This window comes from Mastigocoleus testarum BC008, assembly GCF_001456025.1.
GTDB classification, from domain to species: domain Bacteria; phylum Cyanobacteriota; class Cyanobacteriia; order Cyanobacteriales; family Nostocaceae; genus Mastigocoleus; species Mastigocoleus testarum.
In genome coordinates this window covers 1-57,671 of the sequence record NZ_LMTZ01000088.1, presented here as the reverse complement: position 1 = coordinate 57,671, position 57,671 = coordinate 1, and the positions used below count along the sequence as shown (strand labels likewise).

Annotated in this window: 45 protein-coding genes, 1 other RNA gene, 1 pseudogene and 1 riboswitch (1 of these 48 running past the window's edge); of the genes and pseudogenes, 27 read left to right on the top strand and 20 right to left on the bottom strand. The window is 38.2% G+C overall.

Annotated features, from left to right (window positions below; translation table 11 throughout):
* The 5 genes from asnB to BC008_RS16280 form a co-directional block, all read right to left on the bottom strand.
* Window positions 1–1,124: the 5' portion of an asparagine synthase (glutamine-hydrolyzing) gene (gene asnB, locus BC008_RS16300; protein ID WP_161938123.1), read on the bottom strand. Its footprint begins 748 nt before the window's first position; only the first 1,124 of its 1,872 coding nucleotides appear in the window; the start codon lies at window positions 1,122–1,124; its stop codon lies beyond the left edge, outside the window.
* A gap of 49 nt (window positions 1,125–1,173) precedes the next feature.
* On the bottom strand, window positions 1,174–2,313 hold the full coding sequence (locus BC008_RS16295; protein WP_058183677.1) for a class I SAM-dependent methyltransferase: 1,140 nt from the start codon (window positions 2,311–2,313) through the stop codon (window positions 1,174–1,176).
* A 38-nt stretch (window positions 2,314–2,351) separates the two neighbouring features.
* Entirely contained in the window at window positions 2,352–6,626 is a 4,275-nt protein-coding gene (locus BC008_RS52470; RefSeq protein WP_058183676.1) for a glycosyltransferase, read from the bottom strand.
* Between the two features lie 5 nt (window positions 6,627–6,631).
* Window positions 6,632–8,014, bottom strand: coding sequence for an ABC transporter ATP-binding protein (locus tag BC008_RS16285; protein ID WP_058183675.1), 1,383 nt, complete (start codon window positions 8,012–8,014; stop codon window positions 6,632–6,634).
* Between the two features lie 180 nt (window positions 8,015–8,194).
* Window positions 8,195–9,043, bottom strand: a complete 849-nt coding sequence (locus BC008_RS16280) for an ABC transporter permease (RefSeq protein WP_027842476.1) — start codon at window positions 9,041–9,043, stop codon at window positions 8,195–8,197.
* Between the two features lie 530 nt (window positions 9,044–9,573).
* Between BC008_RS16280 and petP the strand changes: the two genes are divergently transcribed.
* The 3 genes from petP to chlG all read left to right on the top strand — a co-directional run bounded on the left by petP (window position 9,574) and on the right by chlG (window position 12,381).
* On the top strand, window positions 9,574–9,765 hold the full coding sequence (petP, locus tag BC008_RS16275) for a cytochrome b6f subunit PetP (RefSeq protein ID WP_027842477.1): 192 nt from the start codon (window positions 9,574–9,576) through the stop codon (window positions 9,763–9,765).
* Between the two features lie 405 nt (window positions 9,766–10,170).
* Complete coding sequence (locus BC008_RS16270; protein WP_027842478.1) at window positions 10,171–11,274, top strand: Get3/ArsA fold putative tail anchor-mediating ATPase NosAFP; 1,104 nt, start codon at window positions 10,171–10,173, stop codon at window positions 11,272–11,274.
* Window positions 11,275–11,337: 63 nt separating this feature from the next.
* Complete coding sequence (gene chlG / locus BC008_RS16265; protein ID WP_027842479.1) at window positions 11,338–12,381, top strand: chlorophyll synthase ChlG; 1,044 nt, start codon at window positions 11,338–11,340, stop codon at window positions 12,379–12,381.
* 149 nt (window positions 12,382–12,530) lie between these two features.
* Here chlG and BC008_RS16260 read toward each other — a convergent pair whose 3' ends face one another.
* A complete protein-coding gene (locus tag BC008_RS16260) occupies window positions 12,531–12,848 on the bottom strand; it encodes a DUF4278 domain-containing protein (RefSeq protein ID WP_027842480.1) in 318 nt (105 codons plus the stop codon).
* A gap of 36 nt (window positions 12,849–12,884) precedes the next feature.
* Window positions 12,885–12,940: riboswitch (Glutamine riboswitch) on the bottom strand.
* A 315-nt stretch (window positions 12,941–13,255) separates the two neighbouring features.
* Between BC008_RS16260 and BC008_RS16255 the strand changes: the two genes are divergently transcribed.
* On the top strand, window positions 13,256–13,546 hold the full coding sequence (locus BC008_RS16255; protein ID WP_235595880.1) for a hypothetical protein: 291 nt from the start codon (window positions 13,256–13,258) through the stop codon (window positions 13,544–13,546).
* A 405-nt stretch (window positions 13,547–13,951) separates the two neighbouring features.
* Here the strand turns inward: BC008_RS16255 and BC008_RS16250 are convergent, their stop codons facing one another.
* From BC008_RS16250 to BC008_RS16240, 3 genes are all read right to left on the bottom strand, one after another.
* Window positions 13,952–16,174, bottom strand: coding sequence for an amino acid permease (locus BC008_RS16250; RefSeq protein ID WP_027843001.1), 2,223 nt, complete (start codon window positions 16,172–16,174; stop codon window positions 13,952–13,954).
* A 478-nt stretch (window positions 16,175–16,652) separates the two neighbouring features.
* Complete coding sequence (locus tag BC008_RS16245) at window positions 16,653–18,182, bottom strand: YifB family Mg chelatase-like AAA ATPase (RefSeq protein WP_027843000.1); 1,530 nt, start codon at window positions 18,180–18,182, stop codon at window positions 16,653–16,655.
* Window positions 18,183–18,484: 302 nt separating this feature from the next.
* Window positions 18,485–19,195: a hypothetical protein gene (locus BC008_RS16240; protein WP_153009601.1), complete on the bottom strand. Its 711-nt coding sequence runs from the start codon at window positions 19,193–19,195 to the stop codon at window positions 18,485–18,487.
* A 371-nt stretch (window positions 19,196–19,566) separates the two neighbouring features.
* Between BC008_RS16240 and BC008_RS52465 the strand changes: the two are divergent.
* From BC008_RS52465 to BC008_RS16220, 5 genes and pseudogenes are all read left to right on the top strand, one after another.
* Window positions 19,567–19,611, top strand: a pseudogene (locus BC008_RS52465) (hypothetical protein); the annotation flags it as partial.
* A 15-nt stretch (window positions 19,612–19,626) separates the two neighbouring features.
* Window positions 19,627–19,833 carry a hypothetical protein gene (locus BC008_RS51360; RefSeq protein WP_235595879.1) on the top strand — a complete coding sequence of 69 codons (207 nt, stop codon included), beginning with the start codon at window positions 19,627–19,629 and terminating at the stop codon, window positions 19,831–19,833.
* Window positions 19,830–20,327 carry a GNAT family N-acetyltransferase gene (locus BC008_RS16230; protein ID WP_036265267.1) on the top strand — a complete coding sequence of 166 codons (498 nt, stop codon included), beginning with the start codon at window positions 19,830–19,832 and terminating at the stop codon, window positions 20,325–20,327. The genes BC008_RS51360 and BC008_RS16230 overlap by 4 nt, the downstream gene beginning before the upstream one ends.
* Before the next feature lie 318 nt (window positions 20,328–20,645).
* Window positions 20,646–21,329, top strand: a complete 684-nt coding sequence (locus tag BC008_RS16225; protein WP_027842996.1) for a trypsin-like serine protease — start codon at window positions 20,646–20,648, stop codon at window positions 21,327–21,329.
* Window positions 21,330–21,426: 97 nt separating this feature from the next.
* Entirely contained in the window at window positions 21,427–22,314 is an 888-nt protein-coding gene (locus BC008_RS16220) for a DMT family transporter (RefSeq protein WP_235595878.1), read from the top strand.
* Window positions 22,315–22,346: 32 nt separating this feature from the next.
* On the opposite strand, the gene BC008_RS16215 is transcribed toward BC008_RS16220, so the two are convergent.
* Together BC008_RS16215 and BC008_RS16210 are read right to left on the bottom strand one after the other, a co-directional pair.
* Complete coding sequence (locus tag BC008_RS16215; protein WP_027842994.1) at window positions 22,347–23,561, bottom strand: MFS transporter; 1,215 nt, start codon at window positions 23,559–23,561, stop codon at window positions 22,347–22,349.
* A 79-nt stretch (window positions 23,562–23,640) separates the two neighbouring features.
* Window positions 23,641–24,387, bottom strand: coding sequence for an SDR family oxidoreductase (locus BC008_RS16210; protein WP_027842993.1), 747 nt, complete (start codon window positions 24,385–24,387; stop codon window positions 23,641–23,643).
* 207 nt (window positions 24,388–24,594) lie between these two features.
* Between BC008_RS16210 and BC008_RS16205 the strand changes: the two genes are divergently transcribed.
* The 5 genes from BC008_RS16205 to BC008_RS52095 all read left to right on the top strand — a co-directional run bounded on the left by BC008_RS16205 (window position 24,595) and on the right by BC008_RS52095 (window position 27,843).
* Entirely contained in the window at window positions 24,595–25,485 is an 891-nt protein-coding gene (locus BC008_RS16205) for a helix-turn-helix domain-containing protein (protein ID WP_058183673.1), read from the top strand.
* A 24-nt stretch (window positions 25,486–25,509) separates the two neighbouring features.
* Entirely contained in the window at window positions 25,510–25,686 is a 177-nt protein-coding gene (locus tag BC008_RS49515; protein WP_161938122.1) for a hypothetical protein, read from the top strand.
* Between the two features lie 49 nt (window positions 25,687–25,735).
* Window positions 25,736–26,128, top strand: a transfer-messenger RNA (tmRNA) gene (gene ssrA, locus BC008_RS45725).
* 143 nt (window positions 26,129–26,271) lie between these two features.
* Complete coding sequence (holA, locus tag BC008_RS16200) at window positions 26,272–27,267, top strand: DNA polymerase III subunit delta (protein ID WP_027842992.1); 996 nt, start codon at window positions 26,272–26,274, stop codon at window positions 27,265–27,267.
* A gap of 102 nt (window positions 27,268–27,369) precedes the next feature.
* Window positions 27,370–27,843, top strand: coding sequence for a DUF4168 domain-containing protein (locus BC008_RS52095; RefSeq protein ID WP_027842991.1), 474 nt, complete (start codon window positions 27,370–27,372; stop codon window positions 27,841–27,843).
* Between the two features lie 950 nt (window positions 27,844–28,793).
* On the opposite strand, the gene BC008_RS16190 is transcribed toward BC008_RS52095, so the two are convergent.
* Window positions 28,794–29,480, bottom strand: coding sequence for a PHP domain-containing protein (locus BC008_RS16190; RefSeq protein ID WP_027842990.1), 687 nt, complete (start codon window positions 29,478–29,480; stop codon window positions 28,794–28,796).
* A gap of 537 nt (window positions 29,481–30,017) precedes the next feature.
* On the opposite strand from BC008_RS16190, the gene BC008_RS16185 reads away from it, so the two are divergent.
* Window positions 30,018–31,001, top strand: a complete 984-nt coding sequence (locus BC008_RS16185; RefSeq protein WP_027842989.1) for an endonuclease/exonuclease/phosphatase family protein — start codon at window positions 30,018–30,020, stop codon at window positions 30,999–31,001.
* 289 nt (window positions 31,002–31,290) lie between these two features.
* Window positions 31,291–32,340, top strand: coding sequence for a cysteine hydrolase family protein (locus tag BC008_RS16180; RefSeq protein WP_027842988.1), 1,050 nt, complete (start codon window positions 31,291–31,293; stop codon window positions 32,338–32,340).
* Window positions 32,341–32,372: 32 nt separating this feature from the next.
* Here the strand turns inward: BC008_RS16180 and BC008_RS16175 are convergent, their stop codons facing one another.
* Window positions 32,373–33,263, bottom strand: coding sequence for a peptidoglycan DD-metalloendopeptidase family protein (locus BC008_RS16175; protein ID WP_027842987.1), 891 nt, complete (start codon window positions 33,261–33,263; stop codon window positions 32,373–32,375).
* A 318-nt stretch (window positions 33,264–33,581) separates the two neighbouring features.
* Between BC008_RS16175 and BC008_RS16170 the strand changes: the two genes are divergently transcribed.
* The gene (locus tag BC008_RS16170) at window positions 33,582–34,787 is read left to right on the top strand and encodes an HhoA/HhoB/HtrA family serine endopeptidase (protein WP_027842986.1); all 1,206 of its coding nucleotides are present in this window, start codon (window positions 33,582–33,584) and stop codon (window positions 34,785–34,787) included.
* Between the two features lie 57 nt (window positions 34,788–34,844).
* Here BC008_RS16170 and BC008_RS16165 read toward each other — a convergent pair whose 3' ends face one another.
* The 3 genes from BC008_RS16165 to ispD form a co-directional block, all read right to left on the bottom strand.
* Window positions 34,845–35,192, bottom strand: coding sequence for a DUF760 domain-containing protein (locus tag BC008_RS16165; RefSeq protein ID WP_027842985.1), 348 nt, complete (start codon window positions 35,190–35,192; stop codon window positions 34,845–34,847).
* Window positions 35,193–35,273: 81 nt separating this feature from the next.
* The gene (gene scpB, locus BC008_RS16160; RefSeq protein WP_036265262.1) at window positions 35,274–35,831 is read right to left on the bottom strand and encodes an SMC-Scp complex subunit ScpB; all 558 of its coding nucleotides are present in this window, start codon (window positions 35,829–35,831) and stop codon (window positions 35,274–35,276) included.
* A 784-nt stretch (window positions 35,832–36,615) separates the two neighbouring features.
* The gene (ispD, locus tag BC008_RS16155; RefSeq protein ID WP_027842984.1) at window positions 36,616–37,293 is read right to left on the bottom strand and encodes a 2-C-methyl-D-erythritol 4-phosphate cytidylyltransferase; all 678 of its coding nucleotides are present in this window, start codon (window positions 37,291–37,293) and stop codon (window positions 36,616–36,618) included.
* A 70-nt stretch (window positions 37,294–37,363) separates the two neighbouring features.
* Between ispD and BC008_RS16150 the strand changes: the two genes are divergently transcribed.
* Entirely contained in the window at window positions 37,364–38,320 is a 957-nt protein-coding gene (locus tag BC008_RS16150; RefSeq protein ID WP_027842983.1) for a glycosyltransferase family 9 protein, read from the top strand.
* A 1,441-nt stretch (window positions 38,321–39,761) separates the two neighbouring features.
* On the top strand, window positions 39,762–40,523 hold the full coding sequence (locus BC008_RS16145; RefSeq protein WP_027842982.1) for a hypothetical protein: 762 nt from the start codon (window positions 39,762–39,764) through the stop codon (window positions 40,521–40,523).
* 76 nt (window positions 40,524–40,599) lie between these two features.
* Here the strand turns inward: BC008_RS16145 and BC008_RS16140 are convergent, their stop codons facing one another.
* Together BC008_RS16140 and BC008_RS16135 are read right to left on the bottom strand one after the other, a co-directional pair.
* Window positions 40,600–41,100: a CRR6 family NdhI maturation factor gene (locus BC008_RS16140; RefSeq protein WP_027842981.1), complete on the bottom strand. Its 501-nt coding sequence runs from the start codon at window positions 41,098–41,100 to the stop codon at window positions 40,600–40,602.
* A 233-nt stretch (window positions 41,101–41,333) separates the two neighbouring features.
* A complete protein-coding gene (locus BC008_RS16135) occupies window positions 41,334–41,750 on the bottom strand; it encodes a tellurite resistance TerB family protein (protein ID WP_027844372.1) in 417 nt (138 codons plus the stop codon).
* 1,084 nt (window positions 41,751–42,834) lie between these two features.
* Between BC008_RS16135 and BC008_RS16130 the strand changes: the two genes are divergently transcribed.
* The gene (locus tag BC008_RS16130; RefSeq protein WP_027844373.1) at window positions 42,835–44,658 is read left to right on the top strand and encodes a vanadium-dependent haloperoxidase; all 1,824 of its coding nucleotides are present in this window, start codon (window positions 42,835–42,837) and stop codon (window positions 44,656–44,658) included.
* Between the two features lie 340 nt (window positions 44,659–44,998).
* Here BC008_RS16130 and BC008_RS16125 read toward each other — a convergent pair whose 3' ends face one another.
* Complete coding sequence (locus BC008_RS16125) at window positions 44,999–47,251, bottom strand: S8 family serine peptidase (RefSeq protein WP_036266285.1); 2,253 nt, start codon at window positions 47,249–47,251, stop codon at window positions 44,999–45,001.
* A 1,062-nt stretch (window positions 47,252–48,313) separates the two neighbouring features.
* Here BC008_RS16125 and BC008_RS16120 point away from each other — a divergent pair.
* Both BC008_RS16120 and BC008_RS16115 read left to right on the top strand, forming a co-directional pair.
* Complete coding sequence (locus tag BC008_RS16120; protein ID WP_027844374.1) at window positions 48,314–48,760, top strand: Fur family transcriptional regulator; 447 nt, start codon at window positions 48,314–48,316, stop codon at window positions 48,758–48,760.
* Between the two features lie 1,592 nt (window positions 48,761–50,352).
* Window positions 50,353–52,209, top strand: a complete 1,857-nt coding sequence (locus BC008_RS16115; RefSeq protein ID WP_027844375.1) for a DUF3685 domain-containing protein — start codon at window positions 50,353–50,355, stop codon at window positions 52,207–52,209.
* 132 nt (window positions 52,210–52,341) lie between these two features.
* Here the strand turns inward: BC008_RS16115 and BC008_RS16110 are convergent, their stop codons facing one another.
* Window positions 52,342–53,832, bottom strand: coding sequence for a dihydrolipoyl dehydrogenase family protein (locus tag BC008_RS16110; RefSeq protein ID WP_027844376.1), 1,491 nt, complete (start codon window positions 53,830–53,832; stop codon window positions 52,342–52,344).
* 320 nt (window positions 53,833–54,152) lie between these two features.
* Between BC008_RS16110 and BC008_RS16105 the strand changes: the two genes are divergently transcribed.
* The 5 genes from BC008_RS16105 (at window position 54,153) to BC008_RS16090 (ending at window position 57,458) form a co-directional block, all read left to right on the top strand.
* Window positions 54,153–55,451, top strand: coding sequence for a S41 family peptidase (locus BC008_RS16105; RefSeq protein WP_153009600.1), 1,299 nt, complete (start codon window positions 54,153–54,155; stop codon window positions 55,449–55,451).
* Window positions 55,452–55,553: 102 nt separating this feature from the next.
* On the top strand, window positions 55,554–55,682 hold the full coding sequence (locus tag BC008_RS52090) for a hypothetical protein (RefSeq protein WP_268768222.1): 129 nt from the start codon (window positions 55,554–55,556) through the stop codon (window positions 55,680–55,682).
* A gap of 199 nt (window positions 55,683–55,881) precedes the next feature.
* Complete coding sequence (locus tag BC008_RS16100) at window positions 55,882–56,481, top strand: sigma-70 family RNA polymerase sigma factor (protein WP_235595877.1); 600 nt, start codon at window positions 55,882–55,884, stop codon at window positions 56,479–56,481.
* Complete coding sequence (locus BC008_RS16095) at window positions 56,478–56,843, top strand: hypothetical protein (RefSeq protein WP_027844378.1); 366 nt, start codon at window positions 56,478–56,480, stop codon at window positions 56,841–56,843. Before BC008_RS16100 ends, BC008_RS16095 begins: the two co-directional genes overlap by 4 nt.
* Before the next feature lie 123 nt (window positions 56,844–56,966).
* Window positions 56,967–57,458: a Spy/CpxP family protein refolding chaperone gene (locus tag BC008_RS16090; RefSeq protein WP_027844379.1), complete on the top strand. Its 492-nt coding sequence runs from the start codon at window positions 56,967–56,969 to the stop codon at window positions 57,456–57,458.
* Window positions 57,459–57,671: the final 213 nt, after the last annotated feature.

Below are 57,671 nucleotides of genomic sequence, written 5' to 3'. Positions count from 1 at the left end.
GCACCGTAATAACTGTATCCGGCAAAAACTTCATCAGCTCCTTCACCTGACAATACGACCTTAACATGCTGTCTTGCTTCTTTACACAACCAGTAAACCGGTAGCATAGCTTGGTCTCCGATTGGTTCATCCAAAGCAGCAGCGACTTGAGGAAGTAATTGTGCAAAGCTCTTCTCATCGAACATGAAATGATGATGTTTGCTACCGATAACTTGAGATAGTTGTTTTGCGTAAGTGCTTTCGTCATGTTGCGCGGAATGAAACCCCATAGAAAAAGTATCTATTTGGGGACTGTGTTTCGCAGCGATCGCAGCAACTGTTGAACTGTCCAGTCCTCCCGAAAGAAATACCCCCACAGGTACATCAGCGATTAACCTAGATTTGACAGCTTCTTCCAGGTGCTGAACTAACTCATCATCAGATATTCGACGTTGTTTATCAATGGAAATTTGGTAGTAGCGGTATGCTTTGGGTTGGGGGTTATCTACCGAAATGCAAAGTCTCTCACCAGGTAGAACTCGCTTAATATCTTTGAAAATCGTTCTGTCACCGGGAACGAAATGAACTGCTAAATATCTGTCTATACTCTGTGGATCGATTTCGTTATTAACCCAAGGTAATGCTGCTAAAGATAGCATGTTTGAACTATAAGCAAAATGACCCTTACGGTCACAAGAGTAAAAAAGTGGCTTTTCCCCGAAACGGTCTCTTGCTAAATGCAGTTCTCGAGTTCTGCGATCTAAAATTGCGATCGCATACATCCCGTCGATTTTTTCTAAAAGTTTTTCCATACCCCATTTAGCAAAGCCATGTGCTAAAACTTCGGTATCGCTATTAGTTTTGAAACTAAAACCATATTGTTCTAGTTCTGTTTTTAAAATTTTATAATTATAAATTTCACCATTTTGAAAAGCAACAATCTGTCTATTTAAACTTGTCAGAGGTTGCCAACCATGTTCTAAATCAATAATAGAAAGGCGACGCATTCCCATCGCCACAGAACCTTCATTGAAATTACCATCTCCATCTGGTCCGCGAGTAAGCATTACATCTTGCATTACTCGTATCAAAGAATTTGGTATTTCTTCTCGATTAGTATCAATGATTCCAACAATTCCACACATAAGTAGGTAAGCAAAATTATTTGAACTTTTTGGGGTATATTCTAAAATTCTATACAGATTTTTTCCCTTCAAAAAATACTCCAGCCGCCAATATTTCTTGACCTTTAATACCCAAATCTTTATCTAATAAATTACCTTCTTTAACAATTAATTGATGTAACTCTTCTAATCTCTCTTTCCACTTACCCGAATTAATATATGGTAAAACTGCTTGGATTTGCATCATTAAACCAAAGGATGGATACTGGTAGGGTTTAATTCCACCACGCAACTCTTCAAAATCTGACATTACCAAGCGCAGAGCGTTAAGAGTCATATTGAAATAATGACTCGGGTCGCCATGTAGAGGCTGCATAAAAGCTGTATCTATATGAACTATTCCCCCAGGTTTGAGAATGCGATAAAGTTCTTTTGCTGTAACAAAAGGGTTAGGTATATGCTCAAATACAGCTTGGCTAACAACAGCATCGAAGCAATTATCGCGAAAAGGTAATTTTAAAGTCGTACAAACTATATCTGTATGAATGTATTGCTGTACGTCCAAATAACAAACATTAGGGTGAAGATGCTCTTTAGGGGTATTACCAGCTCCAAAATCTAGGACTATTCCATTATTAACTCGCTCTAAGATATCTAATGCATCTTGTGAATATGGATGTGTAGTTTCATTTTCAGTCAGCCTTACAAAAGGTTGTTCGCCTTTTTGCAGTACATGTAGCGTCGTACCTCTAATATAAAGATCACAATCGCTCAGGTGTAATTTTTCTAATTCATTGAAGCTTAGATTTCCATTGTAATTAGGAAATGATAATAAATTCTCTAATTGAAAATCTCTTTTCCTTGGTTGTGAAGTACTTCCTAAATCGTTGACGGTAAATTTGTTTTGATAAAGAACTGTTTTATGATCATTTTCATCTATAATCTTGCAAACCAATTCTTCTCCAAGTTTGACACTATCTGGAAGGATAACATTACCAAAAAAGCCGCTATTTAGTGAACCTTCTTTTTCTGGAAAGGCAGCTGCTACATCTGGTCTATCTAAGCCATGACTTAGAGAAAAACAAGGTTGATCATTAATATAAAAATTTAACTTTGCAGTTTTTTTACTCTCAGGTATATACCAGCCCGAGAAACTAGATAATTTACTTATGCTAGTACCTGTTGGAGTATCTATATTGAACTTAAACATCAAATTTCAATAATTAAAATTTCAATTTTAGGGAACTACTATTTGCTTAAATAAGCTTCCTGAAAAATCTGACTATAACTCCTTGCCATATCCTCAAAATTATTTAAGCAGTTTAGAACATGGCGTGAGTTTTTAGCTAGTCGCTCTCGCATATCTTTATCTTTCACCAAAGATACAATTGCGTTTGCCAATTCTATGAATTGTCCTGGCTCATAAACGATAGCGTTAATTTTTGTTTGCACCTGCTCTTTGACTCCAAAAACAGGAGTTGTAATTATGGGTAAACCATAAGCCATTGCTTCTAATATGACCCGTGGGAAACTTTCGATTCGAGAAGTCAAAACAAAAATATCTGCGCAATTATAGTATGTAGCTGTGTCGGGTGTTTCTGAAATAATTGCTACTCGATTTTGTAAATTATCTGGTAAATTTGCCATAATCTCTTTTAATCGATCGCTGTAAGGACCAGGGCGATCGCCAACAATAAAGACTTTGAGTTGACAGAACAGTTCTTCAGGGATTTTTTCTAACGCAAGTACTAGATCCTGTTGTCCTTTACGTTCACAAACTGTTCCTAGTAAAAGTAATGCAATTTCCTCATCAGCTACATTTAATGATTTCCTTGCTTTCTCCCTAGTCCAATTTCGATCTGCTTTGTCTAATCTTCCTAAGTCTAATCTTTCTAAATTTAAACCATTGTGAACGACAGTAAAATTGTGGTGACTATTCAAGGGTAAGTATCTATTCCTAGTTGCATCAGCGACAAATACAATCCGGTAAGGAAACCTAAAGCATTCCAAAGCGCGCGCAGCAATCTCTCTTCCAAAACTATTAAAATAAGTTTGCCAAGGTTCGCTTTCCCTTACATTCCAAATTGAGGGTATTCCTAAACGTTCGGCTGCTGCAATAGCGTAAAAAGTTTGTAAAGTATTAGCATAGACTAATTCTATTCCTAACCCTTGGATAAATTCCCCCAATCCAAAAATTGCTTGTTGATAAAGCTCATCCGTCGTCACATGTTGGAGTGGATGACCTTTGAGGAATACAGGTATCCCTTTTTCTTCGTAATTTTTTCTTAAAGGTCCATCTTGGGGAGAATAAACAATTGGTTGAATAATACCTGTTTCCTTTAATTTAACTGTCAGTTCGTACTGACTCGAAGGTGCACCTTCCCAATTTAAATTATGGGTAAACATTAAGGCTTTAATTGGTTTAACCGACCCCATTACCACTTTCCGAGGTTGAATCGCAAACTGCTCGTTATTCAACGATAAATGAGGACTATACCAACGATCGACCTTATCAGCATATTTACGCTTAAAGGTCGCAGGTTCTTTAGGATTATCAACAAATCCCCTAGACACCCCCTCATAATGAATTAACTCTGCGGTGGGACAATAAACACAACGATATCCCTCTTCTACTAATCGATAACAATAGTCAACATCGTTATAAGCAACAGCAAACTGCTGTTCGTCAAACCCACCCAATTGCAAAAATAGTGTGCGGGGAGTAAGCAGACATGCTGCAGTTACTGCAGAGTAATTACGATTCACTTTTGCATAAGCAAGATAGCCAAAATCCCATTCTGGTGCTGTTTTAAAAGCTGGACCTGCTGAACCGTGATATAAACCATGTACTACGCCAGCATGCTGAATTTTACCATCGGGATAAAGCAACCGAGCACCTACAGCACCTACCCCTTGAAGTTGAGCAAAACCCATCATTTGACTCAACCATTGGGGAGATATAACCTCGGTGTCATTATTCAAAAATAGTACGTAATCACTATCGACTCCTTCAACCGCACGATTATTAATTGCAGCAAAGTTAAACCCAGCACCCTGATTTCCGATGTGCAAAACTTTATGGGGAATTTGCTCTAAATAAGCAAGGGTTTCGGGGTCATCACTTTCGTTATCAATTACTACAACTTGATAATTCTCATAGGTGGTTTTTTCTAGAGAATTCAAACAAGTTTGCAGCAGATTTAACTTATTTTTGGTAGGAATAACAATTGTTACAGATGATCCCGTATTTGGAAATTGATATTCAAATATTCCACACCCAGCTTTTACAGCCCATTCTGGATGATATACACTTCCAGAAATACCTCTACGCTGCAAAGTTTCTTGTAAAGCCTTTTCCCCAGCAACAAAACTTGCTGGTTTTGCAGAACCTGATGTCGCAGTAGACCCTGGAACTGCCCGCCAATGGTAAAGTACCAAAGGAAGATGTTTTACTTCACGAGCAATTTCAGTTGCTCTGAGGGCAAAATCATAATCCTGGGAACCTTCATATCCCAGCCTTAATCCTCCAACTTCTTTAAAGATACTACATCTCACAACGCATAAATGACTCATGTACATATAAGAGAGCAGTAACTCCGGCGACCAATCTGGTTTAAATTGGGGAGAAAAGCGACGACCTTGGGTATCTATTTTGTCATCATCCGAATAAAGGAAATCAGTTTCTGGATGTTCTGCTAAATATAAAGCAACTTCCCCTAAAGCATCGGGAGTTAATTCGTCATCGTGGTCTAAGAAAGCTATAAACTCCCCACTTGCAATGCTAGCAGCACTATTAGTTGCAGCACTGATATTACCATTTTCTGTTCGAAAAATGACCTTAATGCGAGAATCTTTCCCAGTCCATTTATTTAAAGTTGCACGAACTTCTGGATTGGTACTGTAATCGTCAGCGATACATAGTTCCCAATTATCATAAACTTGATTAACAACACTCTTAATCGCTGACTCTAAAAATTCAATTTGGGAATTGTAAGCAGGCATTATTACCGAAATTTTTGGTAGCTTAGTTTCCCATACTTGCAAACGATTTTTGAGATGCTTTTGCGAGCGCTCGTTCCATTGATTGACCCCCAACCAAGTATCATAAATATCTAGGGGTTGGGGAATTTCCAAGTCAGAAGGTGAATTGGATTCTAAATCTAAGTTTTTTTGTTGTTTGTGAATTTCTTGTTGTTTGTAAAGTTTAATCCCATTTTTCACTAACAAGGGTAAATCTCGCAAAGCAACCCGACGACCAAGTCTTTCTTCCCTCTCTCCTAATCGCTTGCGCACATCTTTAGCAAATCTAACTAATTTTTGCGACTTTCTGCGTGTTTTCTGCCAAAAATTACTACTTGAGTTTAATGACTTTGCATCAGACTGAGATCCTACTAAAAGCAAACTTTGATGTACAGAGGTATTATCATCTCTCAGACCAATAGTATGTCTGAATTTAAACCAAAGTTTTCGCAACAGCCAAAACTTACTAGTTTCCATTGCTGTAATAGTATTTTGCGATCCCTCTAGTTTTCCATGTGCTTGCTGTAGTTGAAGTTGCGATCGCTCTAATTTATCCTGTATTTGCTCCAGTTGACACTGTGATCGCTCCAGTTCAGTGCGTTTTTGCTCCAGTTGAGATTGTGATTGCTCTAATTGAGTCTGTGTTTGCTCCAGTTGAAATTGCGATCGCTCTAACTTATCCTGTGTCTGCTCCAGTTCTAGATTGACCGATTCCACTTGGGATAGTAATTTTTGCTCCCGCTCAATTAGTTTAGAGTGTTGCTCGCGAACGAGAGCGTATCTTTCTTCTACAGATGAAGGTACGGCTTTGATAATAAATTGCACAGTTTGAGCATTACTATCTGCTTCAATTTTTTGTACGGTCTCCAAATTAAAGTCATCCTTACTGACTTGCGGAACTAAACAATCATTTGTAAAAATTGGCAGTGTAGTTGTGTCAGTAACCTTGATTAAATATCCCGAGTTATCAAATAACTCTTCTATCGTTTTCCTAGTAAAAAACCGTAAGTGAGTATTATCTAAAATACCTAATTCCGAATATTCAAACTTTCCTTGTAATAACGCTAAACGAATTGCTCCATGGGCAATATTGGGAATAGAGGCTACCACATATCCATTAGGTTTAAGTATATTTTTAGTCTCTGCTAATAATTGCCAAGGATTGCGAAGATGTTCTAAAACATCACCAAATATTGCCACATCAAACTTTTGATTAGGTAATGCTTCCGTAATAGATATCACATCCAGGTCGGCAACAATGACTTCTTCACAGTGCTGTTCAGCAATTTTAGCTGCATCTGGATTTATCTCCACCCCTGTAACAGTGCAACCTTTCCTGTTAAGTAAATTAGCAAGATAGCCAGTTGCACAACCAAAGTCTATTATTTGCTTATTTTCTTCAACAAAATTGAGAATTTTTTTTAAACTGCTGTTGTCGTCGAGACTTTCTTCTGTAATATCTTCAAGCAATGGATAACTTTTTGCCCAATTTTTATTAATCATAGTATTTAAATCTTGGTATATTCTACACGAGGTAAAGACGCTTTCCTGGCTTTAACAACCATCGGTAAATCTACTAAAGCATGAACGCGCTTTCCTGTTTCTGGAGGTAAAACTTGAAACACCATTGCATTATCAATCCAATCAAAAGTCAAAGTTTCATAGTTTTCCGAACCAGCTACCGTCAAACTGTAAGAATTCGCTCTCAACGGCAAATTAAATGTGAATGAAACCTCTAAAGTTTCCCCTGCGTCCAAATTTTCAATCCGAACATTTTCCTCAAAGGTATTACTACCAATTACTTCATTGCCATTTTTATCACAAACATAAAAACCAAGAATGCAGCTTTGAAGCGACTCGTATGCCTTTACATTTACAACTAATGTAACTTCTTCATTGAACCCAAAAACTGGACTTACTCCTACATCTTCCCCCAAACTATTGAGCAGTTTTATTTCTTCGATCTGAGCTTTACCACTTCCTCGTCGTTTTAGTTTTGCAGAAGATTGCTTAACAGAAGATTGCTTAACAGAAGATTTACTAGCAGTCACCGATTTCGCCGCTATATCTTCTGCAACATTGTCACCAGTAGTTTGCTCTTGAACTTTTTGCTCTTCTAGTTGAGACTCTAACTCAACTTGTGATAAACCCAATTCTAAGTCTGTAACCAGCTTTAAATATCGGATAATAACATCATTAGGTAATCCCGTAGTATATATTTGCCCATCATGAATCATTACCGCTGAATTGCATAATGTCTTCACAGCCCCAGAATCATGGGAAACAAATAGGGTCGTAACTCCAGAGTCCATTAATGTACGCATTTTCCGCATACAACGATGCTGAAATACTACATCTCCAACAGCAAGCGCTTCATCAACAATCAAAATTTCTGGATCGACATTTACCGCCACAGCAAACGCCAAACGGACAAACATCCCACTAGAATAGGTTTTAACAGGTCGATCTATAAAATCTCCTATATCCGCAAAGCCTGCTATTTCATCAAACTTATTTTCAATTTCTTGTTGGCTTAATCCCAGCAAACGCCCATTAAAAAACACATTTTGTCGTCCGGTAAACTCTGGATTAAAGCCGCTACCAAGTTCCAAAAGCGCCGACACTCTACCTTTAACACTAACCTCCCCTGTAGTTGGCGTCAGAGTTCCCGCAATAATTTGCAGTAAAGTGCTCTTACCAGAACCATTACGCCCAATAATTCCTACTGTCTGTCCTTTGGAAATATCAAAATTAATGTCCCTGAGCGCCCAGAATTCTTCAGATGCTTTTTGGTCGGGTAATAAAATCTCCTTCAAGCGATCTACCGGACGGTGGTACTGCTTGTAACACTTGGAAACATTTCTCAGCGAAATTGCAATTTCCTCACCCATAATCACCATACACTTGCAATTAGTTATTAACAGAGAAGTCCGCGCTCTAAATCTAAATTTAAATCTAAAACTCTAAATCCAAAATATTTTGACTCAGAAATTATCAGCTAAATAAAATAAAATATTTTTTCAGTTTCCACAAATTTCGCACAAGTCACAAATTTTACACAAGCTTATTTTTTATAAAACATCTGCGAATGCTGGACGCAAGCGTTTATAGCACCAAAATCCGCCACAAAAGATCAAAAATGAAATTATGGATGCTATTCCCCATTCAGCCCAATGTTTTACTTCTCCCACTAAAATTAAATCGCGATAAACTTGAGCGATCGCAGCAATGGGGTTTAACCAAAACACCAAACCCCTGAATTGTTCTGGTATCACATCAGCAGGATAAACAAGCGGTGTTAAATAAAACCAAAGATTTAAAATTACTCCTAAAGTTTGGGGAATATCTCGCAAAAATACTGTTAAACCCGCAGTAAGATAACCTAAACCAGCTGTTAACAATAATTGCGGGAGCCAAACCAGGGGTAATAAAACCAAAGTTATATGGAGAGTATGAGAAAGTAAAGCCACAAAAAAAATCAACGCCATCAACCCGAAAGAACTTTCAATAAAGGTTGATAAAATTGGTACTAGCGGTAATAAAGCTAAAGGAAAAACTACCTTCTTGACCAAATTAGGCTGTCCTGTGACTGAATTGCTGGACTGAAGTAAACCGCTTGTAAAAGCAATCCAAGGAAGTAATCCTGCAAATAACCACAATCCAAAAGTTAAACTTTCATCTCCTGACAAGCCTTTGAGACTTAATCTGACCTTCAGGACAATTGAGAAAACATAAGTGTAAATTAATAATTGTGATAATTGGTTTACTAAAGGCCACAAGTTACCTATTATGGTACCCTTGTAGCGCGTGTCTAAGTCTCGACGTACTAAGGTTCTAAGTAAGTCAAACTTTGCCCAGTAAACTTCACTAATTGGCAAGTAATTTCTCAACTTCCCTGCTTTACGGACAGCAACTCGCATCGTTCGCAGCAATTTTTATGCCCTCACTCACTACTTACACACCCAAATTCCGATGCTATCGAGTTAGAGTAGTTGTCGCATCAAAAAAATGAATGTTACAACTTCATCTAATCTCCAACTTCATCTAATCTCTCAGATTTAATGATTTTACGTTTTTACAATAATTTTGAACTCAATAGAAAATGTAATAGATTATAGTTCATAATTGGGAAGAATATTAAACTCAATGGCCTCACTACAAACTTAGAGCTTCAACAATAGCTAAATTCCTTACAGAAGACTAATATTTATTGCAGTCGCACTTAATAAAGCTTTCTTAAAGTTTAGTCAAATTAACCACGATCGAAACTTATATGCTTTTCCCTGCACGGAGAAGCAGAAGGTTTTACTTAAACCCCAAGTTCGTTGAATATAATTCTCAATAGTTAGTTCCCTGAGATATTTTCCTTCGATCTTTACCCTGTAATCTGTCCCCTTATTCAGCTAAACTGAGTCTTGGTTTAATAGGTTTAGTTGAGTTAACATTTGGCATGGAAATCGGACAAAAAGTGAAAGTATGTCGTCTACGCGATCGGGTATCGAAATCTATTGCTGAGAGATTGGGGCAAATAGGCATTATCCAAAGTTATAAAATGACTGATGGCAGTGGCGTCGGTTTGGTAGTACTGTTTGATGATAATTTTGCCACCTGGTTTTTTGAAGATGAGCTAAAAATCGTCTAGTAACTTACGTCCAGTATTTAACTACGATTCTTCGGCATTACAACTCTCAAGAACGAGGAAATTGCTAAACTATCTGCCTACACATATAAACTGAACGAAAGTTACGGGAATTGTAGGGTTTGCAGAAGTTGTGAAATAATATTTATTTCTTCTGATACATAAGTTCTGAGGTTCAGTTATTTATTCTTAGGAAGAAAAACTGCAAGGATGAGATGCAATGCGTATCTTCAGGGAGGAAACATATAATTCCTCCCCAATCCGATAATTTCTTCCCTATTCTCTACTACCTATCACCTGTTACCACAAGCATATTTTGAGGTCTTGAAACCTCATCTTACCCCCACAACCGAGTAAGAGTGCTAACTTGGAATTGAAACAATCGGCGATGAATTTAGGATTCAAATAATGCCTCTGATACTGACATTTCTGGGTAGTCTCGGTACCCATCGAGCCAAAATTGCGGTCGCCGCAGCCAAGTTGATGGCGAGTCAAGGTAAGCGCGTACTACTCGCTGCACAAGCAGAACCGATTTTACCTCTACTATTGGGTTTACCTGTCGGTCCAGATCCAATTGAGATAGCGCCTAATTTACAGGTTGTACAGTTTCAAGCTTCTGTATTATTGGAACGCAGTTGGGAAGATGTAAAAAAAATTGAAGCTGAATACCTTAAGACACCCATACTTAAGGATGTCTATGGTCAAGAGTTGGCTGTTTTGCCTGGAATGGACAGCGCTCTAGCACTCAATGCACTTCGGGAATATTTTGAAAGTGGTAACTACGACGTAATTATTTATAACGGTACTGGTGATTCCTACAGCTTAAGAATGTTAGGAATGCCAGAATCTATGAGTTGGTATGTGCGACGTTTTCGCCAATTATTCGTTAATTCCGAATTGGGTAAAACGATTTCAGATTCGTCACCTTTAATTCAGCCGCTGGTTAGCACTTTATTCAACGTCAATTGGACAACAGATAATTTTGCTCAACCGACTAATAAGGTTAATAACTTCTTGGAAAAAGGTAAAGCTGCAATTGCAGATCCCAAGCAAGTCACAGCATTTTTAGTGACTACTGACGATCCTTTAGAAGTCGCTTCTAGTCGTTATCTTTGGGGAAGCGCACAACAAGTTGGTTTGACCGTTGGTGGTGCGATCGCAATATCTGGTGATGGTAATGTTAGTTTGTCTGAAGAATTTGCACCCCTAACAGTAACCGTAGTACCGGAACTTAAAGAAAGCAAATGGGAACCGGTGATGGATGCTCTACCCAATTTTGTGGAGCAAGCAAGCCTTGCACCCAAACCGATAGAAATTGATACAAGTGCTGCCAAAGTACGCTTATTTTTACCTGGATTTGACAAAAAACAGGTAAAATTGACCCAATCTGGTCCTGAGGTAACCATCGAAGCAGGAGACCAGAGACGAAATATTTTTCTCCCACCTCCTTTGAATGGTAAAGCTGTTACCGGAGCAAAATTTCAGAATAATTATTTGATAATTTCTTTTTAGAGAATTGCTAACGCCTAACAGCTAATAGTCTAGTTAGTAACGCTTAGCAACATTATATTTATTATGTCAGAATCAACCCCCATTACCCCAAACCCCGACTCATCATCTTCCTCAGCGAATCAATCTACAAATCCTGAAGAAGTGAAAACAAATGCAAATAGCGGTTCCAAAGCTAGACAGCTGCTAGGAATGAAGGGTGCTGCTGCTGGTGGAACCTCAATTTGGAAAATTCGCCTGCAATTAATGAAGCCTATTACCTGGATACCCTTAATTTGGGGTGTTGTTTGCGGTGCGGCTTCTTCTGGGAAATATACTTGGACGTTAGAAAATGTCCTAATGTCAGCTGCTTGTATGTTGCTAGCAGGTCCATTACTTGCAGGGTATACCCAAACTCTAAATGAGTATTACGATCGCGAAATTGATGCGATTAATGAGCCTTACAGACCAATTCCCTCGGGAGCAATACCTTTACCACAAGTAGTTATCCAAATTTGGGTTCTTTTGCTAGCTGGACTTGGTTTAGCATTTGGCTTGGACAAATGGGCTGGGAATGAGTTCCCCACAATTACTACTATTGCTTTCCTGGGTACATTTATTGCCTATATCTATTCTGCTCCACCACTGAAACTAAAACAAAATGGCTGGTGGGGAGGTTATGCTTTAGGAGCTAGTTATATTGCTTTTCCTTGGTGTACCGGTCACGCTTTATTTGGCGAACTTAATTGGAAGGTCGCAGTTTTCACCGTTATATATAGCTTAGCTGGTTTGGGTATTGCCATTGTTAATGACTTCAAGAGCGTTGAGGGCGATAAAAAATTTGGATTAAAGTCATTACCGGTAATGTTTGGCGTTACCACCGCAGCTTGGATTTGTGTAATTATGATTGACGTTTTCCAGGCTGCGATCGCTGGCTATCTAATATATCTGCATGAGAATTTGTATGCAGCAATTCTATTACTATTAATTATTCCGCAAATAACTTTCCAGGATATGTACTTTCTCCGTAATCCATTGAAAAATGACGTTAAATACCAAGCGAGCGCTCAGCCATTCCTGGTTATAGGAATGCTGGTAGCAGGACTAGCTATTGGTCACGCGGGAATTTAAAGTTTAGATAATTGGTAATTGGTAATTGGTAATTGGTAATTGGTAATTGGAAATGAGTAATCGGTAACAAAAAACTAATTACCCATTACCTGTTATTAACATTGTCTATGTATTGGTATTCGAAAAGTGTTACCAATTGACCAAATATCTTAAACTAAGCCAGATTCTTGAGCTAAACGGTACAACATGGAAACTGCTCGATTATCTGCTGCTTTTTCTTTATTCAACATCAATTGACGAGCTTTCTCATTAACCTTTGTTGCTGCTTCTTCTTCACTTGCTATTGGGTGGTTATTGTAAGCCACACCACGATAAGTCAAGTTAACAGAAGGTTGTAGTACCGGAGGTTTTTTTAAATTACGAAATCGCCAGTCAAGTCCGCGATATTTACCTCCAACTTCTCCTTCAGTTGTTTCAAGTGTTGCTGGGTTATATTCGTAAGTTACGCCACGATATTTAAGTTTCATAATTTTCGCCTCTAAAATAATTCATCGTCATGATGAGGCGCGTTCCTTCGGAATTTTTTCCTACTTCCGTCTCCGATATGGAGATGAACGATTTATTTTCTGTATCTATTGTTACGGTTTTTCCTAGAAAAGTCAAGAATCATACACAATAGTGTTACTTGCCTTATGGATGGTTAAGAATTCTGATAAAAAACTACTTTTACCATTAGATTTAGAACTGTCTGTACTTCTTGTCTTGGTGATTCCAGGATTTTCAATTGGAAAAATTTTTCGTAGATTTTATGCTCCGAACTATTGAACGGATATTTATTCGAGTGATATTTTCCCCATAAACCTTAAAATATTGTAATAAATTGTAATAAATAAGGTACACTTACTCGTTCATAATAAACAGCTGGGAAAATTTCTTGAAACTCGCCGTGTTACAACTAATTATTGACGTAGCTCAACCTTTATTAGTACCTGTTTGCTTCGTCAGTGCGTGGTTATTAGTACTGCTTGTAGGTTGCAATATCTGGACAGCAGCCCGTGATAGCATCAATGTCGCGAAAAAAATGCATCAAGTTCCTTGTCCGGGATGCCGTTACTTTACAGATGATTACAGACTTAAATGTACTATTCATCCTTCCATTGCTAATACAGAAGAAGCAATAGAATGCTTGGATTATCAGGCAAAAACTAATCCTATGCTGTATTAAAATAACTTTAGATTGTTACTTATTGCTGGTAGGGGAGTAGAAGTCAGGAGTCAGGAGTCAGAAGTCAGAAATCAGAAGTCATATCATGTCCGGTAAAACACTTGCGATAAGGTTCGTAGTAGCGCTTTGGCGTCATCGAAAAACATTGGCGCTAAAGCGCTACTACAAACAAACATATTTTTTCATAAGTAATTAAGCGGATATAATATCAGAAGTCAGAAGTAGAGATGTAGCATACTACGTCTAAAGGAGCCAAGAGTCATAATTTAAAAATTCAAAAATTCAAGAATTAAAAAACAAAGTTTTCAATGGAAAAATTCGCTCTGTGAGGTTCGAGCGAATTATCTTTTACTAATTTGACTTATGTCCTACGGACACGCGCTTAGACTAACGCCGACCGCTATACTACACCTCACCAAAAGCAAAATCAGGTGCAGCCATGACGTAAATAATCGTTGGCAAATCTGCTGTACGCCCATGCATTTTTTCGTAATATTCTTTAAAGTTTCCCTTACTAGGAGTTGCCATACCGAGAAAAATTACATCTGCATTTTTGGATGATTCGTGTAAAACTGTCTCAAAAGAACGATTTGCAGCAACTATTACTTCTGGTATAGCTTCTATACGTAGCCGATTGAGCATAGCATTTAAGTTTGCTGAAGCATTTTGTGCCGCACCTTCCTTGCTAACCAATAACTTGAGGCGTATTTGGGCATCTCGCCATTCACTGGTAGAGCGCAGCAAGTGACTTAATAAAAGCATTAAACTACCATTGGCATGCATTCCTCCCCACCATATATCTATACAACGATATTTCCCAAATCCTCGCTCGGGACTTTCCCGTAAAACCATCACGCTACGTTTGGCTTGATGTAGCTGCACGATTGTATTGCAGTAGCGATCGCGCCTGCTGCTATCTTCGCTATCTCCCAATAATACGGTGTTAGGTACCAGGGGACCCAAGCCGTAAATTTCCACAAGTTGTACCATTCCCTCGAATGGATCGGCTGCGGTAACTACACGGACAAGTGCTTGTACGTCCTGTTTTTTCAGGTGTTCGCGAATTGTATTTTCTAAATCTTTTTGCCGTCCAAAATCTTTTGAAGCGCTGGGTAAAACACTAGATACGGTAATAAACCCTCGTTTATGGGTAAATATATTAGCTAATTGAATCAGCGACCAACGTTTGCTAGGAGAACCGGAAAATACTAAAATATTTGGTCGCCAGTTTTTGGTGTCTTCTACGCTATCGAGTTGAAAAATCCCAGTACGTAATAGCGCCATCCAGATTCCTCGACGTACATCTCCCCAGGTTGTATTTAATTCCCTTTGCTGCAACCAAAAGTATATTGCCACCACAATAAAAGCCGCAACCATTGTGGCAATTGGGTTAATTAATAACATCACCCACAAACAACCAATTCCCCCCAATAAAGACCAAACCCAATGGACTTTAAAACTGGGTCTAAAGGAAGGACTGCGTAAAAATCCTTCAATACTGGCAGAAATGTTTAAAACTAGGTAAGTAGTGAGGAAAAACATTGTCAGTACTGGCGCGATCGCATTTAAGTCGCCAACGCAAACAGCAGCAATTGCAACGCTCAGAGTTAAACAGGTCGCCATGCGTGGTTCGTCATTTTCACCACTACCTTTACCAAAGAAAGATAGCCAACGCGGTAAAATTCTATCCCTAGCTAAGGCTTGAAGAACTCGAGGAGCCGCCAGAATACTGCCCAAAGCACTTGATAAGGTCGCCCCCCACACCCCAAATAAAATAGCCGGACTCCATAGGGATATCATTTTCATCACTAAAGGTTCATTTACCAAAGTCCCGGTATCGACACGCATCGCTAAAATTAGCGGTAGAAGCATGTAAACAATGTATCCTGTAGCTACAGCAGCTAAAGTTCCAATGGGAATAGAACGGCTGGGATTACGTAAATCCCCTGACATGCTGACCCCTGACATAATCCCAGTGACTGCGGGGAAAAATACTGCAAAAACCCTCCAGAATGATTCCCCATTAGTAGGTGTATCCCATGCTTGGGGTGTAATATCTGGTACGGTACCCCCAAAAACTAGAGAAAGTAGAGATAGAGCAATCGCTCCCATGATAATGTATTGCGCTTTAACTGCTAGGGATGCAGAAGTCAAAGCCAAAATCGCAACCAAAATTGTTATTACCAATGCAACGTAGGTTTGATTGAGATTTTTGAAGATTTCCACCACACTTTCAGCAAAACCAAGGGTATAGAGTGGAATTGAAAGCGCTTGGGCAAAATAAAGGGAAATTCCTACTGCTCCTCCTACTTCAATCCCCAAACACCTACTAATCATGTAGTAAGCACCACCCACCTTTATCACTCGATCTGTTGCGATCGCGCATACTGATAGAGAAGTCAGAAAGGTAATTAACGTAGCAAGAGTAACAATTATTAAAGAGCCCACTAATCCAACATTGCCTACGACCCAGCCAAATCGTAGGTACATAATCACACCCAAAATTGTTAACACAGAGGGCGTGTAAACTCCACCAAACGTTCCTAAACCAGAAGGTTTAGACTCATTTGATTTGGAGTCATGCAAGTTCGAATCTTGCCGTACTTTCTGTTTGAATTGAAACTTCATTGTTCCGGGGTACTCCTAGCAGAAGCACTTAATATATTCAGTTGTACAATTTTAGGCATCTGAGAAAAAAATACAACTCTAATTTAGTTATTTAGGCTGTAGCCATTGTAAATGTTTGATACATATGTAAATACAGCAAATGTCAAAAATCTTAAAGCAAGGAATAGCTAAAAGGAAGAATATGCTTTAATAAGAAAGAATTGCAGTAAAAATGCAGTAAAATAACCAAACTAAACTTTTATAATACGTAAACTCATATTTTCTTCTTGGGTATAAATTCAAAGTTTCAAACTATTGCCGCTGTGGGGAAGTAGAAAGTCAGTCTAAGGCTATCGCCTCGCTCCGCTAACGTAGCGTGTCCGTAGGAAATAAATATTATGTTATCTAGCTTCTAAACTTTTATAAATAGCTGCTTTATTTCCGCCGACCTGTACTAGATAGGAATTCAAACTAGATAGGAATTCAAACTAGATATGATTTACTGCATCCGATCTATGGTTCTATACTGAATTGCTTCGGCGACATGGTTGGGTTGCAAATTTTCATCTCCGGCTAAATCTGCAATCGTTCGCGCTACTTTTAAAATTCTATCGCTTGCTCTGGCAGATAAGCCTAATTTGCGGATTGCAGCTTCTAGTAAATTACGAGCACTGTCATCTAGTTGACACCACTTGCTCAGATGACGACTTTGCATTTGAGCATTACAACGTACGGATGTCTCATTTGTAAATCTTTGCACGGCAATTGCTCTAGCTTTTTGTACCCTTTCTCTGACGGTTTTTGAGGACTCTCCCTTAGGCTGCTGGGTAATTTCTTCTGGTTTTAGGCGGTTTACTGCTACCTGCAAATCTATTCTATCCATCAGAGGACCGGAAAGCTTTGCCCAATATTGTTCTCTTTTGTTAGGGGAGCAAGTGCATTCTTGGATGGTATCGCCATAATAACCACAAGGACAGGGGTTAGTACTAGCCACTAATGTAAACTGGGCTGGAAACATCACAGATTGGCGAGTACGGGTGATTGTTACGAAACCATCTTCTAAGGGTTGACGCAGAAACTCTAAAACATCCCGTTTAAATTCTGTTAACTCATCGAGGAAAAGTACCCCTTGATGTGCTATCGATATTTCACCCGGACGGGGATAACTACCACCACCAACTAAAGAAGGTCCAGAAGCCGAATGGTGGGGACTGCGAAAAGGGCGATCGCGCACCAACGTCCCGCGATTTTTGAGCAAACCAGCAACGGAGTGAATACGAGTAACTTCCAAGGCTTCAGAAAAATCTAAAGCTGGTAATATTCCTGGTAAGCGCCGCGCTAACATAGTTTTTCCACTCCCAGGAGGTCCTACAAATACAAGGTTATGCCCTCCAGCAGCTGCAATTTCCAATGCTCTTCGGGCGTGGCTTTGTCCTTTGACATCTTTTAAATCTATTCTGTTAAATTCCGTTCGACCTACATCTTGTTTCTCTTCCAATTCCACTGGCTGATACTTATGGGGTTGATTCAAAAAGTCAGCAACTTGAGATACATTTGCGAATCCGTGGACCTTTAAACCTTCTACAACCGCAGCTTCTTGGGCGTTATCTGTGGGAACTACCAAACCAACAATTCCCATTTCCCGAGCAGAAGCAGCGATCGGTAACACACCAGCGACGGGACGAAGACTTCCATCAAGGGAAACTTCACCTAAAAATAAATAATCTCCCAATAAGTCTGGTTTAACTTGATCTGAAGCCGCAAGAATTCCCACACTGATGGGTAAATCAAAACAAGGTCCTTCCTTACGTAAGTCAGCAGGAGTTAGATTAATGACAATCTTTCGCATCGGAAAAGCAAAACCAGCATTTTTTAGCGTTGCTTTGACTCTTTCCTTTGATTCTTGAATGGCGCTATCCGGTAAACCTAAAATGATGATTCCCGGTAAACCACCCGATACATCCACTTCTACGCCAACCTTAACGGCGTCAATACCAACAATTGATGCACTCCAGACTCTGGCAAGCATATTTTGATACCTTAAGCATAAAACATTGTTATAGCTAAAAAATATGCTGGCTGGCTTCTGGTTAATCTTGTAGAAGGTGTGAGTTTGATAGATTTTTCAATTTCCAATTAAAAATCTGGCGGAGTGCGGATAGCATTGCTTGTTATATTTTTGACTTTTTTGACCAAATCATTCTTTAACAGTCCGTATATTCCAGCCATTCTCGAGTAAATAGGTCGCAAAACAGTGACGAAAGGTATGACAACCCACCTTTTTTGAATATCAGTTTTATTAACCGCTTGTTTTAATGGTTTTGTAAGATGTTATATTTCTGGCACTTTGGTCGTGTTACCGTTCAAATCAATTGGTTGCCCCGAAAGTTTTTGCTTTTCTTCATCAGATAGCACTTCGTGGCTGCCAAGGTAGACATACTGGGAGTCTGCAATCCAAGTTGAGCCAAGCCTTCCATCTGGTGGGATGTTGTACCAATACCAAACATAAAGCCATTTAAAGTTCTCACTACACCGATATTCAAGAGGACGTGTTCTGCCATATTTTTTGGCGCGCCACTTTTCTAGCCAAGTTGGGCGAGTTTCTTGTAGAGGAAATAAGGTCATTAGTGGTCCATTGCCTAGTATTTTGATTCCTTCAGGTGGAAGCAAAAAGTCTTCATGCACAGAAAGTGTTATGCGTAGTCGTGTTCTAAAGCGCCTTTTGGGTAACAGTGCAGGTAGATCTTCAGGAATTGGGTAGCCATCATTAGCAAGCCTACAACCGAAACTTTTTACAAAGTACTTATACAAGTTACGCTGTCCAACTTCAAATTCATCGCCGTAGATTTCTTTGAAGTCTATGAATCGACGTTTTAGTACTACATCTTCGTTTTGAAGAAGATATGCAACAAAAGATTCATAAGCTTTATCAAAAGGCTGGGAAAAATTATTATTGCACTTCGCGCACAGATTCTTCTTGTATTTGACAACCTTTGAATTAGGACCTTGAATAGGAAATTCTTTCCTCTCGCGAATTAGCACAAGAGCATTTTCCCCTTTGTATGAACCAGATCCATGAAGGTTTACCAAGTCACTTTTTTTAATTCTATGTTCTGCGCTATTGGCAACTTGCTTGCAGATCCAGCAGTAAGTTTGAGCTTCCACAGAATAATCAGAATAATTTGCTATCTTTATTTATACGCTTATTCACTTAATAAATTTATATTATATACAACAACTATACTTTATGCGATCGCACTGGCATTCCTACAAGTATTGGCATTTGTTAAAATTACAGAGCAACTATTTAAGTCTTCATCATGACTATCGCAATCGTCGCCGAAGCTGCACCCTTATTAGTTGATGCTGATTGTGTAGTTCGAGTCGGTGGTACATGAGTAACTTTAGACACTATTGTTACTGTATTTAGGCAAGGTACAACAGCAGAAGAAATTGTCCATCGGTACCCATCTTTGAGGCTAGCTGATGTATATGCCACAATCACTTTCTATCTCAATCATCAGCAGGAAGTAGAAGCATATCTCAAAAACCGCCAACAGGAAGCGCAGTCAATTCGTCAGATGAACCAAACACGATTCGATCCGCAAGGTTTGCGCGATTGCATGCCCAGAGCTTGTGCTTATCGCTTGCTCGCTCGTAAAGTTGAACAACAAGCATGATAAGGCTGCTGGCCATGGAGTGCATTATTCGACCACTGGTATCAGAAGATGAAGCGTTTCTCTGGGAAATGTTATATCATGCACTTTATGTTCCTGAAGGTCAAATAGCGCTACCGCGCGAGGTGATTCACATTCCTGAAATTGCTCGCTACCTTCGGGGTTGGGGACGAGAAGGCGATTGTGGCTTTCTTGCTAGTGATGCAGAAACGAGTCAACCTGTCGGTGCAGTCTGGTTGCGCTTACTGGTGGGGAAGAATCAAGGTTATGGTTATGTGAATGATGACACACCTGAGTTGTCTATTGCTGTTTTGCCTGAATACCGTGGTCAAGGTATAGGTACACAGTTGCTCACTTACTTGCTCTCATCAGTTTATGGTCATTCATCTATTTCGTTAAGCGTCTCGGAAGACAATCCGGCGTTGCGACTTTATAAGCGTTTCGGGTTCGTAGTTGTCAGGAAAAGCGCGGGGTCCCTGACCATGAAACGGGATTAAAATCTGATACAACAACTTCAAACCTAATTTGTCAGCGATCTTAACAATAAATTGCTCACATTGACAGGTGAGTATCATTGATTCGACCATCAGAAAGTAGCTTTTGAAATCGATAATTTACCAGTTGATTAATTTGAAAGTGCGGGTAATTGTACGATAGCGTTCACGTTCGCTGCTAAGCGCGGCTCAGTGCGTCTCAGCGCTGCTGCAAGCAGATCGCGGAGTAAATATTTTTGTTCGCCCACTTAGTTGCTCAAAGCAAAGAAAGCAACCATCAATCAATTTGTCTTTGTACTCAGCTTAAGCAGCAGATAGTTCATGATTATTCGCCACGATACTGACCCAGTAAAGTACTTGGCTGAAGAGACAAGCATTCCATCACTTGGCTCATTCAAACCTTACGGCGACCACGCCATTCTGATTCATCCTTTTTGGCTCTTAACAGCAGCACATGTAGCAAATTATCTGTCCACAGATGATGTTTTCTCTTTCTTGGACGGATGTGAATTTTCTATCGATCGCATTGTTCTACATCCAGGGAACTGCGAGGAACCTGAATTTAGGGATGACCTAGCGCTTATGCGGTTGAAAAAACCACGTACCGATATCGACCCCATAGAACTTTATACCGGCGATGAAGAATTAGATCGGATTGTTACATTTTTCGGGCGCGGCGAAACAGGGGACGGTCTAACGGGTCCAAACAAAGAAGATACCAAACTGCGCCTTGCCCAAAACCGAATATGTCAGGTTGACAATCAGTGGATTGTTTTTCGTTTCGATGCGCCAGGTGAGGAAACCGTACTACCTCTCGAGGGAATTTCAGGTCCTGGTGACAGTGGTGGTCCAGCTTTACTGAAGACTGCTAACGACACATGGTTATTGGCTGGTATAAGTTCTTGGCAAGATCATCAAGGTCCACAGGGTATTTATGGTGTATATGAATACTACGCACGCGTCTCACGCTATATCAATTGGATTAATAGCATCATCAATCCTTGAAGTTTAGCGAACAATCACTTCTTTTTGATACTGTTTTTTTAGTGCAATCGTCCGTAGTCCATTTACAGGAAGGATTGAAGTTGCGATGAGATTTTTATTGGAATCAACACGTCGTGGAAGTAAATCCCTGCTAGGAATCTTTGCAATTTTGTTAGTAATGGTAATATATACAGCAAACTTTGTCGTCACACGGTATAGCATTCTCAACGGTTTAAATTCTCTCGACCTCGCCGCCCTGCGCTATTCAGTATCCGGAATAGTTATGCTACCTTACTTTTACCGTTTGGGCTGGAAAAATCTTGGTGGGCTCGGATGGTCAAAAGCCATACTCCTTACTTGTCTTGCTGGTTCTCCTTATATTCTTGTTTTCTTTTTCGGTCTTAGTTTTGCTCCAGCTTCACATGGTGCGGTTTTGAATCCTGGTATAGTCCCATCAGTAGTTTTCCTAGGTATGGTCTTTTTGGGACTGCAATCGTTTTCTCTCGCAAGAGTACTTTCATTAGTATCTATTTTTCTTGGAGTTGTACTTGTAACTGCTTCTTCATTTTCTTTGCAGGGTTCGGTGTTATTTGGAGACTTTTTATTACTTGTTACGGGTATCAGTTGGGGTCTATTCACTTTACTAGCTAAAGTATGGGAATTAAGACCTATGCAAAGCACGGCGATCGTGTCAGTTATTTCCCTGCTCTATCTCCCTCCGTATTTGTTATTTTGGTATAACGGTTTTGAGTCTGCTTCGACCGCGCACATTATTTCGCAAGCAATTTTTCAGGGCATTATTATGTCCATTGGTACAATTTACCTCGTGACCTATGCCGTTCAAAGTTTAGGTGCGCAGTTGACTTCTCTATTCAGTCCACTGGTCCCTGTGTTAACAACTTTAATCGCGATTCCTCTTCTAGGAGAAATTCCTACCTCGCTACAGTGGATTGGTATTGTATTAGTAGTGTTGGGTATGCTTCGCGCTGCGAAAATTAATTCCTAACAGAATGCTTTATGTTCTAAGTTTACAGGTAACTAACCATGATTTGCTTTTATTCTATGAGGTATTAAATATCTAAGGAAAACAAAAGTTGCGATCGCAAATATGCTACCTGCATAAAATACTCCTCTAATTTCCCATGCACTAAACGCCAACCCCCCCAATACTGGACCGAGTGCTTGACCCAAGGGTACTGCAACTGCAGTCACTGCCATAAAACCTGCCCGATTAGTGCTTGGAGCCAGTTCTGCCAATAATGCTTGTGTTGTTGGAAATACTATTCCATGTGCGATTCCAAATAGGATGCTGGGAATTAATAACATCCAGATGTGCTCAATTGCAGGTGTTATAACTAACGCCAAAGTGTAAATAAAGAAAGAAATTTTGATAAGAGTAAGTTCAGAAAACAACCGCGCAAACGATCCCAGTAGCGATGACGCGAACGCAAAAGAGACCGCCATACTTGCTAACAAGATACCAATCTCGATCTCAGAAGCGCCGAGAGACGTTGCAACTGTGGGAATATAAGTTAGGTAGGCACCAAATAAAAGGACAAACAGTGCAACTACTATAAATAGAAGCCTAATCACCTCAAAGCGACGAATATTGCTCCAAATATTTCTCAAATAAACCTTGAAATCAAAATCTGAGTAGGGCTGTTTTTCGGGTAGTTGCAGCGAACGCCACACCCAAATCCCAACTAGAATGGCAAGCAGCGGTAAAGCGAATGTGTAACGCCATCCCATTGATGCCAATCCGCTACCAACTAAGGGATACACAGCTAAACTCACCCCGATCGTGCTGGCGTTCAATCCCATAGCTGACGTCAATTGCTTCCCAGCATACAGATCGCTAATCAGCGTTAATGCTAGCGCCTCTAAACTTGCTGCTCCAACTCCTTGCAGGAAGCGCCACGCCAAGAGGGTATGAAAATTTTGAGCAAATGCACAAGCGACTCCCGCGATCGCAAACAGAAATAGTGACGGGACTAAAATAGCTTTCCGACCAAAGCGATCTGCCAGAACACTACAAATAGGAGCTCCAATCGCTATTGGGACAACGAACGCCGTAGTCACCCAACCAATTTGCTGTGGGGACAGTTGAAAGTCTTGCACAATCCCAGGTAAGACAGGATTAATGCTCATTGTCCCCATAAGTTCCATCAAGGTAATACTGATAACGATTTGAAGATTCACATCCCGATAAATAGGTGTAGCGCTTCTACTTGTGGGATTCGACTTGTTAGACATTTGTAGTTTCCTGTAATTATCGATCATGCTTTTAATGACGTTCGCGTCGGAGGGTGCGAACGCCCGAGTTGCGACTGGGCTAAACAATACCGCCGTTGACTCTCAGGGTTTGACCGTTTACCCAACTGCCTTCGGGACTCACTAAAAAAGCAACGGTGCTAGCAATATCATCGGGTTGTCCTAAGCGCTCTAGCGGTGCTTGCTTAGCAAACTTATTAATTAATTCTTCAGATTTGCCTTGATAAAACAGATCTGTTGCAGTTGGTCCCGGCGCGATCGCATTTACAGTTATGCTGCGTCCCCTTAACTCCTTCGCCATGATATTGGTAAAGACTTCAACCGCAATTTTTGACCCAGAATAAATAGCGTAACCCGGCATAGCCAGACCTATAGCACTGGTTGAGAAATTCACTATACGTCCACCCTCTCGCAAACGTCGAGCAGCTTGTCGCAAGGCGAGAAATGTCCCACGGGTATTGATATTGAATATCCTGTCATACAACTCGTCGTCTGTATCTGCAATATTGATGGGTTTTGGAGTTTGAATACCGGCATTATTAATCAAAACATCTACGCCACCGTAGGTTTTTTCAGCCTGATCGAACAGTAATTCCACATCTTGTGCATTAGAAACATCCCCTTGCACGGCAATCGCATCTCCACCTTCGGCATGAATTTCTTGTACAACTGCTTGAGCTTTCTCCTGATTCTTGGCATAGTTGACAACTACTGCAAATCCATCTAGCGAAAGACGTTTTGTGATAGCAGCTCCAATTCCTCTTGAAGCACCTGTGACAATGGCAATTTTTTGAGTAGATATATTCATTTGTAAGAACCTCCAAAACCTTCTGTAGCTGCCTGATTGATAGCTTTATTATCAAAAAAAATACAGCCAAAGTCTTTCATGTATTTGCTAAGGTTTTAGGATTTTTATCATCTTTAAAATCTATTTTGTAATTTCTGTAATTTATATTTCTGTAATTTATAATTAAGCGCAAGAGAGCAGGTTTCATAATCGAGAAATGAGGATGTTATGCTGATTGACTCGCACACAGGAAAGCCGTTAGTTCCACGCCAAGAAACAGGGGGAGTCCATTATCATCTCTTACTCGATAAAGAAACTGGGTTACACCACGCGACATTAAATCCAGACTTATTCAATACGCACGAACATCATACTCATCAGATTACGGTGTTGTTCGAGCGAGCAAAAGCAATTACATCCTGGCATTCAGCTTCAGGTAGAGATAAGCATCAAGAGGTACAAGTAGGACAGTGCTATGTGGTTCCAACCGAACAACCCCATGGTTTGACCTTAGATCGTGGTGGAGAATTAGTAAATTTTTACCTTGCGCCAGAATTTATCGCCACCACTATTCCTGAAACCACTAAGGGACGTTCTCTGGAAATCTTAGAATTTCAAATCTCAGACGATCCCCTCATTCGTCAGTTAGCAGCAACTGTCCGAACCGATCGATTATTGCATGGAGTTTCCAACAAACTATTTCTAGAATCAGTGATGAATGTCCTAGCTGTCCACTTAGTGAACAGTTACGCAGTGTCAAAAATTCAAATACCTAAAGTCGGTAAGTTACCCACACATCTCCTTGCAAAAGTGCAAGAGTATATCAAAGCAAATGATACAAGCAACATTGCGATCGCGGATTTAGCAAATCTGACGGGTTATAGCAGCGTCCACTTCACGCGCATGTTCAAGAAGGCAACGGGACAGACCCCACGCGAATATCTGATCTATCATCGTATCAATAAAGCTAAAGATTTATTAGTAAATACAAAATTATCAATAATTGAAGTGGCATTCCAAAGTGGATTTAGCAGCCACGCTCATTTCTCAACTCAGTTTCGTCGCCTAGTTGGAACTGCTCCCCAAATTTATCGAAAACATAACGAAATATCGTTCTAAGCTACTGAATAGTATCGCACCGCAGTGGCGCGCGATCTAACTCGAACAACATTGAAGCATTTGTGCATCGCAAACAGTGGTGCAGCAAATCAACTTGTTGCCAAAACCCGTAAACTCGAACGTAGTGCGGCTGATTTCATCATGGTTTCAAATACAACGTATCGGGTTAGTCCCCAAATTGAAACAGCTATTCAAAGATAATTGGCAATTAATCAAAAATGTATTACTATAAAAATAAGTATGTATTCATGGGGCCGTAAAGGTTTCGACGTGGTAGCGAAAACTGACCCGTGATGCAGGTCGAGAGTGAGTCTCCTCTCGCAAATCAAAGGCTCAAAACAATGTAAATGCGAATAACATCGTAAACTTTACTCGTAAGGAAGCTGCAGTAGCAGTAGCCTAAAACACCTCTTATAGGTTCGAGTGCTTCTAATTTGACTCCGTTAAGGATTAGAGGCAAACCCCAACGGATGCGCTGATAAGTAATCTTTGGTGTACTTATTAGCAAAGACTTTACCAAAGCATCCCACCGTTCGGGATAATGGGCGGTCCCCGCTTCGAGGGTAAAAGAAGCTAAACCTGTGAATGAGCGGTAAGCGAATACCTATTGCGGACGGCAGTTCGATTCTGCCCGGTTCCACTTAAATAATAAATTTTAAAGTCTACCTTGTTTCAGAGGTGGGCTTTATTTTTGTGGTCAGGACGTTAAGTAAATACCCGTAAAACTTATCTTTTATCTGCTTCAATTTACAATATTCGCAATTACGATCTGTATTGAGGTTTGTGATGCCAGTTTATGTTTACTGGGGTGAAGACGATTATGCCATAGAAAAAGCCATACAAAAATTACGCGATCGCGTTCTTGCTCCTGAATGGTCGAGTTTTAACTACAATGCAATTCCACCAGATGGCTCCGATGCCTTAATAGATGGTTTAAATCAAGCTATGACACCCAAGTTTGGAGCAGGGGGACGCTTAGTTTGGCTAATGAATACCACTTTGGCACAACAATGTCCGGAAAATGTACTCAATGAATTACAGCGTACTTTATCAGTAATTCCCGAAGATTCATTTTTATTACTTACTAGCCGAAAAAAATTTGACGAACGCCTAAAATCAACAAAATTACTGAAAAAATTTGCTACAGAATATCGAGAATTTGCTTTAGTCCCACCTTGGAAAAAAGAACTTATAGTAAAATCCGTTAGTCAAGTAGCAAAAGATATTGGTTTGCAAATAACTCCCCAAGGTTTAGAAATTATCGCTGAAGCAGTAGGAAATGATACGCGACTATTACATAATGAATTAGAGAAACTACAACTTTACACTGGAGGTAGCAAACAACCTTTAGAAGTAAATACTATTAATAAATTAGTAAGAAATACTACTCAGAATAGCTTGCAATTAGCTGCAGCAATTAGAGAGGGAGATACGCCTAAAGCATTAACGTTAGTAGCAGATTTAATTAATGCAAATGAACCAGCACTAAGGATACTGGCCACATTAATAGGTCAGTTTCGGACTTGGTTGTGGGTCAAAATCATGATAGAAAATGGTGAGAAAAATCAGCAAGCTATTGCTCAAGCTGCAGAAGTAGGAAATCCAAAGCGCATTTATTTTTTACAACAAGAAATCAGATCTCTTTCTTTGAAACAGCTAATTTCTATACCACCAATATTACTAAGACTGGAGATCAATCTAAAGCAGGGAGCAAATCCAATGTCAGCACTTCAAACTACGACTATTGAGTTATGTCAAATATGCATCAAGAATAAATATTAGAGATAAAAACAGAATTATTTGATTTTTTGGAGGGAACTTCTCACTCTGAGAAATATTCAAAGTTATTAATACGTCCCTACTGTAACTTTTTTTCCTTCACAAATGACTAAGCCATTTAATTTTTCCTTTAGACTAAATCCGAATCGGATTATCATTAAAACATTATTAATTTCAACAGTTTTTACCACTTTTTCGAGTTCTATTATTTTCCCCAGCACGAAAGTTTACGCAAATGCAAATATTAGACCAAGCGACGTCAAGAAGTATGCTGCAATCGTGATAAAAATGGAAAAACCTCGCCAACAAGCATATGACAAAATAAAAAAAATTTTGGGTGAGCGTGAAAAAATGCCCAACATCGTTTGTAACAATCCGAAAAGCTTTGGTGAATTACCTGGAGATGCAAAACAGATTGCAAACGAATACTGTAAGCGTTCCAGACAAATAGTTGAAAGTAACGGTTTGAGTATTGAACGTTTTAATAAGATTACCGAAGCAGCAAAAACAGATAATAAAGTACATCAGCGAATTTACGATGCACTAATTAAAGAACAAGGTGGTCGTAAAAATCGCTAAATTAATAACTAGAGAAACTTAAATTTAGAAAGTATCTTCACACACCCTTATAGATAAATAATATTAAGTCAGGGTGGATTTAAATTGGTTCGCAGTGAGTTTTAGTATTAATAAGTAGTAATTTATTAACCATCAAGGCTAATAAAAAATTTTATCTATTGATAATTCAGCTAATTTTCTATCTATCAAAATTAAATTTTATTCAAAATTATTACTGATGATATATTTCATTTCTTAGTCATTTATTATCTTAGTAATTTATCATGTTAGTGATTGATAATCAGTTTTAATATTTAAATAATTTTAACGTTAAAAAAAAAGAGCAGTCTAGTCATTAGGCAGTATTCAACAGATGGTAATGATTTGCTATTTGTTAGTTATTAATTTAGTGTTAAAAAGTATTTTTTGCACGTCAATAATCTCTTATCTATACGTATTTTAAGTATAACTTATCAGTATTTACTTACATATATAGTTAGCCAATTTTTATTAACTGTTTAGTTATTACATATTAATATTTTATCTATCAAGAAATTTTTCCAGAAAATAATAATAGAAATAAAATATACTTTATTTCTGTAAATACGTTTCTTATTATTTACTGGTTATTTACTTTCGATCCCAGCACCTATTTAGGCTAAGACATTTATCGATGCTGAAGCCTGGAATCTGAACCTACGAATATAAATAGTAAACTTTTAGTTCCCAGGACTTATGCAACGTAAGCATGGCGTGTCCGTAGGAGATAGATTTATCATTGTGACCAGAACGCAGTCCAGGGTCAGCGGATCGGATCCGTAAGGTTGCTGGCGGCTGCATAGGTAGCGCAGCTATAGCTAGAGGCTCCGACGCCGCAGGTTCTAGCGTTTGTGTTTAGGAGATAGCAATCCCAGAGTTTTTGTGTTAGCGGATCCGTAAGGTCGCACAGCAATGAAATCTACCTAACATAATTACAATCGCTTTAGTAGACTTAAACCGTGAGTATCAGTACCACAAGTATTTAGAAGACCATACTCACAAGCTAATTCTCCCACTTGTTGCGATTGTAAATCGCTAGGCTTCCAAGGGTTAGGATTGTTATACGCATAAAAGGTTTCTACACCATCAATTCCTAGTTCAGCCGCTCTAGGAATTAATTCAAAGTGTGATCGCTTGTAACGAGCGGGATGAGCCAGTACTGCAATTCCTCCAGCATCGTGAATCGCACGAATCACATTAGTAGCTTGATATTCTTCACCTGTAACAATTTTTCTTTGAATGTAACTCTTCAAGCTAGAATTTTCTGGTTCAAAACCGTAACCTAAAATATGAACTTCAACATCTAAAAGATTGGCATTAATTTCTACACCACTCCAGAGTTGAGGTCCAATTCGGTCGGGATTTTCCCGTTGCCATTTTTCCAGCCAATCTCGAGCAACTTGATAACCAGCAATCGTATGGTGGTCCGTAATTGCAAATCCTTTAAGATCGATTTCTATAACTTGCTCCATCAAGCGATTGGGATGTAACTTGCCGTCTGAGTAAACGGTGTGCATGTGAAAATTAAAATGTCTCGGGCAGCTAGTTCTATCCAGATTTTGAAAAACTTGTTTCAAAACCTCTGATGAAGTATTTTTTTTAGCTAAATCCACTGTCATAATCTTTTTTCTTACGCTTTCTCAATTCATCTCAATAAATTAACCCACTATCTTTAGAAGAAGTATCAACATATTTTTCTTGTTTCTCAAGATTCTGCAGGCAATATATTAATTTGCTAACTTTACAAAAGTTTGCGATATATTAAGACTAAACTAACAAATAAATTGTGCCACTGGTCGCAATTATTTTTGGTTTGTCGGGACTTGACTACGGATAAAGTCAATACTTAAGCTATAAAGTTATACAAACAAACTTTAAATTTTCTAGATTTTTGAGAATATTAAAGGTTTTTTTAGTGCTTAAGATGTTAAAAAAAGGCTTTATTAATATTAATAATAAAAACTATAATTAAAAACGCGTAAAACACAAAACAGCTGGTATACAAAACAGCTCCTGACTATATAATATAGCCCTAGCAATAGGAAGAATCTTCCCCTGTAACATTTGGAAAGTGCTAACTCATTGATATTACTAATATGTCTCAATTTTAACTAACACATCATGTAGGATGGTTAGCGCAGTTGCAGGGACTAAGTATGCCCCTAAGATTACGGATTGCTACTTTTAATTTAGAAAATCTGGACGACGAACCCGGTAAAAAACCGACACTTCAAGAACGCATTACCGTAATGCGTCCCCAACTCATTCGGCTAAATGCGGATATCCTTTGCTTACAAGAAGTTCACGGACAAGAACAGCCCAATAAGCCAAGGGATTTATTAGCACTCAAGAAATTATTAAAAGGCACACCCTATCAAGACTATTACCTGTGCAGCACCCAAACCAAACAAAAGCACCAAGTATTTGACAAACGTAACTTAGTTGTTCTCAGTCGTTTTGAAATTACCGAACATCAACAATATAAACATGAGTTTGCAGCAGCACCTTCATATCGCCAGGTGACAGCACAACCAGGATCGGAAGAAGCGAATGAAGTTAGTTGGGAACGACCCATTTTACACGCCAAAATTAAACTTCCCAACGCTCAAACCTTAAATGTAATTAATCTCCACCTAAAGTCCAAACTACCAAGTAATATTCCTGGACAAAAAATAAATAACTTTACTTGGAAAACTTCTACGGGTTGGGCTGAAGGCTTTTTTATTTCCTCGATGCGTCGCGTGGGACAAGCCCTAGAAACACGTTTTCTCATCGATCAGCTATTTGATGAAGATGAAAATGCTCTAATTGCTGTGACAGGTGATTTTAATGCTGAAGGTGATGAAGTTCCAGTTGAAGCAATTTGTGGCGCAGTAGAAAATACAGGCAACCCTCAATTAGCCAGTCGAGTTCTCGTACATTGCGATCGCTCAATTCCCAAATCCCAGCGTTACACCTTATTTCATCACGGTCAAGGTAGAATGCTAGATCATGTTTTAATCTCGCGGTCGCTAATGAGCTACTACAAAGGTGCAGAAATTCACAACGAAATTTTACATGATGAATCAATAGCTTTTGCAACTGATAAGCTTTATCCAGAATCAGACCACGCACCTCTGATTGCTGAATTTGAAATATAGTGCTACGCGCAAGTCATTAGCGGATCCGTAGGTAGCGCAGCTCGAGCTTTTATGGCGTCGGCGTTAGCCTAAGCGCGTGTCAGCAGGACATAAGTTTACTAGTCATAGGTTTGAGGGTTAACCAATGCCCTAACCTAATTACGTAGCGCTATACCTCTTGGTTCGTAGTAGCGCTTTAGCGCTAAAGTAAATGGAAATTTACAATAAATTCTATGTTCTTAAACACTTATAAACACTTAATTGATTGCTATATAAAGATAGATAAAAATCAAATCAATTGCAGTTAATCATGGATTCTAATATAAATATTCAATTACCTATTCCCCCTAATTTCGAGGCAAAAAAAGTTGGAGAAGTATGGCGCGTACCCTATCAGGAAATTGCAATTTCTGCACGCTCTTGGAAAGAAAAATATCACATACAGCCTGCATTGAGGGATAAAGCTCGCGTTTGTTTATTATTAATAGATGTACAAAATACCTTTTGTATACCCAACTTTGAATTATTTGTTGGTGGCAAATCTGGCAATGGAGCAGTAGAAGATAATGTAAGATTATGCGAATTTATCTATCGCAATTTAGGTGTAATTACAAATATTATACCGACCATGGATACCCACACAGCAATGCAAATTTTTCACCCAATTTTTTGGGTAAACAAAGCTGGAGAACATCCAATTCCAGCAGTAACTAATATTACACCTGATGACATTATTAAAGGTACTTGGAAAATTAATCCTGCAGTCGCCCATAGCATCACTAATAATAATCAAGATTTGTTAAACAAACAAGCATATAATTACGTTCAAAAATTAACTCAAAACGGTAAATATCCCCTAACAATTTGGCCTTATCATTCCATGTTAGGTGGTATTGGTCATGCTTTAGTTTCTGCAGTAGAAGAAGCTATATTTTTCCATAATTTAATTCGCGAGAGTCAAACCCAATTTGAACTCAAGGGAAATAATCCCCTTACCGAGAATTACTCCGTATTAAGCCCAGAAGTTTTAGAAGGATTTGACCGACATCCAATCGCCCAAAAAAACACAGCTTTAATCGAGCAACTTTTGAAATTTGATGCAGTTATTATTGCTGGACAAGCTAAAAGTCACTGTGTTGCTTGGACAATTGAAGATTTATTAAATGAAATTCAACAGGTTGATATTAACCTAGCCCAAAATATTTATATACTAGAAGACTGTACTTCTCCCGTGGTAGTACCTGGAGTCGTTGACTATACAGAAACAGCAGATGCAGCCTTTAGCAAATTTGCTGCCTCAGGAATGCACTTAATTAAATCAAGCGAACCTATTTCTAAATGGTTGAAAATTAAAACTTAAAAGCAACCAATTACCAATTACCCATTACCCATTTATTGCTGTAAATAAGATTTTGGATTCTTTGCAACCCAACCTAAGTCGGAACTCGAGCGAATTTCAAAATGAAGATGTGGTTCGGAAATGCTAGGAGTTCCACTAGAACCAACCTTTCCCAGCAAATCTCCAGTTTTCACTGACTGTCCCACAGCTACATTAATGCTGCCAAGATGAGCATAACGGCTTTGTAAACCACTTTCATGATAAATGACTACCAAATTTCCATAGGAAGCTTGTTTTCCAGCAAATAATACCGTTCCAGAGTCAACTGCTTGGACATTCGTTCCAATTGCTGCTGACAAATCTACTCCACTATGAAAAAATACTTCTTTAGTAGCCTGATTCATCTGCCAACCAAACGGATAAATCACTTGGGTTGGTGATGGTAAAGGATAACCGGCTACTCGCTCTGGTATTACAGGTTGTTGAGGAGAAGTTGTATTAGATTGCTTCGCAGGAGGGTTTACTGATTTTCCTAGCTGGGGAACAAACACTATACTCGGGTTTTTTAGGCAACCATTAATTTCAAACAACACATCAGCGCGGATTTTATACTGTGCTGCAACTTGCTTCAAACTTTGTGTAGGAGATAGTTCGACTATCACCCCGTTATAAGGTGGGATTAATATTTCTTGACCAACACTAACCTCTTGATTTGTCAAACTCCGATTCATCCGGATAATAGTCGCACTTTCCAAGTTGTATTTCTGCGCTATTTTTTCTAGAGTTTCCCCAGATGTTACTCTGTGACGTACAAAACGTTCCAGAGCTGGTGTGGGACAACTTTTAGTAGAAGTCTGTGATATTACGGTTTTTGGAACCATTAATATTACAGCTAAAGTGGTAAATAAACTACAAGGAAACAGTAGACGATTGCTAGCAGTCATATTTAAATTAAATATTTTTCCTAACTTCCACAGACGAATGATCGAATAGTTGGCGTACTACATAAAGTTGGCGCACTACCTTTCTAGACTAAATTTATCGTCTGTGAAAGAAAGCTGACGGTCATTAGTATCAATTATTGAAGTTTGGTAAGTATTTTTACTAATTATTTGCGGTTGATTCTCAAGTACCTCTTAAATTCTCATACACCATAACAATGGATTGTATTTTTATCTACTTAGTAATCTAGCTAGCTAATACCTTGCTAACTACACTTGAGAAAGAACGCGTCTGCATTGCTGTCCACGACTGTAACAACTATGAATATATCGCTAAAGCAACTGACCGTTTATTTTTCCCTGGTGGCTCTTGGTAGCGGTGCAGGTTTGTTGGGTGGTTACTATCTCCTCCCAACACATCGTCCCAGGCCAGAATTAAGAAATGTTACGGTTTCTTTACCACCACAAACAACACCCCTCAATCCAGTCAAAATTCCAGTAAAAACCAGAAGAGGCGAACAACAAAATTTTATAGCTTCAGCAGTCCTACAGACTGGACCAGCAGTAGTTCGAATTAACGCGACCCGCAAAGTAGCCAATCCAATTTCGGACGCATTAAAAAACCCTCTATTACGTCGATTCTTTGGTGATGAAGAAGACACTTTTCCTCAAGAAAGAATCGAGCGTGGAACTGGATCGGGTTTCATTATTGCTCAAGATGGAAGAATACTAACAAATGCCCATGTAGTTGCAAATACAGACACGGTTATAGTAACCCTCAAAGATGGCAGAACCTTTGAAGGTAACGTATCGGGAGTAGATACTATTACCGATCTGGCAGTAGTAAAAATTGAAGCCAACAAATTACCCACAGTCAAATTGGGTAATTCCCAAAATTTAATACCCGGTCAGTGGGCGATCGCGATTGGTAATCCTCTGGGTTTAGATAACACCGTAACCATTGGTATTATCAGCGCCACTGATCGCACCAGCACCCAAGTGGGAGTCCCTGACAAAAAAGTTAGCTTTATTCAAACCGATGCTGCAATCAATCCAGGAAACTCTGGTGGACCTTTGTTAAACGCAAATGGTGAAGTAATTGGTGTAAATACTGCAATCCGTGCTGATGCTCAAGGTCTTGGGTTTGCCATCCCCATTGAAACAGCAGCTCGCATTGCTAATGAATTATTTACAAAAGGGTACGCAGATCATCCCTTTTTGGGTATCGGGATGGAAGACCTTAACCCCAGTAAGAAAAAACGGATTAACAAAGAACAAAAACTGAATATTAACCAGGACTATGGAGTGGTTATCGAACGAGTCTTGAGCGATTCTCCTGCAGAAATAGGAGGACTCCGTCCTGGAGATTTGATCGTGAAAATCAATAATAAATCTATCAAGACAACTGCCCAGGTCCAAAAAATCGTAGAATCGAGTGCCGTGGGAAATACTTTAGAAATTCAGGTAGATCGAAATGGTAAATTACAAACTTTAAAAGTACAGTTAGGCACCGATTCCCGCAAATAGATGGTAGCCGCTAGTCGATAGTCAATTACTGCTGTAAGGGTGACTATTGGCTGTTTACTACCGATCACTACTTAATCGGTCTAAATGCATTCGCTGTTCCATCTGGCGCAGGAAATAGCCGGTCATCATAGCCGATGCCAACATACCGGCGAGATTTTCTCTGTCAGTAGTGATCTGCACATTGAAACTCTCAGTAGGTAACATTCCTACTAGCCCTTGAACATTTTGCGAAATAATTTGTTTAATTTCCGGACTAACGGATTGGGCAACCCGCGCTAAGACTTCTGGTGGTTGATGCTGCAAATATTTGAGTAACTGATTTATATGTTCGTCACCATTTTCATTAAGAAGTTGGTGGGTATGTTCCTCAAAGTTATTATTCAGAAAGTCGGGATTAAACACCATTGGTAGTTTTTTTTAGCTTAGTTGCTAATTCTACTCTAAACCATAGTTGAAGTGGGAGAAATATTTATCCCTGTCATAGGGCTATGTTCGATCGGCAGCAACTGAAGTTACAGCAGTGGTTTCTTGTGATTCTAAATTTAATTCCAATTGTTTTTCTTTTCTACTCAAAGATAAAGAATTTGGCAGTTGTTCGATTTGAAAATACTGATTAAATTTGGGAGTTACCTGCAGCGAATAAGAGCGAGAATCACTATCTCTACGTTTCTTGACAAAACCTTGTCCAACTAATTCCTGTACGTGCTGATATGCACCAGAACCCCGGACATCAATTAAATCACTTTGTAATATTGGTTCATTAAGGGCAATTGCAGCTAAAGTTCTCAAAGCTCCTACTCCTAATTCCACTGGGATCAGAGTATTCACTAATTCGTGGAAGTCAGACCGCAATTGTAGACTGTAGCCTTTTGAAGTTTCTACGACTTCCAAGGCGCTGTCACGGCGGGCATATTCGTCAATGAGTTCAATAATGCCTTCTTCTGCACTCGCGCGATCGCAAGCAGCATATTCAGCAATTTCACCAATTGACAGGGGCTTTCCCTTCAAATATAGAATCGCTTCTATTTTAGTTGTTGAATTCATCGATTGCCAGTCATTGGTCGTTGGTCAAATTATAGCCAGGGGAAAAAGGAAGGGTACATTTAGTTTTGACTTGTGTTTTGAAAGCATTATTGAATATAAAAACAAGAAATACCTTGCTAAGGAATATCTTGAGCTCTAATCCAGCTTTACTGTTACTATGTCCGGCACCCTTAAGCTTTAGGTCATTAGTCCCTGACAATTGCCTGTAGACTTTTAAGCAAGTACAAATAGTATCTAAAGATCACAGATTTTGTGTTTACAGATTTTGTGTTTATTTTTTACTTTGCTCAGACAAATGGCATAGGAAAAATAATAAATGTTAGGTATTTATCATCATATCTGTAGAAGTGTCAAGTAGATGTATTGGCGATAGCACTGCGTGCCGCCGCTGAGAAGGCGCTGCGCGAACGTGGCGCAATACCTACGGTACACTACGTTAGCAGCCGCGCGTTCTTAGCGGCATATAGGGATTAGGGACCGGCGACTGGAGATTAGTTCACCGAAGTCAGAAATATGAACAGACCGCGCCTACGGCGTTAACGCAGTGTTCGGCGCAGCCGCGTGCTCGGCGCAAGCATAGCAGAACAGACCACGCTTATGTCTACAACACGCAATACCTAGAGGCTACGTCGGCAAAGCCTCTGACTAACGTCACGCAGGGCGCGCTTACGCTAGCCGCTAACAGCGTTAGCTGCGATAGCGCCTCCAAACGGTCTGTTTATTCCGCAATTCTGACTTCGGTGAACTAATCCCCCATTCCTAATCCCCAATTCCTAATTGCTTCTTACCTACTTCTAAGAATAAATTCTGCGATCGCTAAATCTTGGGGGGTAGTCACTTTCAAATTTGTTTCTTCTCCAGGAACAATTTGTACCGGTAAGCCACATCTTTCAAACAATGCTGCATCATCGGTGACTTCCCAGCCGTTATCAAGTGCTTTTTTGTGACATTCTTTTAACAGTTTGACGTCAAATCCTTGAGGGGTTTGTGCAGCCCATAACTTACTGCGTTCGGGTGTATTCTGAATGATGCCATTTTCATCTACAACCTTGATGGTATCCTTGACTGGTACAGCGGCAATTAACCCTTGAATTTTACGAATAGAATCGGCACAACGGTCAAATAATTCCGGGGTAATGAGACATCTTGCTCCGTCATGAATCAATACCTTTTCTGCTGTATCTGGCAACCCTTGGAGTCCATTGCAAACTGATTCTTGACGGCTAGAACCACCTCCAATAAATTTTACGGGCTTGGCTAATTTCAAATTATCCACAATTATCTCAATTTCTTCTCTGTCATGCAGCTGGCAGATTATGGTTATCTCGCTGATACTAGTAGCCTTCTGAGCAGCTAGTAAGGTCCAAGCGAGAATTGGCTTTTCTAAGAGCGACAAAAGAAGTTTATTGCGATCGCTCCCCATTCTTCTTCCGCTTCCTGCGGCTGGGATTAGTAAATACACAAAATTCCTCAATCTTCAGGCTTTATATTTTCCCCTAAAATAAGGAGCGAGTTAGCATAAAGAAATTGAAATGCGAATAGTAGCCCTTGTCCCTGGCGGAATTGGCGACCAACTTTTATTTTTCCCGACCCTAGATGACTTGTTGTCCAAAATTCCCCAAGCACAGATAGATGTCGTCACTGAACCTCGGTCTAAAGCTGCTTACGAAGTGAGCAAATCAGTTCGTGAGGTAATTGGCTTTGATTTTTCAGACCGCAACAGTTTGGCTGATTGGGGTAACCTGGTGGGCACGATTCGCGATCGGGAGTACGATATTGCCATTACAAGCAAGCAAGACTGGTTCGTTGGTCTTTTATTATGGTTGACTGGCATTCCTCAGCGTATTGGCTTTAAGGGTAGTGGAAGTGTTTTTCTGACAAATTCTATTCCCATGATTACCAAGCAGTACGCTGCTTCTATGTACCACGATTTGCTGCAAGAATTGGGTATCAAATCTCCTTGTCCCGATTTAAGTATCAATGTCCCTAAAAATGATATTGAATGGGCACAAAGAGAACAAGTGAGGTTATCTGTTAATGAAACTGGATATATTTTGATTGATGCAGGCTCTTGTCCGCAAAGCAGTCAAAAATTCGATAGCCGAACTTATCCTGTGGAAAGCTGGTTACAAATTATTCGAGACTTGAATATGAAGCAACCAGATATGCCAATATTAGCAGTTTCAAATCCAGAAAACCCTGAGTTTTCTCTCAGATTAAAGCAAGCCTTGCCTCAGCTTAAGCTCATTTCTCCAGACAATATTGGTAAATTAGCAGCTACTATTGCTGGGGCAAATTTAATGCTTTGCACTCACAATTCATCAATGTATTTGAGTGTTGCTGTGCAAACATACACTATTGCCTTATTTGGTCCTACTAAACCCGAAGAAGTTTTACCCCAGAGCGACAAAATTATTGCCATTGAGTCTCCGAGTGGAAAAGCTGCTGATATTTTGCCCAAAACAGTTTTGGAAAAAATCTTGGCATAAACAAGCTTGTTGAGGAAAACGCTAACCAAATCCGGAGATACATCGAGTAATGATCTCTATCTCAAATTATTTGCGTTACTTGCTTATGATTTTGTACTCTCCGTGCAAGCGTTTTTTTGAAAATTTACAACCTCTATTTCTTATTTATTTAGGGAACTTGCTGGGAATAATTTTTTGCCCAGCAAGTTAGGTTTCTTTTGTGATATAAACTACAGACGCTTTTAAGTGTTTTATTATACTATAAGTGTTTACTCATTTGTGCCAATCAAAGAAGCAGTAAACAAACCTAATTCAGGTGTGCTGCCGTCATAGATAGTTATTATTTTTTATGGAGGAAGATTATGAAACCAAACAAGCCAATTTAATACTTGATTGCTCTGAAAAAAAGCTACTTTAAAGATAATAGCTTTGACAAAGAATGCTTATTGTATTTTATACAGATTGGTAGTGAAGGGTCTAACACCTCTGTACAAAATAGGTCAGTATATGTAATGCTAAGGGTCTCATCCAATCATTACTCTAGTTAATGTTTGTTCGTGTTGTAGCAAAAAGGTCTATCAATTTACTTTGTTAGCTTTTCTTCTGTTGTGAGGAAAGTAAAAAGGTTAACTGCTAGGTTTGTATATGTGGACCTTAAAAGCTGTCGAGTAGTGATTTTAAAAACATTGATTTTTTTTAAGTAGCCTGTTAGTTTTGAGTTTTTTTGGGAACAATATATTCGCAAGCAAAAAGTAGCTTGAATAGTGGGTAGATATTCAAGCTTAAATGTTGTTTACTTAGAGTTAGCTATGCATAGCTATCTAAGTAGAAAAACTAAAGGTGACAATACTATGAGCGAACATTCTCTTCGCGGAGAAGCTGTTATTCGAAATAGTTCAAAATTTATTTTCACTAATTTTTCGTGGATTTAGTAGGGGTGTATTTACACTATCTACAACTTAGTTGTAAACGGAGACAACTATGTACATTTCTTGAAAGCTGAATTATTTTTTAGTAATCAGTAATACTTAATTAATTGGAAATTTTTACAGATTTGTATGGAGAATAAACAATAAAAATAATAAGGTAACATAGATCACCTTAAACTATTTCAAAAGGGTGATGCAAGGCAAACACAAGCCATCTAAATTAGTAACATCTCTAAAGATGAATTAACGTCTAAAGATACATAAAAATCACATACAAAGAGTCAAAGTCATAAAATTAGTTGACAAGCTCGAGTGATTTAAGTTCCGATTATTGTGAATAATCTTGATGCAGCAAGACAGAATAATTTTCTAGTTTGGTATAAATTAGTATAAATTAGTCTATCTACTAAAGCCGATTTTAAATAGCTTATCGCTGTGTCTTAAATGTCATAAAACTAATTATTTAGAATTCTTTCTTGCTGTAAAAAAGTGCGTCGATCATTTATTTAGCTCGCGATTAAAAGGGAAAACAAATGGCGATTCGATTACATAGCTTTATTAGTACCGGCAAACGTTATTTCCAGGTAGAAACTCAGCCACACAACATTACTGGATTATTCACAAAGATATCTCGTGCTTACGATATTGGTGTCGAATTAGTCAGTAGTACTAATACTTGGTACTACGAGTGTGAGGAAGAGGGTACGGTAAGTTTTTACCAGGCTGGTCATAATAACTCAGATGATTCTGGTATTTGGACTTACCTAGTTTATGATTGTCCAGAAGGACAGGAAGAAATATTTCGTGAATCTCACATCGATACAAATACGACTTCTCTAGATAAATTATTAGCAGGGCAGAATTTGTTAATTGTGCCTACCGATCTCAAAGAATATATCCAGTATCAGCTGACTCATAACGAATATTTAGATATCCAACTACCTTTTGCTTGGTATACCGATGAGAAAAGAGAAATTGCTTACCTATTACGTGATGAAGCTATAGCTTTAAGAAAATCAAGTATTTTTACTCAAGGTGCCGGCAAAGAATACGCCAGAGCGGCTATTGACCTATTCGTTCAAGCAGCGGAAGAAATCTTGGAGAAAGGTGGTTCCCTGGAAGAATTTGAAATGTTACAACATGAAATCTTGAAGCAAATTAAGGTCAAGGATGTAGCAAATATTATAGTTGAATATAACGACTATCGTATTTGGCACTCGACACTACCAAGCAAATCTAAAGCTATTGAATACGCTTTTAACACAGCACTGCTTTATATCAGTCAAATTAACTAAGTACTGACAATATAAAAATATTGGCATCGATTTTGACTACAGGTGCGTAATCATAGGGTTACGTACCTGTAATGCTTTATGTTTTAAGCATTTCAAATAAAGCGTCATCTAAATCGTAGCCTAACAACTGGGCCATTGATTTCAAGCGAGACGAGCTTGGAATGCTATATGTTTGTAGCCAGTCACTCAAAATAAAGATTTTTTGCATTAAAAAGATTTCTAACGCTTCAGGATTATACTGAATACCTTCTTTTGAATTAAATTGGTGAGGAACGAGCATCGCTGCATAACGAACAAATTCTCCAGATTGCCAATCAAGAAACCAAGGTAGCCAAGGGTAGCAAGCATCAAGGCGGACAAACCAAAGACGAATCTCTGGGATCTCCGATATTTCTCGCGGATCACCCGGTTCCAAAGGATATTCAATCTTAAAACTTAACTGTTGTTCTAGGGATTGTATTGCTTCTTTAGCGATTGCTTCATCCCCATGTTGCTTTAAGATTGGATCGATGATCTTTTTTGCGGGTGAAAGGTCTAAGGAGTTAATGGATTGAGAGTTAATTAAAATACTTGTCATTGAGTCAAGTCTAAAAATAGTATTTGGAGTAGCCTTGACATCTCATACTAAGCTAATATGCCTCTCTCTGAACATCAAGTTGATAACAATCAATATAGTATGTATATATAGTTACTTAGAATGCGAGCATTTAGTAAGTTCTTAGACTTCTGGAGAAACTTGAAAAATTTGTGAAACAAGCTGTATATAGTATGTATATATAGTTACTTAGAATGCGAGCATTTAGTAAGTTCTTAGACTTCTGGAGAAACTTGAAAAATTTGTGAAACAAGCTGTAAAAATTCTCTTTCTTCAGTGGAAACTTCTGAATCTGACATTGTCAAATTAATACATATTTGTAAAACTTGTTTTTTCAGATCTGATGTTTTGACCCTATCACTAATGTCTTCCAAAAAACAATGAATTTTCTCCGGACTCTCTAAAGCTTTTCTCACCTTTGCGATCGCAATACCGAGGTAATATTCCACGGACATAGGTGACTTCCATTCAAGGGTTTCAATATACCTCTTAATAGCTTCATCTTCTTCTATTTTTAAAGTTTTGTCAGCATACATCGTCATTATCAGTAGTTCAACAATCGCTTCTTTTTGACTTTGTTCTGACTTATCTGTTGATAAAGAACCAAACAGTAAGTGGATTTTATCTCTCATAAATCATTAGATAAATGTAAATAATTTTACTGAATTACAAGTACAAGTATAAGTATAAGAATTGAAATATAAAAGATAAATAAAATACAAAGTTATGGTGTTTTTTAACTTTTATCATGATTTTGAGGAGATTATATATACGTTCAATCAAACAAAATTATGTATATTTTTTTGTCTATTAAAAGATAATTAATAGATTACTAGTAGAATTAATATGTGAAAAATAAATTAATCATTTTATTTTAAAAGCAGATATTTAAAAATGTTTTTAATAAATAAAAATTATTTTTGATTCAATCAGAATTACTTACACAAATAGTAAGAATATAAAATAGAATACAAAATTTTTATCCGTTCTATTTTTATTCTGCAGCTATCTTTAAATTGTATTTTCCAACATCGGATTGTGAAGATAATTAGAATCTGTTAGTACGTCAAGGCACTTCCAAAATTTCTATATTTCTAATTTTGATTTCTAATTTTGGATTAGTGGTTGATTTTAACATCATGCTACTTGAGAAGAAGATATAAGGAGTGTGCTGATTCATTTTTAGAATCTGCATATTAACTGTTTAGGTTTGTTTTTGCCCTAGAGCAATTAACTAAATACTCAAGAAAATAAGACTAGAACAGTGGTAAAAGCTTCTTGATTCTAGATTTTCCTGGCATATCGCAGTGAAAAGAGAATTTCTGAACGAACGCAAATTGTATAGGAAGTTCAGTGAGATTCTCTAATAGAAGCATGGAGTAAGTAGAAGTAAATCTTCACTTAACCTTCCATTTCATCCAATCCTGTCTATTTTTCAGAAATTGCTTTTGCCAATGCTGTAGGCATAAAAGTCATCAAGTCATCCAATAAAAATGACTCGAATGGACCTAATAAATCTCACATCAAAGTTAATCAGTTGCATAAAGCTCAATCAGCCAACGTACAAAACATTACTAAAAGTGCAACAAAAATCTTTTAGCAAAATTAACTTTGTAAATTGGAAATCAGCCTGAGCTGAATATGCTTAATGAATATAAGTCGAAATCAATTGTAACTATATAAATTTGAAAATTTGGTAAATATAAGGAGTTCAATATGCCCGATCGCAAATTTAGAGCTAGAGAAATTCGTCGTCAAGCAGCAGAAGTAGCTTTTGAACGCAAACATCCAGAGCATATTAGTAATGGCGAAGAGTTTAAATATCGGATTATCAACGAAGAAAAGAACTGTAAAGGGGAAGTAACTCGGAAAAATAATAAACCATCACACATTGCCAATTTCACTAAGGGATTACCTCATGATGTAAATACTGGTTCATTGGTTAGTTCTGATGATTATCAACAGTTTGTTGCGGGTATTGATTCAGGGGATGTTCGTGATTTCAAAGATACTCCTTTAGGTCCTCCCGGACAAGATGGAGAAAGATGTCCGAACTGGGAATCTCAGCTTGCCCAAAGTAATAAAGTTTCAGTTAGAGCATGGGAAAGTCAAGGAGCAGGGCTTACTTTTGATTTGGAAGGTCCCGACGCCCAATCCATAACTATGCCTCCAGCACCAAAGTTGGATAGTGCCGAACTCATTACAGAAATGATTGAAAACTATTCAATGGCGCTATTACGAGATTGTCCCTTCGCTCGATTTGGTGAATCACAAACAGTTGAAAGAGCAATTCGATTATTGAATGACTCTCCATGGATTAAATGTCCTGATACTTTAAGCCTCTCTGATGCAGAGAAAAAACGGCTACGCGGTCCTTTCTGTACTCAAAATGTTTTTAGAGGTATCACTACAGGCGATGATGTTGGACCTTATATCTCTCAATTTTTGCTGATTGGTAATCAACCTCTTGGAAATGGCCCGGATCCAAGTACTGACGGTTTTATTCGCTACGGTTCCGTTCGTATCGACCAACGGGTACGCACGGCAAAAGAGAATCTGGATTTTATGACAACCTGGGAAGCTTGGGTTGATGTTCAAAACGGTGCAGATGTACGTGGATTAGAAACATACGTTGATGTGAACGATCCCCTAGCTTATCGGTTTTTGGCAACTCCTAGAGATTTAGCAACTTATGTTCACTATGACGCATTATATGAAGCTTACCTAAATGCTTGTCTATTAATGTTGGAAATGAGAGTTCCTTTCGATCCAGGTCTTCCTTTCCGCTTACCAGACCATATTGATAAGCAACAAGGTTTTGCTCAGTTTGGCGGTCCTCACATCCTAAGTTTAGTTACAGAAGTTGCTACCCGTGCTCTGAAGGCAGTACGCTTCCAGAAGTTTAATGTACATCGTCGCTTACGTCCAGAAGCTGTAGGTGGATTAGTTCATCGCTTTAAGGATGAGAGTAGAGATAATAAAGGTCTTGAGGTCATTGAAACTCTGGTTAAAGCCTTAGATGGGGAGTTACTTGCTGAAGTTGTAAAACATAATGAATTGCAAAATCAAAACCCAGATAGAAGTTGCGACCCCAGTGCTAACATGCGGTCTTACCTTTTAGCAATGGCATTTCCTGAAGGATCTCCCATGCACCCATCCTATGGAGCAGGTCACGCGACCGTTGCAGGTGCTTGTGTAACAATTCTCAAAGCATTTTTCGACCACAGTTGGGAATTACGAGACACAAATGGTAACCCCTATGCTTATGAAGCTTCCCCTGATGGTTCTTGTTTACAATCAGCAATCCAAACATTAAAACCACACGAAGCATTGACAGTTGAAGGTGAATTAAATAAGTTAGCTTCTAATATTTCTATTGGACGGAACTGGGCTGGCGTACATTATTTTACTGATTATATTGAGTCCATTCGTCTTGGTGAAGAAATTGCTTTAGGTATTCTTGAAGAGCAAAAGCTCACCTATGGAGAAAATTTCTCGATGACTGTGCCACTTTTCGATGGTGGAACTGTCCGTATTTAGAAGTAATAACCTATCTCGAACATAAAGCATATTACTAAGTAAGGGCGCACTTCTGTGCGCCCTTACTGTTTAATTTTTGTCCTAAGGTTATTCTTTGCTGAGATTGTACTGATATAAGTAAAGACGCGATCGCTCGCGTCTGTGACGTCTTTGTCCTTTTAGCCGAATATCGTAGAGAAATTTAAAATCTTTTATTAGGATTGTCAGGCAATACTTTGTCTCATTAGTTTTGAGGAGTTTGTAGTTGGGCTTTAGATTAAAGTGCTAAAGCACTACTACAAACCTTTGAATTTTTACTTGCGCGTAGCGCCATATCTTTGTAACTCAGATATTAGATTTGCTAAGCAAAACTTTTGTGGTAGAGAGCATTGTCGCAACCAATTACAAAAATATTGATGCGATTATCTTTTGAGTAAACAGCGCCTGGTGCTGCGATCGCAATATCGTCTCCCATGCTTTCCCAAGCACTCCAAGTCAAACCATTCCAAAATTTCCGATGTAAAGTATTATCGGTTCCCACCGCAAATAGATTTAAATGCTTTCCGTTTGAGGAAGTTACCGTTGGGGAATGCAGCCACAAGCCACCTAAATTTTGCCAATTACTGCTCCAAGTGGAACCATTCCAAGATTTTTGATAAATACTATGGTCATGACCTCGAACAAATACATCAATTTGATTTTGTGCAGTTGCAACTGCTGTAGGTGCTCCCAAACAAAAGCCCCCTAAAGATTGCCATTTACTCCAAGTGTCACCGTTCCAATACTTGTACCATAGGGCATTATCAGCAGCAACTGTAAATATATCAAGGCGCTCGCAACCCCAAGCACTAGCAGCTACACCGTTTTTACACAAACCACCTAAATCTTCCCATTCTCCCCATTTGCAACCACTCCATTTCTTGTGGAGTAACTGACGTTTTTGACCAATTACAAATAAATTAAGATTGTTTTCATCAGGAGCAACAACTGCAGGTGCACTCAAACTAAAACCATCTACTTTTAACCAATCACTCCAGGTTTTACCATCCCAATATTTATGATGCACTGAACTATCAGCTGACAGGACAAATGTATCGAGACGATTTTTTCCCCAAGAAGTAGCAGCAGGTGCAGAAAAACATTTACCACCCAATCTGAGGGGTTTAGAGCATTTCGGTTGTTCGGGTAAAATCTTTTCTAAAGCTACTAGGGGTTGGATTATTCCAGAACCAGAATGCTTATCAAAACCTGCTTCACCAATATTTTTAGCCGTACTCTTAAATGCATCTTTGATTTCTACTTGGGTTAAGGAAGGTTTTGCTTGCTTGAGCAGAGCTACTGCACCCGCTGCGATCGGTGTTGCAGCAGAAGTACCGTTATCACAATCAAAGTAGCCTTGGAAATGAGTAATGGAGCAAAAATCAGGTTTATTTTCATCTAATGCTGCAGGTCCCTGGCTGCTATAACCAACAAATTCTTCATGTTTATTTACAGCACCAACTGTGAGCACTCTGGGATGTCCATTTGCACCCCAAATACTTTTACCCGAACCAAAGTCTTGACCGCAGCGATCGCTCGGACAACTACCACCACAGTTACCCGCAGCAAATAGCACTAGAATACCTTCTTCAATAGCCTCTACAACTTTGCGAGTAAAAGGATGATCCGGATTAGTTGCATAAAACTCATCCCAATTTTTTTGATAAATTCCCCAACTGTTGGTCAGGACTTGGGGCGTACCATCAGTTTTATGCTGCTTAATCGCCCATTCAAATATTCTTAAAGCATTAGATATAGCATCACCACCAGCAAGGCGACAATCATAAAGTTTGGCTTCTGGAGCCATACCCAAAACATCAGTAGCGCACATATTACCGTGCTCCCCCCAAGAACGGGCTTTGGTACCCCAGTCAGAATCGGGACCACCAATTACATTGGGAATGCGTCGGTCGGTTTCTCCATTTCCAACCGTTCGACCTTCTGCTGTAATCCCACCATCAACAATTCCTACAACAATACCTTCACCTTTATATCCACGAGCCCAAATTTTATCGATCCCCAAATATTTGGCGACATCAGCGATCGTTCCTTTGGCTTGGGTTGCAGCACAATCACAGGTTCCAATTGGGCAACTATTTGTATTACTAACTGGTTCAACTAAATCTCGAGCAGGTTTTTTTACTAATGTACCAGCAGGATCAAAGGGAGCTATTGGTGTATCTTTATAGACTTTAACAACATTTGGCTGTGCCTCCAGTTCTCGTATCTGATGTTCATCTATTGCACCCCGGACAAGAATCGTTTCTTCATCTTCCGAACCAATATTTGCAGCGAATTTATTACTGGGATTAACTGGTATTGGCTCATAATTGAGATCTAGCTGAAAACTCGTAATGCTTCCTCCAAGCGCACCAGAAAGAGTTTGCAAATTCTTTTGAGAGTTGGATGTGCGTAGTTCAACTAGAACATGAAGTTTTGAATCCTCAAACTGACTAGAATTCATCTCACCTTTGGGCATTTCACCTCTACAAGATGGTGAATTCATATCAACAGATGGCATCTTGTCAGCATTCAGATTATTGTTGCTGCTCCCATTATTTGTCTTTAAAGACATAGACTCGTCACCCTGGATGATTTTTATTTTTATGCTTTGTAATTATTCTGTACTTTTATTTCAGTATTTCAGGATAATTACTTAAGTAGATGTTGCTTCCAAACGCTAGCTCTCGGTAGAAAAGCTATACATTAGTCTCTTTGCTCGACAATAAGTCGCTTTGAAAGCAATTATGTGTATTTATTGAGTCTGTGTAAAGTAGTACAAATACTGAAAAGTAATTTAACGATTCGTGTTGATATTCAGTATAAATAAGGTCACTATTTAATCTTAAATGTGATAAAACAAGATTTTTTCAGGAAATTAACAACAAAATAATCTGTCTCAAACCATCACAGCAGTAATAAGTGAGTGAGAAATATTACTACGCAACACCACAGACAAAGCGTTTGTACTATAAATTCAAAATACCAAATGCAAAATATCTTTACCTCGTACAACTCGATCGCATAGCGACGAAACGATAGATCGCCGTATGTGAACTTTTGAGATTGTAATGATGAATTTATTAACAGAACAAAATACTGCTAAATTTTGAGTTATTTAATTTACTATTTTTATTTGTTACCGGTAGTACTTTTTTGTAGCACTACTAAACAAAATTGACTTATGATAAACAGTAAGAATCTCTACATAATCAATTACCAAAGTTGGTGAATCTAGCATGAATAACAAATACCAAGGTTTTCTTTAGAGTTTCTTTAGACTTCCAACTTTAAAAGTTAAATTAGATTCTTGAGTTTGTTTTGACTACTAATAACTTGACAGCTTATGGGTCTTTTTTGTTAATCAATCTCTACTGAATCCACTTGTAATATCCGCTTCCAAGTAGACGCTGAACAAGATTTTAAGTTAAAGTGGTAATGAGTTTGCTTAGGCAAAACAATATTAATCAAAGCGATATAAATGTTTCAGGTGGTTAATTATGTTGTTTTGTGATTTTTACAGGAAAGGAGGACACAAGTAATGAATTAACCAAGCACCTTTGAGTAGAAAATAGCTATAGGTGGTACATCAAGAAATAAGTCTTAAAAAATAATCCAATTATTAACAAACTAAAATATGTCAGAACCAGCAATAACTTCAAAACCTATTCGTTCTTTAGAAGATGCTTTAGAACGCTGTCAAACACTTGGAATGCGAGTTAGCCGTCAGCGTCGCTTTATTCTAGAGTTATTGTGGAAAGCTGAAGAACACTTATCCGCTCGTGAAATTTACGATCGACTCAACCAAGAAGGTAAAGAAATCGGTCACACATCTGTATATCAAAATCTAGAAGCCTTGTCTTCTCAAAATATTATCGAATGTATAGAACATTCTGATGGACGTTTGTATGGCAATATCACTGATCCTCACAGTCATGTTAACTGTTTGGATACTCAACAGATTTTAGATGTCCATATCCAACTACCAAAAGAACTAATTCAGGAAGTAGAAAAGCAAACAGGCGTTAAAATTACTGAATACAGCATCAACTTCTTTGGTTACCGCGAAGATTCAGAAGAGTGAGTCAAAATCTGGACTTAGGAGCAAAGTTACCATAGCCAGCCAGATGGAATATACTTTCAAGCATGGGATCGGGATGTATATCACTCAATTCTCAATTAACTACGATCCCATTAAATGAAGCTTTTTTATTAGCACTAAATCTGTCTACCTTTTTGTGTGTTATTTGACTTTATGTATGGTGACAGTTAATTTTAGGTTTGGTTACAGTTCAGTTTTAATTTGTACATTAGTATTGTTTTGGATCTTCACGCCGTAGCTTAACGTTACTGGATAGATATATTAAAACTTCTACAAACCTATATACAGCCGATTTAATTTAAATGAGGCACACGTATCTTTAAGCATGCAGGGAATAGGGAACAAGAAAAATGTACCTCATCTACTTGCAAAGTGCTGTAATTCCCACTTTTTATAAGCATAAAACAAAGCAAAAGCGAAAATATGCGTTCTTGAAAATCGTAGAATCCAAAATCTGCAATCGCAACAGCTGACTTGGGGTGAATCAACGGTTATAAAAGAATGAATGTCTATCACATTCTTAATATACAAGAGTGTGTTATATCCATTACTATACATAACTTTTAACAAGCAATTTAATATGCTTAATGCATGATGTTAGGTCAGTGCATTACAGCAAATTATGAATTATTCCAACAATCAAATCTTTGTTTTACCGTAACACTCCCTACTTTAGGATTTATTGATAATTCTCTAAAGAATTTACTGGGGAATGAGAATTTAATAACCTGTAATTCTGAAATTTGGAATGGTGCGTTACGCGATACTAACAGCACCATACTTTTGTCATTTATTTAATCCACATTCCTAAATGTGACGGCTAACAAGAATGAGGAATTTTCAGTCAGTTAATATACAAGCACTCAATAATACACTAAATTAAACAAAAATCACAATAAATCAGAATATCTAGTTATTTTTACTCAGACATAAAAGCATTTCATATTCATTATTATCTAAGGTTTTTAATCCCTACTGTTGTTTAGTATGCTGAAATAGAAGCTTCATTATTCAATCTCGATCCCATTGGGTAAATGGCGACATTACTCCCAAGACAATCGAGACATTTAATTGAATGCTTCTGGATTTGATGCTTATATTGGGGTGGGAAAATAGACAACTTTATTGTTTAGCGATGTATTGTTTAATTAATTTGCTATTTGTTACAAATCTTGCCATTAAGTCAAATAGAATAACAAATTTCTATGATTTTCATATATCTTCTAATCTTTACCCACAACTAGCGCTGATAATTCTTCTCGGATACGCCCCCAAAAATGTATAAGATTGATTTTGAAATCTATATACAGAATAATATTTGGATGCAAACCCTGGTCTTTAACCATCTGTAAAAGTTAGAAATTCTGAATTTCAATATAATATTCTGCTAAGCGTTGCTTAATAATTTAGTTGATTTAATTAAAAATTCAATAGTTTCCTAAACAAATTATGCTCTGCTTCCCAGTTCGTGTTAACAGATTGAAATAAGGAAAAACCAGCTTCTTTATGGAACTACGACCGAGATTACGACCACAAAAAATTTAAACAGTGGCGGTGTTGTTAAAAAAATAATTATGAGCGATCGCCCTTTAAACCTATTGTTAATAGATCCAGACCCTATTTTTCGACTGGGGTTACGGATGGCGTTAGAACAAGAGCCTAACTTGCAAGTAATATCAGAAGCCCAAACTGATATTGTTGCTTTGCAAATCTTAGCAGAACTTGCCCTTAAAGACCCCAATCAAGTAAATTTGGTTATTTTAGAACTGGGTAATGGTCGCTCAGAGGAAAGTCAACAGTTGGGTTTACAACTATGTCGACAGATCAAAGCCCTATATCCGAACTTACCGTTGCTGCTAGTTACTTCCTCTCAAGATAGGGGATTGCTCCTTGGAGCGAAAGCACTTGGGGTAGATGGTTATTGTCCTAAAGGTACCCCCTTAAATGAGATTGTTGCTGCAATTGAAATTATCGCTTCAGGTCAGAATTATTGGTTTGGTTCCACCAATAATGAAGAATATCTCGAAGATGTAGAAGGACAACAGAAAAACCAAGTAGAAGCAGAGTCAGCATCTTCAACACAAAACTTGACATTTTCCGAACAAATAGAAGTTACAGAAGAAGTTGGAAATACACAGGATAAAATCAAAGCTTTATCGAATCGGTTAATTAAACTGCGTAATTATCTTTATTCGTCAGGGAGTAGTTATATCAATAACTCCTTGACAGAAGTGAAAACACAATTACAAGTTCCAGGGATCCCAATATTAGACCGAGCCGTTCTTACAGGAAGACAACGAGAATTATTTGCAGCACGTTGGTTACTCCAACACCTGGTAGCTCCATCTTCACCCACACAAGAAGCACAAAAACGGAATAATCTCTTTAAAACAAAATCATCTAAAGAATCCTTTGCAAATAGTGCAATCGCTACCTATTCCCAACCTAAACCTCTATCAGCACCCTCCTTACTTAGCCCCAGAGCTTTACAGTCAATTTTATTTTCTTCTTGCATTAATAAACTACAATTTAGCTTACAAAATGTTACAGATACTCCCTTAGAAATTGACATTTTCCGTGAAGCTAAAAAAAGAGAATTAATTTATTTAATTTTGCAAAAATTCGCGAATATTCTCGATGATTTGAGATTTGCCAAAATTGCTATTACTCGCCTACCAGAATTAAGAAGTAAAATATTACGAGATTTATGGCAAGAAACAATTACAGAATTTTATGGCAAGTTTTCTTTAATTAATGTGGATAAACGTCCAGTAGAAATTATTAATGTATTGCTCAAAAGTCTTGAGATTATAGAAGAAGAAATTTTAGAAAAAATTCCTCTGGTTCCAGAGTTACTCGCTTATCTTCTATTTCAAACAGATTTATACATTAATAATAATTCTTATCCAGCAGGTAGTGCGGAGGCAAATGAACATGGTTCGATGGTCCTAGAGAATTTATTGATACAGCTCGGGAATGCTGCAGTACAACCCCTATTGAATTGCCTGGGAGATTTGGAAGTAATTAAACAAAATTACTATGAACCAAAATTATTCTCTACCAGAGAGATAGAAAGTTTCAGAAATAATTTATCTTGGAAATATCGTCTCCAAAACTATATTGGCGAACCGAAAGCAATTTTTGAAAGTCGTTACGAACTATTTGTTTTTGGACCGAGAGGTTTAGCTAAAATCTCAATTTATGCACCACGCGGTGAAGAGCTAAATCGACTTGGTGGTGTTCCACTAATTGTTACTTTAATGCTTGAGTTTAGCGATGCAGTCAAGCCGAGATTACAAGCTATTTTCTCTTTATTGGGTAGTGGTGTTGTTTTCGTACTTACTAAGGTTGTTGGTCGTAGTTTGGGATTAATTGGTCGCGGTATTATTCAAGGTATTGGTAGTGTTTCTTTGACAGAAAGGAAGAAATGAAAGGTTGGGGATAGAGGATTGGCGATAAGTGATAGGCGATAAGCGATTGGGAAAATAGGTTGCGCTAATAAACTAATAAAATATACTGCACTAACGCTAATCCTCTATCCCCAGCCCCTAATCCCTAACCAACTAAATTTTCCAAGAACGCCGGAAGTGGAAAAAATTTTCGAGAAAGTCTTTTAGACCCGTATTGCGATTGAGTTTTTCCCGTTCCCACATTTGGGCTGTTTGTACCAATATTTCCGAGTAACTTGGATAAATTGCAGATAAAGATGATAGTTCTTTTATTCTGATTTTTTTTGCGATTGCTAAAGCAATAATATTAATTATTTCTCCTGCACTTTTACCTAAAATCGAAGCACCTAAGATTTCCCCATTAGGACGAATTATTAATTTACAAATACCAGTAATCTCATCTTGAACTTGAGCTTTAGTTAGTGTTTTAAAATATTGCTTTAAGACTATAATTTCTTTTGGACTATGTCGACGTTTAGCTTGTGGTTCTGTTAAACCGACTTGTGCAATTGCTGGCTGGGAAGATATTCCCCAAGGAATACTACGATAATTAACTTTAGATATTGGGAAAAATAAGGCATTTTTGAGCGCAATTCTCGCCTCATAGTTGGCAATATTGCCAAAACTATAACCTCCCATAACATCCCCACAAGCATAAATTTTGTGGTTAGTAGTTTGTAATTTTTTATTTACTAAGAGGCGATTTTGGTACCATTTAACCCCCACCGCAGCTAAGTTAAGAGATTCAATATTTGGTTGTTGTGCAGTTGCTACTACAATTTCATCAGTTTCAATTGCTTTATCTCCTGCTTGGAGCCATTTTTTCCCATCAATCTGTCGTACTTGGGTAACTACAGTTTCTTGAAGTATTCGTACTCCCTCAGCTTCTAATTCAGCAAGAATGAGTAAAGCAATCTCTGGGTCCAACTGGGAAAAAATATAAGGATGTTCCAATATCAAGGTGACCTGACAATTTAAACGCACTAAAATTTGTGCTATTTCAATACTTTGAGGTAAACCACCAAGAATAGTCCAATTTCTTGGGGGTGTAGATTGTGATTTTATAAACAAATCCCAAATATTCAAGGAAGTAACATAACCCACAGTTCCTAATCCTTCTATATCCGGAATTGCTGGATTAGCACCTGTTGCGAGTAAATAACTACGACTGCGCAGGGAGCGATCCTTTACAACAAAACTCAAATTTGGTGATATTTGAAATTGACCTTTATCAGTAACAACATCTACCCCTTGTGCTGCTAACATTGTTAGCGAAAGTTGTTGGTGAGTGTTAGTAAAAATGCCATCAGCGTATAACGTTGCTAGATCCCAATCCCAAAGGATTTGACATTGCTCTTTTGTCTCAGAGAGTTCTTTGGTCTCAGAACACAAAGCATCAATACCAAAACCGGGTAGGTTACTTAATTTCTGTAAAAATTTACTAGTTTGAGTAAAGGTATAATTTTTAATCGAGTTTTTAATCGGCTCTTGGCTAACATTCGGTTCAACTAAAGCAACTCTAGCTTTAAACTGGGTCGCGCTCCAAGCAGCATAACGTCCTGCTAAAGTACCACCAATAATTACGACATCGTAGTCAATAGTCATTCTTTGATGTTAGACAAAAGTCTTATGAAATAGGAATTCTACTCATATAGTTTAGCTCGAAGCTGGAAACCTCGCGCCCATCTCTTATTGAGATGTGTCACTGCATATTAAGAAAACTTCTTCTACAAACAGGTAAATGTAGAATGTATCCGGACAAGAATCAATCTGATTAAATCGTGACTGATCGCTTGTCCAATCAGTTGTAATTTTAGTTGTTTGTAATTACACGTAATTCTTACTTAGCTCTTAGTAATTAGGACCTTAAATGTGACAACAATAAAAAATGTGCTCGAGTCATGTTTATTGCAAGAGAGAGCAAAATGAAGAAACTTTTGAGACAATTAAAGCGCCCTGAAATTTTCAGTCTTGCGATCGCGAGTTTGTTTGCGATCATTATCCTACTACAATGGCTGAACCCACCAATTTTCGCAACGCAACCACGGAAGCGAGCAGATATTTTAGAGCAAGTCTGGAAAACAGTGAATGACAACTTTTACGATCCACAGTTGAATGGTGTGGATTGGAAAGCAATGCGGAAAAAGTATAAACCTCTGGCTACACGAACTCAGTCCAGTGAAGAATTTGCTACAGTCATCAACAGGATGTTATCAGAATTACAAACTTCTCATACTCATTTTTATACTCAGAACGAACAAAAATATTATCAACTCCTCGGAATTTTTCAGCCCAGAAATCAGAACTTACAAAAACAGCTAAAACGATTTTTAGGAACTGAAAAAATTGAATATGCTGGAATTGGTATTTTTACCAAAAAAATAAATGATAAGACTTTTATCAGTGGAATTTTAGCAGGTACCCCAGCAGCGGGATCGGATTTAAAAGTTGGAGATCGAGTAATTAGTGTAGACGGTAAACCCTACGAATCTATAAAGTCTTTTGCAGGAAAAGTAGGTAAAAAAGTCAAACTGTTAGTTCAACGAACACCTAGTATTGATTCTCAGCAAGAAATCAACGTAACGCCAAAGATGTTCGATCCCAGCAAAATGTTTCTGGATGTTCAAAAAGCAAGCCGAGAAACGATTGAACGAAATGGGAAAAAAATTGCTTACGTTCATATCTGGTCTTATGCAGATACAAAATATCAAGAGCAGTTGGAAGAAGATTTACTTTACGGTCGCTTTCGAAATGCAGATGGATTAGTTTTAGATTTGAGAGATGGTTGGGGTGGAGCAGCACCAAAATATCTTCATATATTTACCGGCAAAAGTCCAAACATTACTTTTATTGGGCGCGATCGTAAGCCTGTTAACAATAATTCCCAATGGAAAAAGCCGGTAGTTCTGTTGGTAAATGAAGGTAGCAGAAGTGGTAAAGAAATTTTAGCATTTGGTTTTAAACAGCACAAAATTGGTCCTATAGTTGGCTCTAAAACATCAGGGGCTGTAGTTGGAGGTAGTCCTTTTATCATGAAGGATGGTAGTGTTCTTTACCTTGCTGTAGCAGATGTTTTGATTAACAATAAATATCGTTTGGAGGGAAATGGCGTGAAGCCTGATATTAGCGTTCCTTTCTCTTTGGAATACTCCCAAGGAGTAGATCCCCAAAAACAAAGGGCTGTTGAAGTTGCTTTTAAGGCTGTAATGGGGAATGGGGATTAAGGATCAGCGAGCAGGGAACGAGAAAATGATAAATTCAGAAAATTTTGCTGTTACGAATTAATAGTCTAGTGCGACAGATATGTAGAAGCGTATCGAACGCTTTTGTACATTATCTTCAACGCTCCGTTACGACAACTCCAGTGGAAAGAAGGAAATATGCTTTACCATATTGCTAGTACTGATGAACTTAGTCGAGATGAATTAGTCGCGATCGCAAATAGTATGAAGTAAAATTATGACCTTGCGGTCACGCTACGCTAAATATTTCTCCACATATTTTATTGGGAAAACCAATCTCTTAGGACGAAGCACTGGACAATCAAAATTTCACAATATTTACTCTTCTCAAATCCAAAGCTTCCATTGAACCTTTCTCAAACTCACCAAGTCTTATTAACAGAAGCAATTAAAAGCTAGAGAGACTTGCGTTGTGTTTGTGGAACTATCCAAGGTTTCAAAAAAATGTAAATCTGACGATCCGACTGAAAATCGTTCAGCAGATAATTACCTTGTAAAACAGTGTTTACAAGGTGACACTCATAGTTTTCGCCAACTTTACCGTTGTTATCAACAACGGGTGAGGTCTATTCTTTATCAGCTTTGTGCACCAGATTGTTTGGACGATCTGGTGCAAGAAGTTTTTCTCCGAGCTTGGAAAGGTTTACCCAAATTTCGTCAGGAAGCCAAATTCTCGACTTGGCTTTACCGAATAGCGACAAATGTTGCTTATGATCGCCGACACGCAGCAACTCAGACTAAAACAAAACTACAAAATCTCAGCCAACAAACTCCCACCCATCAGCAAGCTCCAGATCTAATGGAACTGCACTATCAAGATTTAGTGCAACGGGGACTAGCAAATTTAAGTTTTGCTTATCGGACCATTTTGGTTTTACATGACTTAGAACAAGTACCGCAAAGAGAGGTAGCTCAAATTCTTGAGATTCCTTTGGGAACAGTCAAATCGCGTTTATTCAATGCTCGCGCTGCTATGCGTAAATATTTTCAGCAACAAGGAGTACAACTATGACTCAGCCTCCCAAAAACGAACGAGATTTAGTTGATTTTCTCCGTCAAAATCGTCCAGAGGTTCCTCAAGCACCTCCAGATTTGGAAGAGGTAATATTCCAAAAAATAAATACTATTCAAGAAACAAATACAACACCAACTGACAAATATTTATTGTTTAAAATATCAAATATCCTCAAAATTTTTAGAAATTTTCGCGGGATATTTCCAGCTTTACTAACTGCAGGATTAGCAATATTTATAATTATTAATCATCTCAAAACTACAGAGTTCAGTAATGCTGAAGTTGCTCACATAGAAGAATTCATCGAAGAAAATTGGCATGAAATCTTAGGTGAGGATGATTCAGAGCTTTTTTATTAGAGTAAAAATATCAATTCTACAGATAAATATTCCAATCCATAAATAACCTAAAAAATTATTTAATTAAGTCATAAAAATAAACTTATATATTTCAAGACAAATAACTGGAGATAGTTACTGAAAATGAACTTCAAATCTTTAGGTAATGCATCGATAATTTCTGTGGTACTTGTAATTTTTGGTAGTGCAGTAGCACTTGGAATATCAAACGTTGAATCATCCCAAAATTCCCAACACCAAAAATATCAACAAATTATTACCCAAAATCAAACGAATACTCCGCGAAAAAAATCTCGTAGAGGTGGTTTACTTAAAGATTTAAATCTAACATCTGAGCAAAGGCAAAAAATAAAACAAATTCGTCAACAATCTAAAAACAAAATCCGCCAAAAACGTCAATCTATGAGACAAGCAAGAAATAAATTAGAGCAATTGATAGGAAGTGAAGCTTCTCAAGAACAAGTACGCAATCAATACAACGAATTAAAAAAATTAAGACAAGAACTTACTGATATGCGCTTTGAAAACACTTTTGCAATCCGAGAAGTTCTGACATTAGAACAAAGACAGAAGTTTGTCCGACGAATGCAACAGCGTAGAAAACAGCAAAAGTAATTTTGGATTATTTCTTACTGCAATATTGTGTAGAGAAAGCCTTCAACTAAATTGAAATTTTAATTTCACTATTTATTCTCGAACCAATAAATTTTAACTTTATGGGTACAAATTTATAAGTACAAATAGTATCCGCTCAGTAAGTCGGGGTAAGAAGAAAAAAGAAGAAGGAACAAAAGTAGAGCATGTGTCGTAGAATATGACCCATGACGC

Excerpts from the sequence above, each read along its gene's own strand:
- BC008_RS16295 (WP_058183677.1), bottom strand. The coding sequence starts at position 2,313 with ATGTTTAAGTTCAATATAGATACTCCAACAGGTACTAGCATAAGTAAA.
- BC008_RS52470 (WP_058183676.1), bottom strand. The coding sequence starts at position 6,626 with ATGATTAATAAAAATTGGGCAAAAAGTTATCCATTGCTTGAAGATATT.
- BC008_RS16285 (WP_058183675.1), bottom strand. The coding sequence starts at position 8,014 with ATGGGTGAGGAAATTGCAATTTCGCTGAGAAATGTTTCCAAGTGTTAC.
- BC008_RS16280 (WP_027842476.1), bottom strand. The coding sequence starts at position 9,043 with ATGCGAGTTGCTGTCCGTAAAGCAGGGAAGTTGAGAAATTACTTGCCA.
- petP (WP_027842477.1), top strand. The coding sequence starts at position 9,574 with ATGGAAATCGGACAAAAAGTGAAAGTATGTCGTCTACGCGATCGGGTA.
- BC008_RS16270 (WP_027842478.1), top strand. The coding sequence starts at position 10,171 with ATGCCTCTGATACTGACATTTCTGGGTAGTCTCGGTACCCATCGAGCC.
- chlG (WP_027842479.1), top strand. The coding sequence starts at position 11,338 with ATGTCAGAATCAACCCCCATTACCCCAAACCCCGACTCATCATCTTCC.
- BC008_RS16260 (WP_027842480.1), bottom strand. The coding sequence starts at position 12,848 with ATGAAACTTAAATATCGTGGCGTAACTTACGAATATAACCCAGCAACA.
- BC008_RS16250 (WP_027843001.1), bottom strand. The coding sequence starts at position 16,174 with ATGAAGTTTCAATTCAAACAGAAAGTACGGCAAGATTCGAACTTGCAT.
- BC008_RS16245 (WP_027843000.1), bottom strand. The coding sequence starts at position 18,182 with ATGCTTGCCAGAGTCTGGAGTGCATCAATTGTTGGTATTGACGCCGTT.
- BC008_RS16230 (WP_036265267.1), top strand. The coding sequence starts at position 19,830 with ATGATAAGGCTGCTGGCCATGGAGTGCATTATTCGACCACTGGTATCA.
- BC008_RS16225 (WP_027842996.1), top strand. The coding sequence starts at position 20,646 with ATGATTATTCGCCACGATACTGACCCAGTAAAGTACTTGGCTGAAGAG.
- BC008_RS16215 (WP_027842994.1), bottom strand. The coding sequence starts at position 23,561 with ATGTCTAACAAGTCGAATCCCACAAGTAGAAGCGCTACACCTATTTAT.
- BC008_RS16210 (WP_027842993.1), bottom strand. The coding sequence starts at position 24,387 with ATGAATATATCTACTCAAAAAATTGCCATTGTCACAGGTGCTTCAAGA.
- BC008_RS16205 (WP_058183673.1), top strand. The coding sequence starts at position 24,595 with ATGCTGATTGACTCGCACACAGGAAAGCCGTTAGTTCCACGCCAAGAA.
- holA (WP_027842992.1), top strand. The coding sequence starts at position 26,272 with ATGCCAGTTTATGTTTACTGGGGTGAAGACGATTATGCCATAGAAAAA.
- BC008_RS52095 (WP_027842991.1), top strand. The coding sequence starts at position 27,370 with ATGACTAAGCCATTTAATTTTTCCTTTAGACTAAATCCGAATCGGATT.
- BC008_RS16190 (WP_027842990.1), bottom strand. The coding sequence starts at position 29,480 with ATGACAGTGGATTTAGCTAAAAAAAATACTTCATCAGAGGTTTTGAAA.
- BC008_RS16185 (WP_027842989.1), top strand. The coding sequence starts at position 30,018 with ATGCCCCTAAGATTACGGATTGCTACTTTTAATTTAGAAAATCTGGAC.
- BC008_RS16180 (WP_027842988.1), top strand. The coding sequence starts at position 31,291 with ATGGATTCTAATATAAATATTCAATTACCTATTCCCCCTAATTTCGAG.
- BC008_RS16175 (WP_027842987.1), bottom strand. The coding sequence starts at position 33,263 with ATGACTGCTAGCAATCGTCTACTGTTTCCTTGTAGTTTATTTACCACT.
- BC008_RS16170 (WP_027842986.1), top strand. The coding sequence starts at position 33,582 with ATGAATATATCGCTAAAGCAACTGACCGTTTATTTTTCCCTGGTGGCT.
- BC008_RS16165 (WP_027842985.1), bottom strand. The coding sequence starts at position 35,192 with ATGGTGTTTAATCCCGACTTTCTGAATAATAACTTTGAGGAACATACC.
- scpB (WP_036265262.1), bottom strand. The coding sequence starts at position 35,831 with ATGAATTCAACAACTAAAATAGAAGCGATTCTATATTTGAAGGGAAAG.
- BC008_RS16150 (WP_027842983.1), top strand. The coding sequence starts at position 37,364 with ATGCGAATAGTAGCCCTTGTCCCTGGCGGAATTGGCGACCAACTTTTA.
- BC008_RS16145 (WP_027842982.1), top strand. The coding sequence starts at position 39,762 with ATGGCGATTCGATTACATAGCTTTATTAGTACCGGCAAACGTTATTTC.
- BC008_RS16140 (WP_027842981.1), bottom strand. The coding sequence starts at position 41,100 with ATGACAAGTATTTTAATTAACTCTCAATCCATTAACTCCTTAGACCTT.
- BC008_RS16135 (WP_027844372.1), bottom strand. The coding sequence starts at position 41,750 with ATGAGAGATAAAATCCACTTACTGTTTGGTTCTTTATCAACAGATAAG.
- BC008_RS16130 (WP_027844373.1), top strand. The coding sequence starts at position 42,835 with ATGCCCGATCGCAAATTTAGAGCTAGAGAAATTCGTCGTCAAGCAGCA.
- BC008_RS16125 (WP_036266285.1), bottom strand. The coding sequence starts at position 47,251 with ATGTCTTTAAAGACAAATAATGGGAGCAGCAACAATAATCTGAATGCT.
- BC008_RS16120 (WP_027844374.1), top strand. The coding sequence starts at position 48,314 with ATGTCAGAACCAGCAATAACTTCAAAACCTATTCGTTCTTTAGAAGAT.
- BC008_RS16115 (WP_027844375.1), top strand. The coding sequence starts at position 50,353 with ATGAGCGATCGCCCTTTAAACCTATTGTTAATAGATCCAGACCCTATT.
- BC008_RS16110 (WP_027844376.1), bottom strand. The coding sequence starts at position 53,832 with ATGACTATTGACTACGATGTCGTAATTATTGGTGGTACTTTAGCAGGA.
- BC008_RS16105 (WP_153009600.1), top strand. The coding sequence starts at position 54,153 with ATGAAGAAACTTTTGAGACAATTAAAGCGCCCTGAAATTTTCAGTCTT.
- BC008_RS16095 (WP_027844378.1), top strand. The coding sequence starts at position 56,478 with ATGACTCAGCCTCCCAAAAACGAACGAGATTTAGTTGATTTTCTCCGT.
- BC008_RS16090 (WP_027844379.1), top strand. The coding sequence starts at position 56,967 with ATGAACTTCAAATCTTTAGGTAATGCATCGATAATTTCTGTGGTACTT.